A 57671-nucleotide genomic window follows, 5' to 3' on the forward strand; every position below is an offset into this window, starting at 1 on the left:
TCGAAAACTTCTTTGATGAAGTGGCGAATGTCATCCTTTTTTCGCCGCCCGCCTTTCTGTCTGAATTCAACGAGTCGGTCTCGAAAGCCATTGGCCTGGCTCGCCAGCTTGGCAAGGATGACCCCCTGACATTGCAGTTCGCACTGGAAAAGCCTGAAAAGCTAGAGCTCTTCCATGAGATGTACATAGCCGGCTCCTTTATCCGGACGCCCATCATACGGCGACTCGGACTCACGGCCGTCGACAATATTTCGCCGCGGGTGATCCAGCAGGTACTCAAGTGGGTGGAGAACGAGGATTTCCTCTCGTCTGATCTCCAGCTCAGCTATCGCGTGAAGCTGGGCCTTGTGCGTGTACCAACCTTGATTATCTCCGGTGCGAAAGACCGTGTCGCTCCAGTTGGAGCGGTGAACTACGGTTTTCGTTCGCTCACGGTCTCGGACCGGGCCTTGCTCGTGTTCGGCCGGGACTATGGCTATATCCATGATTACAGCCACTTGGGACTCCTGCTCGGTGACGGCGCTTACGATGAAGTATTTCCCGTCGTATTCGAGTGGATCGAAGCACGGACGCCGGGCGTCCAGGCATGGGGGCGGTTCTGATGAATACGCCTCGGCGGTATCTGGCACTTTTCTTTGCCGTAACTCTGATTGGCACTACGGCTGCCGAGGCACAGGAGTCATTGGGGTCTATTTCGGATGATGCACCCACTGCCGAGGAAACCCATGAGTCCGGTGCGTCAGAAACTCCGCAGGAGACTGAAGCTGCCCCTTCCAATCCGGACGTCAAAGCACCCCCCGTCCCGGACCAGCGCTTCAAACCGGGCAAGGACGACTTCCCTTACGAGGCTCCTGATCCGGCCCTCAAGTATGCCGACGAGACATCGATCCCGATCACCGAGGCTGAGCGCCGGATAGGTGCCGGATCCCGCCGGTACGGCGAGGGCACCCTGCACCGGGTCAAGACCGACGATGGCTGGAAGATTGCGGTCCAGTATTACGAAGCGTCCACCTACGAAAAACTGTATCCCGTCATTCTGGTTCACGGCGAAGGGATGAACCGTTACATTTTCGATTTCGGACGGAACCATTCGCTCGCACGGTACCTGGCATCTCGGGGATATCCCACCTATGTCATTGAGCTCCGTGGCCATGGGTTGTCGTCAGTCGCTCTCGCGGCGCCATCAGCACGAACCACCTGGGTATTTGAGGATTACCTCAAGGACATTCAGGCAACGATAGATTTCGCCACCAAGCAGTTCGAAATCAACAAGGTGCTGTTGGTGGGACATTCAACCGGCGGCACGCTTGTATATGGAATCATGCAGAACGAACGGTATGCCCGGATGGTAGCCGGCGCGGTAACATTGGGTGCCCCCCTTCTCTACTACCATCCGAACGATACGCTGACGTCTCTGTTCAACAACCGCGACAAGCTGTTCCAGAACCGGGATCTGGTGGAAGTTACCACTCGCTACGGCTATTACTTGCCTGCGCCATTCGCCAAAAACACCGAAACGCTGCTCGGAGTGCTATTCTTCAACGACTATTTCCTGAACAAGCATCGGCTGGAACGGTTCCTGGACCACGGCATCGAGAACATACGGGTCGATATCCTGCGCCAGATGTCGCTATGGCTTCAGGAAGAGAAGGTTTATGGCACTGAAGACACTACCGTTAAATACGTAGAAGACATGAATCTGATCAAGTCGCCGATCTGTTTCATGACCGGCTGGCGTGACAATTTCGTCGAACCTGAGACGGTTATCATGGCCTCCGAACTGGTCGAACCGGGCCTGCGGAAACTCATAAACTTTGGAAAGGTCAACGGACATAACGATAACTACGGGCACTTGGGGTACCTGCTGAATGACTACGCCCTGGAAGACGTGTATCCGGAAGTCGGGAAATGCCTGCACGAATGGACCGAACGTGCAGTGACCGAGGAGCTCGGCATTGTCCCTGAGCCGGTCCAGGAAGAGATTCCCGATGCAGAAAAGAAACCAGAAACTGCGCCTGAACAGCGTGAAGGTCAGGATCTGGTGCCAGAAGAGATCCCGTTCCGCGAGATTCTCCCCGGCTTCTGATATCCTGCCATCAGTCCTCCTGTAAAAGCGACGCCCCGGATACTCGCCGAAGTATCCGGGGCGTCTTACCAATTACGATCGAGGCAACACAGGCGGTGGCCTGATCTTGATGGCCAAGTCCAAAATAGGTTGTGAACGGTCACAGACCGGACAAGCCGCTGTCGCTGCTTGTGGGCAACCTGAGGAAGACCCCGGAAACCCATTCACCACCGCTCAAAAATTAGACCACCGCCGAAACCCCATTCAACCATTCCCGAGAATTTATACAGAAAGTTTCCCTAAAGGATATGATGCACAGGAATCACCTGTAATTTCAAATGGTTATGATGCTAAATGGGTTCGATCACTTGTCCCATACCCAAATGCTACCTGGAGGAACAGTTATCCTTCGAATTCGGAATAATATACTGATTTTATTGGTATTATTGGGATCAGATCAGAAATTTTCCGTGGGCAACCCATTCAACTGAGCTCGACGGCTAAGTCAGCGGCTATCGGAGCCGGGGCATGCGAGGATTTGGCCGAGTGCTTTTCCCCAACCGATTCAGCACGAGCTATCTCGCCTTTCACGCCGACCTTGAGGACATTCGTCACTGCATTGTACCTAGGAAACAGTTCGCGCAGCACCTTCGATACTGACAGCAGGATATTGTACCCCCGGTTCTTCGCAATGTCGGGATTTTTCTGACCAAGCATCTCAAACCGCTTTTGCGCTTCGAGGAACCGTGAACCCTCGGGATCCATTACCGCTACTACACGAACAAAAAAGTTGCCGAAGAACAGCACAGCCCAAGTGAGCGAACCAAACAGGTTCAGATTCGACAGAAGCCGCGCCAGGTCAGCCGCACTGGGAGGTGCTGTCTCCTGCCTCCCAAACTCTTCCATCAAGTAAAAATCCATGGCTATATGCCGCGACTCATCCTGGTTGATCTTCTCGATCACGGCGCGGGAAAGCGGGTCTTCAATATAATCATTCACTGCCCTGAGCAGCGCCACATCCAGCACCAGTTCTCCCAGCGTCACCATCGCTGAAGCAAAGGCAGGGTTAATCTCCTGGATGGTTCGTGTGATATAGCGGACCAGCATCGTGAGCCGCTCATCCGGCGTATAAATCCTGTAGTCATGGACATTAAAATAGTCGGCCAGCTTGGCCACTGCGACCGAATGCCGCACCTCATCAGCGTGGAAACTCTCATAGATCAGCTTTAACGTGGGATTGCTCACCTTTTTCGACAGTTCCAGGAATGTCAGGCCTGCTATCCGTTCCACGTAAATGAGATTGGTCAAGGCCTGGCAAACTTCGATCTCGTCAAACTTCGAGAGGGCAATTGGTTGGCCTGTGTAATCGAAGTCATCGGCATCCCACTGCCCCTTCTGACAACGATCCAGCATTCGCTCTAGGTCCATCGGATAAGCACTCTCCCCGCACCAGGCTCGCGACTGACGCATGCGTCATTTCTATTTTCTTCTAGCCCCAATCCCCTTTGGGGGCAAGGTTCCGGTTGCTCCCTCAGCCACCAGACTTCAGAATAAGTGCCCTCCTTACCGACTTCGCCCCGAAAAGGACTTCATAATGCGGAAACTGGTCTTCACCTTCTTCCTATATGGGTTTTTTATTCCTGGTGTATCCGTCATCCCGGCAAAGGCGGCCGATCTTGCCAGACTCGAACCATCAGTCGTCAAGATATTCACGACACGCCAGTTCTGGAACGTCAGTCAACCTTGGACAAAAATGCCGGCTACCGATTCCACCTGTACTGGGTTCTTCATCCGCGAGGGCATCCTGACCAACGGCCACTGCGTTGCTGCTGCCACTTATATTGAAGTGGAAATTCCTGGCCATCCAGACCGCATCGAGGCCGAAGTAAAGGCCGTAAATCATCAGGTTGATCTCAGTCTCATACGGCTCAAGGGGGATGACCGGCCGTTTCGTCGCGCCCGGCCTATCACTTTTGGCTCACTACCCAATCACAGGCAGAAGGTAGTCACGGTGGGCTATCCGACCGGCGGTCGCCAGATATCCTACACCGAGGGCGTCGTGTCCCGTATAGACATTCTGCCATATGTGCACAGCAACCAGCCAAACCTGATTGTCCAGACGGACGCTGCGATCAATCCTGGCAACTCCGGTGGTCCGGTTTTCTCTGACACTACAGGCGAATGTCTGGGAGTTGCCACCCAGAAGAATACTTCAGGTGAGGGGCTCGGCTATTTTGTCCCGGCTCTCGTCGTACAGCAGTTCCTCAAGGACGCCGATGATGGATCAATCGAGGGCACAACAAACCTCGGTATCCAGTTCCAGTCCCTCGAAAGCGATGCCCTTCGCGCCTATCTTAAGCTGAAATCCGGCCAGACCGGTGTCCGGGTGACGGGTATCGCCATCGGCTCCACTGCCGACGGCATACTTCAGAAGGATGACGTCATTCTTTCCATCAGCGGCCAGAAGATATTCAACGATGGGCGGATTCCATTTCGTGACAATTCCAAGATCGGCCTTGCCTATCTCATGGCAGGCAAGGAGGTAGGTGAAGAACTGCCCGTGATGATCTCACGCAATGGCGAGGTGATGAACTTGAGTCTGAAGCTCAAACCGTACATTTCATCGGTAATTCCGGACCTGCCCAACTACGATACTCCGCCAGCTTGGGCTGTCGTCGGTGGCGTTGTCCTGATGGGCGTGGAAGGAATGTACCTCTACCGGTGGGGCGGTCCTAGCTCGGACCGGCTACCGCCCTCAATCCGGCCGTTTACGCAAAAACTGGTAGGTGAGGATGGAATCCATCAACTGGTCGTCATTGCCAAAATCTATAATGCTCCCGTAAACCGTGGATACGGCTCCGAAGTAGAGAATATCCGGGTAGCGAAGATAAACGGCCGCGATATCACGCGCATGAGGGACGCACAGGAGGCCTTGGCCGATATTCAGGGCCGTGACTGGCTGGAAATCGAGCTGGAGGGTGGTCAAAAAATCGTCCTCGACCTCGGGCAGATTGCCGCACAGGACGAGATGATTCGCGCCCGGTACAACATCAAGTAAGGTTCCCTGTCACTTCCTGAATACCACAATACGGTTGGTATTCGTGCCACGGGTGTTGTTGCTGACTCCCCAGCAATTCGCCGTTTTTGTGAATTGCTGGTCGTTAATGAGCACAAGGATTGGTTCAAAACCGGATCTGATGCCGGCAGGAATGACCGTTTCCTCCAACTTCACCCTGCCGCCGCGAACCTCCCCAACCTCAAACGCCACATGCCCACCGGGCTTCAAGATGCGATGAAGTTCGACAAAAACTGCCATCATCGATTTCTGCCAGCCGTCAATACTGGCCATATGGGTAATGGCCACTCTGTCTGGGTCTATCCCGCAGAACCAGCAGCGCAGCCAATTGTCAGTGGAGTATTGGACAACATCCAGAAACGGGGGCGACGTGACCACCAATGCCACCGAACCGGATTTAAGGGCCGGTGTTTTAGCGGCCGGGCCGGTAAACCATCTGGATCGCCGGGATATCAACTGAAGCCGGCAACGAACCTCCGGCGTTACATCGGACAGCAGGCCGCGGGTTTTCCTTGATATGAGTGCTCGAACGTCACGTCGGGGCGGCACCTGCTTCCTTTGCCGATTTATCTTTCGCTGCGATTCGACGGACACAGCCTGATTGGGCGGCAGCGTATAAACAGAGAAGAAGCCAGGGGAATGACCCGTCAACCGGTTTATCGAGACCATCCGTATCCAGCGATCAATAGAGTCCAGTTTTCCGGATTTTTCCCGCTTGAGGAAATAGTCGCGTAGCGCGCAAATCTCTTTCAGTGTTTCATGATGGTAAAACACAAGCAGATCAGAGGGGATATCGCCAGTGAAATCCAGTGATATGCGTTTCAGGCGCATGTCTATCTGGTTCGGCTCGGGCGGATCCAGGCGGGGTTCAACAAGCGCTCGGCTTAAAGGGTTGACATCATTACCGGCTGGTACTCGTCCAAGAAGCGCCGCTTCCAGAGGCGTGGTCCCTCGGCCCATGAAAGGATCGTAAATCAGATCGCCCTCCTCAGTGAGCCGTTCAATAAAAAACCGGGGAAGCTGCGGCTTGAAGCAGGCCCGGTAACTAATCTCATGCAGGCTGTGGGCTGCACGCTGCTTTGAGGTCCAGAACTCGTTAACAGCTACCGGTAGAATTCCCGAACCTGAAAACGGGATATCCATTATCCGCGTGCGCGTGCCATATTCACGAAAACTCCGGAGCCCGGACAGCAATGGCTGCTCTGGACCGCCTCCAAGTTGCACACTGGCGGCTGTACGAGTGCGAGAAAGCATAGCGACCAGCTTATTACCTGTTTTCATGGAATGGTACAATCGTTTTGTATTTTCTTCCGGCGTGTGCGATGAAACCCCTCATCCCGTGCTGGTTACTACTTCCCAAAAGCTTGAAGCCCTGTGCCGTGATATCCGGTCCGAGGGTGTATGCGGCTTCGATACCGAATTCGTTTTTGAACGAACCTATTACCCCAGACTCGGCCTCATCCAGCTATCCGCCCCATCTGGAATTGCCGGGGCGGTCGATCCGCTGTCAGTGAAAGACCTGGGGCCGGCACTGGATCTCCTGCTCGACGACCGAATAAAAAAGATAGTCCATGCCGGTGGAATGGACTGGAAGATCGTTGCCCAGCTCTCTGGTCGACTCCCTCAAAGCGTGTTTGATACGCAGATTGCGGCCAGCTTTCTCGGCTTTGGTCCGCAAATCGGCTACGCGCCACTTATTGAGTCTGTTTTGGACATCAAGGTAGACAAATCCGAAACCTATACCGACTGGCTACAGCGGCCACTTCGGCAAGAGCAGATTACTTACGCACTGAGTGACGTGACCCATCTCTTGAAAGTTCAGCATCACCTGGAGTCCGAGTTGGAGCGACGAGGCCGGCTATCCTGGGCGGTCGAGGAGTTTCGCCGGTCAGTCCATATCGATCTATACGCCGATCCGGATCCCTACGCGGTCTTTCTGGATATCCGCCGATCTTCCTCGCTAGGACGCCGGGAACTGGCTGTTCTCCGGGAACTGGCTGCCTGGCGGGAGATGGAAGCCAAAACCCGTGATCTCAGGCCCCATTTTGTCCTCAAAGACGATGTGCTGCTGGCACTGGCCCGGCGCGCGCCCAGATCCGAGCCCGATCTTTTACAGGTCCGGGGTATTACTTCACAGGAGATAATCCGGTCGGGCCCTGACATTCTCAAGGCGATTCATAGAGCCCGGAAACTTCCTGACACCGAATGGCCTTCCGTCGAGAAAGGCGAGCCGCCGGAACCTGGACTCGATGCAGCCGTGAACCTGCTCCAGTCGTACCTGCAGATTCGTGCGAAAGAACTGGATCTGGCCACCGAAACGCTCCTGACCAAAGGAATGCTGAAAGCAATCGTTCGACAAGGGGAAAATGCCACATCCACTGACGGAACGCCGATTTTGAAGGGCTGGCGAAAGGAGCTCCTCGGCACCGATTTCCTTGATCTCCTGAATGGACAAATGACTCTTGGACTCGACCCCAAAACCCGCAAACTGAAAATCTATCCGGCGGCAAGATAGTCCGTCTTATCGGACCCAGGTTCCGGATTGCCGCAAACCTGATTTATGCAACTGGAATGGACTTCCGGTGGCTGCGGTTTTCAATCACCTGAAGGATTGCAGGGACAAAGGTAAAGGCGACAAGTAATGCGGCAAGCATGCCGGTACATGCGAGAATACCTAGTGATTGCAGTCCCTTGTGATGTGAAAAGACGAGGCCACCAAAACCTGCCAGCGTCGTCAGGGCAGACATAAAAATACTGCCTCCCGTATGGGCAAGTACTTTTCGAAGCGAACCGGGACCTTCTTCGCGGTACCGGTGAACGATATGAAGACCGTAATCCTCACCAAATCCAATCAGAAGGGGGATAGCAATCATGTTGAAGACGTTCACCGACTGGCCAAACCAGACGATTCCCTCCAGTGCCCAGAGCATTCCGACCACCAGCGGCGCACAAACCAGCAAAGTATCGGCAGCACGTCCCATTCCGAACCAGATGAAGAAAAAGACAAACAGGATAGCCAGCAGAACGAGCCGTGGTCCTTCATGGACCATATAGTAAAGAATATCCGCTTCAACCGGGATTTCGCCCGCGCCTACAACGTCATGGGAAGCTCCCGGAAGGGTGATAGCGGCGAATGCCTCCCGGAACTTCAGCACGAATCCCTGTTCATATTCCTTCGATAAAGGATTGAGATAAACGAGGAAGCCGCCATCATCGGTCCGGAAGTCAGACGACACTTCTGGTGGAACCTCGTTCAACGTCACTCCGGCAGGGGGCAGTTCACTGATCAGCTTCTGGATATCAGCCTTCTGGCTCTCAGTATCGGCGAGTCTGAGTTCCCGGTTCAGCTTGAACCGGAGTTCATCCAGCATTTCCAGCTTTTCATCCTGTTTCTCCGGTAAAACCGTGAGGATCGAACGGACTTTCAAGACCATATTTGCCGGCTGCTGCTGATTAATCTCTGCAATCCGGCCGCCAAGCACCTCTACTTCATCCAGAGATTCCACAGTATAGATCACCGGCGGGTCATCAATCTCGGCAACCTCATGGTAGTATCTTTCCACATGAAGAAGGCCTTTGGTTGAAGGGCGCAGTTCCGAAATACGGAAGTTGAAACTGAGATTCTGGGGGGCGGTCCAAAGACACCACAATGTAAACACGACAGTGAGACCGAGCATCATTACTGCTCCCGGGATCGGGCGCCTTGAACTCAGAAAACTGAACTGCCGGTGCGGGGGCGGTGACTGGAAAAATCCGCCCCATCCTCGTGCTTCTAGTTCAAGAAACAGACAGGGAAGAAGAACGACCGATGCGATCACCGTCATTAGGGCGCCGGTACCCGCCAGGAGCCCGAACTGCTGGTAACCACGAAAGTCCGCGGTCGCCAGCACAAAGAAAATCCCGCAATTCGTTGTGGCAGTTTCCACACAAGCAGCGCCCGAGCTTTTCATCATCATCACGAATGATTCTTCGCGGGAAAAGCCATCCGAGCGATGCTCGATATAGCGGTTAAGAAGATGTATGGCGTAATCAACGCCAAGGCCAAACAGGATCATTCCCATGAAGCCGCTCATGGGGTTCAACTGGCCGACGACCCATCCGGCGATTCCAAAACTCCAGATCATTGCCACATTCAGTGGACCGACAATAAACAGCACCGGCCAGAATGAGCGATAGTAAACGAACAGCAACGTGACGACCGCAACGAGTGTGAATACTGATCCCCGGACTATGTCGCTACGCAAGACCGAATCCTCGTAAAGCTGATCCTGAAAGGGACCACCCGTGGAAATTGAAAGACCATCGGGCATGGTGCGTCCAGGGAACACTGCTTCAATGGTGCGGTCTGTAATTTCTACAATCCGCTCGGCAGCGTCCACATCACTCACGAATGCCCTCGGTGTCACGAGCAAAAGAAGAACCGTGCGGTCCTTGTCGGTAAAGTATCCGAACCAGTCGTCTACATCATGCTTTTTACGGATGGCGTCGAGATCTTCTTCTTTTTCTTCATCACTCAGAAGATCAATCAGGCGTCCGGATTCCTTCAGCCGCTCATAATTAATCCGGCCAATCACCGCACGGCTGAACTCATCCAGCTCATCCAGCGGCATATAAAGAAACTTGTACGGCTCAAAAAATGCCAGATATGTGCGGTAACGGGCGCGAAGAACAAATGGATCAGACACTACAAGAGCGCGGAGCCGCTCGGCTGCCGCTACCCGGTCTTCCATGGAACCGCCTTCAATCAGTACCACATGATCGGCAAGGCCCGGCACCCTTTCCTTAAGATCTTCGAGAGCTTTCACACTTTGTGCATTCCTGGGAAGCATCTCCGCGTAATCATTACGGACATCCAGTCGGGAGAAACCCGGCAACGCTGCAAGCGTCACCACCGACAGTATTCCAAGCGCAAGCCGGTGATGGCCAAGAAGCCACCGGGCCAGCCGTTCCATGAGATTTTCAATCCATCCAGCCATGAACTACCGGCTACTCCCGAATCCTTGCCAGCAGGTGATCTTCAAACTGATGCATAGCTGCTTCGGCCCGATCACCCCGTTCGTGATCGAAACCCAGTAGATGCGCTACTCCGTGAACGATCAGCCTGCGCATTTCAGCCGATAATGGGATCCCCTGTTCCTTTGCCTGCCGCCGCGCCTGTGGAACCGAAATCACTATATCCCCCAGCAGAACCGGCACAGGTCTACGCTGGTAACGGAGTTTTTTCAGTGCGCCAATAGCTGCCCGCCGTCCCGTCGAACCGGATGTCAGGCAATCGGCCTCTCGCGCCAGTAATACTGTTTCTTGGGGAAAAGAGAGTACATCTGTCGTGCCCCGGCGCCTAAGTGCCGACCAATTAAGACGGGTCATCAAAACATCGCCGGCCAGCATGACTGACAACGCGACACTCTCAGATTCCAAGACGCTTAAGATCGTCCGGACGTCCGCCGTCAGGTTTTTCAGCTGATGCTCCGTCATCTTCGCGCCCTCCGTCATCCAGATCAGTGACGTCGGGGTCGGGGATCTTCGCACGGACCTTTTCCGCAGGCTCGGGGTACTTGATCCGGTGATGGTAGAACGCGCCGATGACGCGCGTGAAGGTTCGGGCAATGACATGGAGATCCTTCAGGGTAAGTTCGCATTCATCGAGCTGTCCGTCGGCGAATGCATCGTTGATGAGCTTTTGCACCATGCCCTGTATCCGGGCACGGGTATAATCAGGCAAGGTCCTGGCAGCGGCCTCGCAGGCATCCGCCAGCAGAATAACACCCGCTTCCCGCGTCTGCGGCTTGGGACCGGGATAGCGGAAGTCAGCATCGTTGATCGCCGGCGCGTCCGGATCCCGCTGATCGATTGCCTTGCGATAAAAGAACTTCATCAGTTTGGTGCCATGATGCTGTGGGATCATGTCGATTACTGCCTGTGGCAATCCGGCTTCGTGTCCCATCCGAATGCCTTCTTCCACATGGCTCCGTATCACAAGTGCGCTCATGGTGGGTGAAAGCTTCAGATGCGGATTTGTCTGGCCTTCAACCAGGTTTTCAACAAAAAATGACGGCTTCAGCGATTTCCCAATGTCATGGTACATGCAGGCAACCCGGGCTAGCAACGCATTCCCACCGATCTCCTTTACACCTGCCTCCGACAGGGCTCCCACGATCAGGCTGTGATGATAGGTTCCCGGTGATTGGAGAAATACTTTCTGAATAAGGGGATGATCGAAGGTATTGAGCTCCATGAGGCGCAGATCGCTTGTGTAATTGAAGAGTCTTTCGAGCGAAGGGAGAATCACGTAGACACAGGTTGGCGTGGCAAGCGCGCCACCGGCAATTGCAATGAGCAATGCCTCCCGTAACTGGCCACTGTCGATGCTCCCCATCTGCCAAACCACCAGGACGGCCGAAGCATTAATCAGTCCTATGGCGGCACCAGTCCGCATAACAATGCCACGGCTTGTCGTCTGTGAAATCAGTGCCGTACCCACGGAACCGGCGGCAAGATAATGGATGGCTAGCACCAGATCACCGTGAGCGGCAATCACCGACAGGACAGAAGCAACCACGGTCCAGGCAAATACGGTTTCGGCACGGTAAATAAGCCTGAGAACGACAGCGAATGGTGCCACCAACGCCACATATATCCATATGGGCGGCAGGAGGCGATTGATGACTGTAACAACCGTCAGCAGGATTCCCATCGTCAGAAGGTCGTATGGCTCGGAAGCCACGGAAACGAATTGTCGCCGTAAATAAAACACGAGTGCGAACAGAAATACGAATACGGCGATTGTAAGTGCGGCAAAGTGAAGCAGCCAGCGCGATTCTTTCTGGCGAGCGCGAATCAGATCCAGCAGGTCCAGCTTCTGCTGGTCCACGCGTTCTCCTTCACGGATGATCAGTTCGCCCTTGGTGATTCTCACATAGACCGGTTTGACCGACTCGCCAGCTTTCAGGCGGCGCCGTTCTGTTTCCTGGATATTTCGGGAGAAATTTGGCCTCAGAACTTCGCGAAGCAGTTCGGTGGCCGCCTGACGGAGCCTGAGCGGAGATTCTTCCATCCACAAATCGATAATACCCGGCGCTGCTGACCGTGCTCCCCGGAGATCAGTAATATAGTCATAACTGCTTTCCGTAAATTCCTGTCCGCCCGGAACCCGGCGAATCATAATTGCCACGCCAGACTCGGCAGGGAGATCCCCCATGGAACCGATGACACCCGGCTTGAGGAGTTGCTCGGCAGCCCGTTTGATCTGGATCTCGACTACCTCCGGCCAACGGATCGCCCGCAGTTCAGCGAGTGTCCGGGGATGTAGTGCAAGCCCAAGCGATGCTGCCTTTTCCGCGTCGGTGCGTGAGCTCTCGACAGAAACGTGCTGCCGCATGCTTTCAAAAAATTCTCCGAGGCGGCGGACAACCTCACTCACCACTCCTTCGTCATAGTCGTAGATGGCGGGAACCATGCGTGCCGCTTCAGATCGTCGCAAGCGCGTTGTGACTTCATCTTCCAGCGTCATGTCTTCGGGTGCCTGAAGGGCCTCCCGGGCCGGCTCACCGGCTTCATAGACAGGAATCCGGATCGGTAAGCCAGGCGTGAGCGAGATTCCAATCACTGCGGACATGACTATCAGGAGTGCAAAATACACGGCTTTGCCACGTGCGGTGACCGGCAACACACGGATCATCCCGGTTTCTTCGACCAGCCGTTCCAGAACACCAAGGGCTGATTCGCGCTCAGTCATGGCTTGTTGTCGTCCTTGCGTTTGCAGCTCTGGCGAACCTGAATGTCCAAGGACATACTCGCCCGGTGCTGCCGGAGCACAGAGAGGCCGTCACCCAGAACGGCATGGATTTCGACTGGGGATGGAACTCAAAACTGTCTTGCGGCAAACCGTCCGTCAGGGACTACTCCCGGCCCTATTATCGGGTTTTTGTTCCGTGAGACTGAAAGTGTCTCCCGCCGGCTGATAATCAGCCCTACCGGATATGAAGGTTACTGTCTGCGGATCAATCAATCCAACTCTCAGCAATTCGTCCAAAGAAGCTGGATACGCGCTTTCAAGAGCGTACCAAGCCTCTAAAGCATGAATCACACGGGCTTCATGCAGGTGCTTTCTTTCGGATTCCCGCAGCGCCCGGCTCCAGAACGGCCAAGTGACCAGATGGTAAAGGTTACCGAGTCCCGCAAATACACTCACCGCAAGCAACGCGAGGAGCAAATAGGCCGGCCCGCGACCCGTCCAGGTACGCTTGCGCTTTGCCGGAATGGCCGGGGCCAGAAAATCCGGCTCGGCGCGAACCTCGATCTGGACATATCCTTTCTTGAGAAGCGACAGAAGCGATTTGGCGCCGTCGAATTTCCCCAACCGGGCCATGTCGATAACCTGCTGAACGGTCCGGCCAGCTTCGACCTGCTCGTAAACACGATGCTCTTCGTGCGTAATACCTCCACCCTTGCCACCTTCCGTAGGTGGGGGCGGCTCGATCCCTGGTGTCCGGGCAACACCCTGCGCAAAATCCGGCATCTCTCTCAGGATTGCCGGCCATTCATCCACCATCCGGAAACCGTCCATGAGCACATGTTCAGCCGGTATTGCCTCGAAGCTGTCAGTGTTAACTTCGATTTCCTTCTGCTGGAATTCGAACTCGGCGTCCTGCCAGCCAAAAAGTTCGTAGATGTTTTCCAGTGTGTCGAGCTTTTCGACCGCTGATACCTGCTCGTTCACGATCAACCCTGAATCAACCAACACGTCACGGAGTTGTCGGAGTTGTTCCCGGGCACTGGATGAGGCCTCGTCAGCACCACGCCGGGTGATGAGGCCCCCGCGCACCAGCGCGTTGCATAGGGCTGCATCAGCGCTGACCCCGTGGGGAGCCGCTCGACGAATCCGGCCCTTGGTAAAAAATACATCGACAGCACTGTTGCCCGGACCGTTGCGAAGATAGAGCACACCTGTTTTTTGCTGCTGCCCGATAAGCTGGAAAATATCGGCAATACCGAAATCCTTTATAGTCCCCTGCAATGCCATTTCAGCTCTCCTCCAGATCGAAGAAGTGCCATAAGGCGGCCAGATAAAAGAGAAGACCACTTGTAATAAGTGCTACCCGGAACGGAGCTGATGGGTCCTTCAAAAGCGACCAGGGATCACCCGTAAGGATTCCGCCCTGAACCCAGAAACTCGCAAGCACGGAGCTTACTGCCAAAAATACAGCCCCGATCGCGAGTCGGCCCCGGCCCATTTCGCCTGAGCCTGGGGCGATGAATGTAGCAAATGACCACAATCGCCTCTTGTGCCGCTGCCAGGACTTTATTTCGGCGCGCTTCTTGAGAAGCGTCATCGGCTCCACTGTCTCTGCCCGGTAAAGCACAGCGATACATTGCGAACAGATAGAAGTGGACTGGAGAAACTGTCCTTCCCGGGCACGAATCCATGTCCCGCACGACTCACACACATATGAATGCCCAACCCTGGGCCGCAAAAGCTGAATAGCCAGAACGACTACAGCACACAGGAGCACCAGCAACGTCGCTTCCCGTTCGCTCCCAGTAAAGGCGGCATAAAGGGCCGGCACACTGCTTCCATCCCCAGCAAGACTTTCATGAAAATCCCAGATGTGCCGGTCCGATAACGGGAATGTAGCCAAAAGTTTCAACTCGCCTGTGCCCATTACCGGGCGCGTCCACCGGCTCCAGTTGTCAGGGCCCAACTCTCTCTGGGCAGCGGAAATAGCCCGCTGGGCTGCTTCGGCCTGATCAGCTCCTGCCAATTCGAGAATTCGGGCGCGGTTAAGCGCAAGCCACCGGGCCTCTCCGCCATCTCGCATAGCCCGTTCGTTGAGTTCAAGCGCCTTCATTGGCTCCCCATCCAGCGCTTCCACCACTGCAAGATTGGCTGCCGCCTGCCAGAAAGCAGGACGAGATTGCAAGACCTGGCTGAACGATTCACGAGCTGCATCTAAATTCCGCCGCTTCAGGGCAACCATCCCGAATGAAAACCAGGAAACTGTGTCGGCAGGGTTTTCGATTTTCCGGCGCTCAAGGATCGCTTCCAGCGATTTCGTAGGCTCTCCGTATCGGGCCTCCACAACCGCAGCCAGGGAAGTGGACCTGGAAGCGGCAGCGCGCACTGCGGCACTACGGGCGAGCGGCGGGACCACCGCCAGAACTGCCAGCGCCACAAACAGCACCGCAGATTCGCGCTTGGTGACATACATGGCTGACATGACAAGCCAGCAGGCCGCAGTACCAGTGGCACCCGCACCCAATGCAGGTGGAACCAATGCTGCCAAGAGCACCATCACCCTGAATATCCCGAGTGGCACCTGATCAATCGCCCGGAGCCAATAGGCGAGATCGGCAGATAACGCCATATGAGTACGGTAAAGCAGCACCAGCGCGATCACCAATGCCGCAAGAATTCCAGCAAGCACTGCTGCCTGAAAAAGTGCGGAAGTAGCTGACAGATAGGTGATAATCTGCCCCATCTGGCGGCGAATGCCACTGCGATAATGTTCCATCAAGGCACCGGGATCGAGGTCACCACCCTCGATAGCGAGTCGGAACCGGGCATAGGGAACTGATGCCAGCCGGGGAGAAAGCCGCTCGGCATCATCGAGCATTGCGCGCATGAGATCACGATCACCATTGCGGAGTGCCTGACGAGCCATATGAATCAGTGCAGTGGAACGTGGCGCCAGATTTTCGATTCCAAGAAGAAACCGGAGACGATCAAGACGGTCGAGCAGTGATGCCGCCACAGAAAGACGCCCACCCCGAAGGGCTGCAAGCAGTTCACGCCAAGTACCCTCCAGCATGCCAAGGGTCGGCGCTTCTGCCGGGTTATATTCGGCTGGGCTATCGGCCAAAAGATCAGCGATACTTACGGGATTTAAAAAAATCGGGCCGGAACTGGCCGCACCCAAGACAGCGGAAGCCCCAGACAAGGGAGCATCTGGGGCCACAACCGGCACGGCAGGATCTGGAACAGTCTCGAGGATATCTGGACTCCGTGGCTGGATTCTGGACGGAGAAGCGAGCATTTGATCCACTTCATCCAGGGATCTTGGGGACTCACGTTCCTGCGCTTTCAGGAGCAGCGCCCCACCAAGACAGAGCATTCCGGCAGCAAAAAACATCAGCCAGCGCCAATGTGCAGGCGCCTGTTGACCGGTGGCTGCCGTGCCGGTGAATCTCCCCCGTCTCATGTCACGTTCAAAACCATTCAAAGCTTCACCACGTTCCGCTCTGCGGAAGACCGCCGCACCGGCCAGAAGCCGATTGCGCCAGAAAACCCGTCGCAAGAGGCTGCATGGTAAATCCAGCAGCGCAATTCTCCAAGCGGCGAAAGGAAGCAACGGTTTCTCCCGGCTTGTCGAAATCATGGCGCTTCTCCGCGCTCCCAACGGGTGCCCCTGGGACCGGGAACAGGATTTCGATACGATAAAACCGTATACACTTGAGGAAACCTACGAAGTAATGGAGGCGATAGATGCCCGCGACTGGGAATCCCTCAAGGAAGAACTGGGCGACCTGCTTTTCCAGGTAGTGTTTTATGCCCAAATCGCCAGTGAATACGGGTATTTTTCCATTGACGATGTAACAGAGGCTATCGTCCACAAAATGATTACCCGCCATCCGCACGTCTTTGGCGATCTGAGTGTCAAAGGTTCCCATGATGTCGTGGCGAACTGGGAAGCAATCAAGCGGCACGAGAAGGCAAAACGGCGCGAAAGCTTGCTGGATGGCGTACCGCCGGAGCTTCCAGCGCTCGTTCGCGCTTCGCGCATCAGCGAAAAGGCCGCCCGTGCAGGTTACGACTGGCCTGACCGGAATATGCTCTGGAATAAGCTGGACGAAGAGATAGGTGAGCTCGAAGAAGCCATTTACGGAAAGCAGGGAAGACCGAAGGTGAGGGCCTCCGTAAAAGGGCCTATCAAAAACGAAAAGCCCATAGTGCCGGCAAAACGCCGCGAACATGTGGAGGAGGAAATCGGCGACGTCCTGTTCGTTGTGGCGAACATCGCCCGCCGGTTTCACCTGTCGGCCGAGGATGCCCTTCGCAAGTCGAACGCCAAGTTCTATCGCCGGTTTCGCCATATAGAGACAGCTATCGAGTCGAACGGACTGCAGTTCAAGGACGTGTCACTTGAGCAGATGGAAGAATTTTACCAGCAGGCGCGCCAAGCCGAAGGAAAGACAAGAGTGAGGAAGTAGATCGGGAGGAGCTCGATATCCATGAACACGCTGGATTTTTTCCATATTCATGCTCGCTACAACCGGTGGATGAACAGAAAGATATATGATGCAGCCGCAGAATTTCCCGACGCTGAACGAAAACGGGATCTCGGCGCATTTTTCAAATCAATCCACGGGACACTCAATCATCTCGTCCTGACCGACCGGATATGGCTTGGCCGGTTTACGGGAGACACCGAACGATTCCGCTCACTGGATTCGAGCGGGAAACCGATTGACATACATTCGCTGGGCCAGGTTCTCTATGAGGACTTCGCTGAACTGCGCCATGAGCGGGAACGCACCGACAGTGATATCGGCAAATTTGTGGATTCACTGAGCCAAGATGTTCTTGAGACCCCCCTTCATTACAAAACGAGTTCCGGGGAGCCCTGCAGCCATCCCTTGTGGTGGGCCCTGATGCATATGTTCAACCACGGCACCCACCATCGTGGACAAACGACAACGCTGCTAAAGCAACTCGGCAAGGATCCTGGCGTCACCGATCTGGTGGCAATGCTGAGGAATAATGAGGGATAAACTACCCCTGCGCTTCCTGACACCATTCGGGGTAGGTTTCGCCCTTGGGAAAATAAACGACGCGGTTCTTTTTATACTCGGTAGTAGAAAAAAGAACCGTGTAGTCTTTGAGCCCCGAGTCTTTTGAAAGTTCGGCAATGATATGACGACAGGCGTCGTCAGATTCCCCGTGAACCATTGTGAAGAGATTGTATTTCCAGTCGGCATATACCGGGCGGCGATAGCAGTGAGAGACAGCCCGGTATTGACCGAACATTTCTCCGTATTTATCTACTTCACTTTCGTCCACCCGCCATACGCCCATCCCGTTGGACTTGAATCCGGCTTTGCGGTGATTCAGGATGGCAGCATTCCGGCGAAATAGCCCTCGATCGTGCATCTCGACAGTCTTTTCCTTAAGACGAGGGAACGGGACCCCGAGCCGCGCCGCCATCTCGACATAAGGCTGTTCCACCAACGCGAGATCTTCCTGTAGTTCTCGAATGTAGGCAATATCCTCTTCGGATAGCTTGGCTGGTTCTTCCAGCAGTTTATCCCAAACCGGAGCCTTTTCCTTAGCGGTGAGGTTTTCGGTCTTTCGGCCTTCGTCGGTAAGATCAAGTTTCACGCCAATCTTGTACAGACGGAGAGTCTGCATAATTCGGGTGGAAATGGCCCCCGACGCCTTGTGAATGGCCTCCACATGCCTCTCCAAGCTCTGTCCCGGTGGTACGGCAATGGTGAACCAGATGTTGAATTCGTGATTGCGTTTGTAGTTATGGGAAACGCCAGGGTGTTCGCTTACAACCGCAGCTACCTGATCGCATTTTTCCGGATCAGCCTTGATCGCTACCAGTGACGACTTGTACCCCATGTTGCGCGAGTCGAAAATGACGCCGATCTGGCGGATGATATTCTGGTCCTTGAGCCGCCGGACACGCTCCAGGCATTCAGCCTCGCTGACCCCCACCTTTTGACCCAGATCGCGAAAGGGATGCTCAGAAATGGGAATCTCTTCCTGCATGATCGTGGTGAGCTGCTTGTCTATGGCGTCAAGCTGATCAAGTGTGGACATGGGTTCTTCTCCTCAAACACCTCGGGATCCGGGACAGACCCAAGCCCCAAGAGCGTCGGTCACCCAAATCCACCGTTTTCCAATGTAGCCATCAACCGGGCGGGGGTCCATATCAGCAGACCCGCTGTATTTGCTCCCATCCGGTGCTAGCGTCTATGGGCCAGTGTCGCCGCAATGCGCCCGGCTCCGCCACTTTTACCAACTCCGGACAGGAGGGATACCCCTTGCCCAAGAATACCATCACCATTACCGACAATCGCACCGGAAAAACCTATGAAGTTCCGGTAGAGAACGACACCATTAGGGCGATGGATTTGAGGCAGATCAAGGTTAATTCCGACGATTTCGGGATGATGACCTATGATCCCGCCTTCACCAATACGGCTTCCTGCCAAAGCAGCATTACCTTTATTGACGGCGACAAGGGGATTCTCGAATACAGAGGTATTCCAATACAGGAACTCGCCGAACATTCAACCTACCTTGAAGTCGCCTATCTGCTGGTACACGGCAAGTTGCCGACCAAGGATGAGCTGGTTGAATGGGACCGGAACATTACCTATCACACGTTTGTCCACGAGAATGTGAAGAAGTTCGTTGAGGGATTCCGGCATGACGCGCATCCAATGGGAATGATGATTTCGACACTGGGGGCGCTTTCGACCTTTTATCCCAGTGCCAAGAATATCCACGACCCCGTAGAGCGACAGCTGAATACCTACCGGCTGATCGCAAAGATGCCGACACTGGCTGCCTGGGCCTACCGTCACCTGCTCGGAATGCCCTATGTGTACCCCGACAACGAGCTATCGTTCGCCGGAAACTTTCTTGCCATGATGTTCAAGATGGCTGAACGGCGCTATCTGCCACATCCGGCCGTCGAGCGGGCTCTGGACGTGTTGTTCATCCTGCATGCCGATCACGAACAGAACTGCTCGACCAACACCATGCGGTCGATCGGTTCCAGCCATGCCGATCCATTTTCCTGTGTGGCCGGCGCCACCGCCGCTCTCTACGGGCCGCTCCATGGCGGCGCCAACCAGGCAGTTCTGGAAATGATTGACAAGATCGGCTCCAAGGCCCGCGTGACCGAATTTATCAAGGGGTGCAAGGACGGTTCGAACCGGCTGATGGGATTCGGCCACCGCGTATACAAGAACTATGACCCTCGGGCGAAGATAATCAAGAAACTCGCCAATGAGGTATTTGATGCTCTTGGCAGCAACCCGAAAATCGAGATCGCTTTGGAAATCGAGCGGATCGCACTTGAGGATGACTACTTTGTGAGCCGCAAGTTGTACCCAAATGTCGATTTCTATTCCGGTCTCATCTACGAGGCGCTCCGGATACCGGTGGATATGTTCACCGTCCTGTTCGCTATTCCGCGAACAGCCGGATGGATCGCCCAGTGGATTGAGATGCTTAACGACAAGGAGCAGAAGATTGCACGCCCCCGGCAGGTATATACGGGTGCCCGCGGCATGAAGTTCGTTCCCTTAAAAGATCGCAAATAAGCCGGTCCCCAATTGGGTATCATGAGTTTGCTGTCTGAGTTCCCTCGTACCGGGCGAGTTGTATTCTGCCCAGGCCCTAACCGATCACCATATCCAAACTGCAACGGTCTGTACGTGGAAGGGGATATCCGTATTCTCATTGACCAGGGCGGTTCGGCAATTCAGGCAAAATCCATTGCTGCCGGGCCCGGCATCGATCGGCTGTATGTCACCCATTGGCATGAGGATCATGCACTATCGGCCTGCCAGTTGCCGGAAATTCCTCTTTTTGCCCCAGCAGCCGACCGGGAACCGATCGAGACCCGGAAGGCGACTCATGCTCGTGGCGGAATCCATGATAAGATGCTTCAGGCCCAGATGGATGCGCTTTATGACGGCATGGGATTCACCCACCGGAAGGTGGACTCATTTGTGGAACCAGAGAGTGAAATAGATCTCGGTGGTATCACGATGATAGCGTTGCATGCTCCCGGCCATACTTCGGGCCATACCTGCTATTGGTTTCCGAAAGAATCCGTTCTGGTTTTGGGTGACTACGATCTCACTCGTGCCGGGCCGGTTTGCCCCGATCTCGATTCCAGTGTGCGGAATACGTATCAGTCGCTTGCCCGCCTACAACGGCTTCCGGTGAAATTTGCCGCAGCGGCACATGGCCGCGGCTGGTTCGATGGCGAGGAGTACAAAACCCGCATGGCTGCCTATCTGGAAGTGCTAGACCGGCGTCTCGATGCGATTTTGGACCTCGTTCGTGCTGGGGATACGACGATTCCCTCGCTCGCCCGTCATTTCCAGAAACTATTCAATTTCCCTGTTTTGCCGGGCTACGAAGCATGGGGTGCGGTTTCCGGGCAGATGCTGATCCGTCCGATGACCCGGTACTTGTGCGAAGAGGAGCGCCTTATCGAGCCAGAACCAGACCGTTTCGAAGCAGTTTGAGCCGACCCCTATTTTTCCACAAAATGCTCCATTCTCCTGCCCGGATTATCGGTATCAAAAACCACATAATGGACGATTCCCTTATAGGGATCCTGACCGGGATTGACGCATATGGTGGAGCCGATCTCGTCACGATAGCTGCCAGTCATGGCCGGGGATTCGTGAATGTGGCCATGAAGAGAAAGGGCCGGCTGTGTCTTTTCTATGAACTCCCGAACAGCCAGCGAACCTACATGCTTCCCAAGCATCATCTTGTCCAGGCTCGTTTCAATGGGTGGGCAATGGGCAACAAGGATTGAAACGCCCTTTTTCTGTTTCTCGGCGAGTGGCGCCATCTCTTCTTCCAGCGTGGGCAGAACACTTAAGACAGGATCGTCCTCAAACTTGAAATATTCGAGTTTCATTTCCTCGCCGGTCACTACACCGTTCAAGAGCCGCATTTTGGCGGGCAATATTCCCGACCGCTTGTCCCACCGCTCGAAATCCTTGAGCGGAAACGGAGAGATATCCACACAGTTGTAGCCCGATAGCAGGAGACCCGGTTCCAGTTCAGCGGATTTCAGGTGCAGATATTCGATAATATCGCCGTCTCGATCCGCAAACAGTTTTTCAGCTGCCCTGGAATCGTCATTTCCCATGATGAAAAAGATACGCGTCCGAGGACGCTTGAGCCGGAACTGTTCCAGCAAAGGGAACAGTGTATTCCGGTGCCAGTCCACCTGGTGCTGGACAAACTTGCCGTCCCGGAAGTTCTTGGGTGCCAGATCTCCACCAAAAATAATCGCACCACAATCACGGCGGTGAGCCGCAGCAAGCACAGCCTCATAGTGTTTCATCGAACCGTGAAGATCGCTGATATAGGCTACCCGCATCAAAATTATCCCGGCAAATTGATGCCGTACCGTCGCGTCCATGTGCCATCAAAAGCAAAATAGGTAGGATCATCATAAAGGCATAGGTCCACACGGCAAACCGGATCTGCATTGCCTTTGAGAAACGACTCGCATGCATCGATAATGATTTCCGACGCCTCGACTTTGGGAAATCCGAAGATGCCAGTGGAAACCGCCGGAAACACAATGCTTTCCAGTTTTTCCTCGCGGGCCAGTTTCAGGCCGGAATAAATTGCTGATCGGAGCTTTTCGGATTCACTGCCTTCGCCCCACTGAGGGCCTACCACATGTATGACTCTTCTGGCGGGCAGACTGCCCGCCCCGGTGGATCGCGCCCCGCCAACAGGCACAGGCCCGTATATCTGCACCGAACGTGTGGATTCATCCTGGACTTCGCGGCCGCCGTTGCGAACGATCTGGGCGGCCACCCCACCTCCATGCGCCAAATTCGAGTTGGCCGCGTTCACTATGGCATCGGCCGGCACATGGCAGATATCGCCATTCAGGAGCCTGAGTCCCCGTCCAGCGACTGTTACCGTCCGCATTACCCGGTATGGAGTTTCCCGTGGCACCAACCACTGAGGATACCGGTACGAGCGGCAGGTTCAACCAGCACGGCCGCGGGGCGATTGGGATTTCCTGCGCTGCCCTATGCCGACGCTTCCCAGTTCTCGAACTTGAGGATATCGAGTTCCTGGAACCGCTGGCGGAGGTCGCCGGTGAGCAGGCCAATACGCCGCAGGTTCGGAACTATCTTGGAAAAAAGCATCTTGCGGAATTCCCGCATCGCGGGAGAGTTCATGGATAGATCCAGGCACCGGTCCACGTCGAAACCCATCTTCTGCCACACTTCGAGCCCGTTAAACCGGTCACGCATCAGGACACAGGCTTCGTAGGCAAAATCCTGCCGTTCCTTGAACTCCTTTTCGCTCATCTGGTCGTAAAGGCCCCTGAGACTCATCACGCCGAAGGCTACATGCCGAGCCTCATCCAGCATGACGTGCTTGGTTAAATCCTTGATGAGCGGTTCCTTGGAGAAATTATGCATGAAGTTGAACGCAGCCAGGGCCAGTCCCTCGACCATGATCTGCATGCCGAGATATTTCATGTCCCAGCGTGAATCAGCGAGGATCAGGTCGAGAAGCGTCTTGAGATGTGGATTGACCGGGTATTCCATCTCCACCTTGTCTCGAAGGTATTTGTCATAAACTTCTACATGACGCGCCTCGTCCATCACCTGCGTGGCCGCGTAATACTTGGCATCAATCCACGGAACCGCGTCTACAATCTGTGCCGTTGCAAGCAGGGCTCCCTGCTCACCATGCAAAAATTGCGATAATGTCCATGACTGGAATTCGTGCCGAAGGCGTCGGATGTCTCGCTCGTTCAGTTTCTTCCACATGTCAGTGCCATAGATAGCGATCTGGGCATCGGGCATGTTCTCGGCTTCAGGATCCACGTCGATTCCCCAATTCAGTTCTGTTTGACCGTTCCATTGCCCCTGCTTGGCCTTCTCATAAAGGCTGCGGAGATCTTCGCGCTGGGTATCGTAGTTCCAGGTATACAGCGTATCGAACTTGGTCTCGACATGGTCGAGCGCTTGACCAAGATTTCGTGGCAGCGGCTGGGACATGACGTGAATCCTCCTGAACCTGTATATGGTTCGGGGCCGGATGACCCGCCTCCAATACGGTCCGCATTGTCGCCGACCGTTCGGTCGGGGAGGATGATCCAGATCAGTTTTTGATGCGGGTGAGCAGAAATAACCAGGATAAATGATGTCGATATTCTTGGGTTATACCGAGAGAGATCATCCCTACAACTTTCTCCACAAACGGCGTAACAAGCTGGGTTTGTCCTCGTGAATTTCGACTTCGCTGGAATAGGGTAGCAGCGCCCCGAAAGTTGCTCGTTGAGCTTCAAACACCGCCAGGGCCTCATTCCAACTCGATGTTCGTCCGGTGGCTCCAAGTCGGCATTGAGCCTGGGGGTCGAAAATCAGTGCTTCCAGCCGGACGGCCAGATGGCGAGCCACCTTACCCGCCAGCTCAAAACCGTCACGCCCGGTTTCCAGCCCGGTCCGGATTACCACAGTCGTAAGCGGTCCCCCTTCCCCCGATTCATGGCCGGTGACGACCTGCACCTCAAAAATGGTTCCATCGGCAAGCGTCGCCTGCACGTCATAGCCGTTGGCCGTGGGAAGCGAATCAGGAAACCGTTTCATGGCATCCTTCACCGCTGCTGGCGAAAGCGGTTCGAGACAGCTCTCCTCTCCGAGCTCACCGCGAAAGACGTAAAGATCGTACGGAATGGAGCGGGGGCGTTTGGGGAAAACAGGCATACACGAAGCGCAAGAATGACCGGCGAAAAGGCCAAGAGGAACCCCCGCCCCGGATTTGCCTCCTTTCCTCCAGCGGCTATGGTCACGCACGATGAATGTGCTCGTACTGGGAAGTGGTGGACGCGAACATGCCCTGGCGTGGAGGCTGCAGCAGGGGCCAAAGGGCCGAAAAGTGGTCTGTGCTCCCGGAAACCCTGGAATCGCGCAAGATGTAGAAACCACCACATTCGATATTCTGGATCCGGCGCAGGTTGTCGAGGCAGCAAAAACGCAGGGAGCAGATCTCGTAATTATAGGTCCTGAGGCTCCGCTTGTTGCCGGCGTGGCTGATGCCCTCCTTGAAGCTGATATCCCTGTATTCGGGCCAAGTCAGTGGGCCGCACAACTTGAGTCGAGCAAGTCGTTCGCCAAGAAAATCTTCAATGACAACAAGATACCAACGGCGCGGGGAGAGACGTTCACCACCGCCAAAGAAGCCCTTAACTACCTGGACGATCTGGGCTTCAACTGCGTCATCAAGGCCGACGGGCTGGCTGCCGGCAAAGGAGTGATTCTCTGCGACACGCAGGAGGACGCCATCATTGCTATTGACCGGATTATGACGCGCAGGGAATTTGGGGATGCCGGTGCGAAAATCGTGATCGAGGAAAAGCTTGCGGGCGAGGAGGTAAGCGTATTCGCGCTTACTGACGGCGAGCGTATTCTCATGCTTCCCACGGCTCAGGACCACAAGCGCGTCTTCGATGACGACGAAGGTCCCAATACTGGCGGCATGGGAGCCTATGGACCCGCACCGGTACTCGACAACAAGAGCCTGAAGAAGGTTGTCGAAAAAATTCTTGAGCCTACCGTGAAGGCGATGGCCCGAGGTGGGCATCCTTACCGGGGTGTTCTTTATGCCGGGCTGATGGTGACCGAAGATGGCCCGAAAATTCTTGAGTACAACTGCCGGTTCGGCGACCCCGAGTGCCAGGTGCTGATGATGTTACTGGATGAAGACCTCGCACCGCTGCTCCATGCCTGCGCCACCGGTAAAGTTGAACCGGGACGGGCGCCGAAATTGTATAAGGGTGCCGCTGCTTGCGTGGTAATGGCTTCCGGGGGGTATCCAGACAAGTTCAAAAAGAGCCTCGCCATTACCGGGATTCCTGCTGGCGAACCGGATCTCAAGGTTTTTCATGCCGGCACGGCAATAAAAGATGGCAGGCTCGTTACCAACGGTGGCAGGGTTCTAGGTGTCACCGCACGTGGTGCAGACCTGCGGGAAGCACTCAAGACCGCCTACAATGCTTGCGGGCAAATCACATGGGACGGTGTGCATTACCGCAAGGACATCGGACGAAAGGGCCTTAAACGGCTGGGGTTGATCTAGTAGCGATATGAGCAAGCAAATACTGGTCGCAATCGATTTTACACCAATCACCACACATCTTATCCAAGAAGCCGTTCGGCTAGCCGAACCTGGCCGTGCAAAGGTCCGGCTCATTCATGTTGTCGGCAAAGATACCATGACGCTCTGGTTCGACCGGATGACGGAGTTCACCGTCTTTGGTGCGCCCGAACAGACGATGCTGGAGCAGATGCGGATGAAGCTAGCTGACCGGGCTGACGAGCTGATCGCCCAGCTTGCGAAAGATTTTTCCAAGCCAGATGTCGAGGTCACAGGACGGGTGGCCAAGGGAAGTGTTGTGGATGAAGTGGTGAAAGAGGCAAAGGCAATCCGTGCCGATCTACTCATCTGCGCTGCCCACCAGCACGAAAGCCTGAGTCATACACTGCTAGGCAGCGTTGCCTCCAAGCTGGCTGAAAAGGCGCCCTGCTCAGTCATGGTGGTCCGCCAGCCCGCGGACACCGTGAGAGACTGAAAGTTCATGGCCAGCTACCGCGTACGTCCCTATGATCCGGACCGCGATATAGACGCTTGCGCCCGGGTGCAGGTGTCGGCCTTCGGTCACAACCACTGGCCCTTCTGGCGAAAGGCGCACTCTCGGCTTGCCCGGGATTTTGTGGCCTTTATGGGCGGGCTTGGAAACCTGAACCTCGTTGCCGAGGAGATGGAATCTGGCCGCGTGTCAGGCTTTGTGTTTGCCGCCTCCCCCCTAGATAGCCGCTCGCTCCTGAATGCTTCTGGCAAGATTATAAAACTGCTCGGATTTGGAATGATCGGGCTTCCCGGCTGGAAGAGCATCGCTTTCCGCCATGCCCGGCGGTTCATTTCGGCAATGTCCAGGCTGATGCGTGAGCATCCTTCATATGATCCACACACGGAAATACTGGAATTTGCGGTTCATGAGGAGGCACAGGGCAAAGGTGTGGGCCGCATGCTGATGAATTCGGCCGTAAGAGAACTCGCTCGGCGGGGGGCAAAACAGATCGTCCTAATGACTGACTCAACGATGAGCTGGCGGTTTTACGAACGCTATGGGTACAAACGGGTGCGCGACGTGGATTTTGGGAACGCCTATGAACTTGCCACCGGCTCACTCTCGGAGCATGGTTACTCCTATGAACTGGATATTCCAGACAAAATGAACGCCTTGCAGCGCGAGGGCCGAGCAGCCTAGATTTCCCTTACCAGTTTACTTCGCTCACGTCGCCACTGACGGCCCCAAAGTCCCTTTTCTGACCGGTAACCGAAACCAAGGACCATCGGGATATCCCACTTGTCACCGGATAGCCCTACCAGCTTGCCAACACGTACCGCATCCATCCCTTCCATCGGGCAGGAATCAAATCCCTTGGCGACGGCCGCGAGCATGATATTCTCGCATGCAAGGGCGGTACTCTTCACTGCCCAAACCCGCATGTCGGTATCAGACACCGGAGCACGGGGAACCGGACGGAACAACCCGGTAGCCGTCAGCGTAATATTACGAACTGCGCCGTAAATGCTAAGAGGCCCCTGATTGTACATCGTTTGAGCGAGCCGCTCGTAATAAATCATTACCGGTTTAGGAATTCCCTGTTCCTGGCGGAGCCACTCAACATACTCCTTTCGGCAGTCATTCCACTGATCCCAGCGGGCCACGCAAACAACCAGCTCTTTAGCTGTCTTTGCCGCATTCTGCTTGAAGCAGGCTTCAACCAGTTTCTGCTTCTTCTCGGGAGACCGGACCCAGTAAAATTCAAACGGCTGCAGATTCGAGCTGTTCGGTGCGATAAGCCCCATATCAAGAATGTCGTTCATGTCCTTTTCAGAAATGGACCGGTCGGAGAACTTCCGGACGCTACGCCGACGCCGGGTAACGGTCTCGAAGTTATTCCAGGATCCCTCGTAGTGCAGATCCGAAATCTCAGGCGTAGTCAGAGATGCGGGCATGAGACACCCTCCTCAAGAATAGGTCGCGATAAACTGCCAAAGCGGTTCTCCGCGCCAACGGGATGCTATCCCATCAAGATGCGAACTGTGAACCAGATTCGGACAGAGAGTTGACAGGTCCACAATTTAGACTTAGTCTAAATCCAGAATGGATGCAGAGGTCAAGCTTACCAGCGCCGGTATCCAGCCCTCTGCTCAACGGCTGGCCGTGGCATCGTTCGTCCTGTTTACGGACACCCATCCTTCTGCCGAACAGGTCTGGGAAAAAGCCCAAAAAATACTCCCCATGATCTCCCGGGCGACTGTCTACAACACGCTCAACCTGTTTGTGAAGAAGGGGATTCTCAAGGAACTTGTGCTGGCCGAAGGGAGATCGGTTTACGATCCCAAAACCGGCCCTCATCACCATTTCATCGACGAAAGCACCGGCAGTATTCACGATATCCCGTGGGAGTCACTGGATGTGAGACATGTCGATGAATTGACCGGTTTCGATATTTGTGAATACCAGGTGGTACTGAAGGGCCGGCGCCACCGAAGCTGGAAGAAATAGTTACAAGAGAAATTTCTCCCATAATTAGACTTGGTCTAATTATGGGTTCCATCTCAGTTCCACAACGTCACCTGCCTCCCGGTTGAACCGCAAGCGGGAAATGCCGTCTTCCAATTCAATTACCTGATCGGCGAGATTCAGCAGGCGCGGATTGTGGGTAATGGTAATGAGCGTTTTCTTCCCCTTGAGTTCCTTGAGAAGTGATACCACTCGATCTTCGTTCTCACGGTCCAGAAACACACCGGGCTCATCAAGAATCGCTACCGGGGAATCTGATACGAGCAACCGGGCAAATGCCATCCGCTCTTTCTCGCCGCCGGAAAAGGCGGATGGATCCAGTTCCTTGTCGAGATCAATTGCCCCTACCCGGCCGTCCAGACCTACCTGAACAAGAGCTGCACGAATGTCTTCGTCGGAAACTTCGGGAGCGGAAAGCCGGAAATTCTCCCGCAGGGTGAGCCCCAGCACTATTGGCTCTTGTGTGAGCAGCACGAACAAGCGCCGACGCGAGGCAGGAGTAATCTGATTCAGCGGGATTCCGTCGACCTGCAGGTCGCCACGGAAACCTGCCAAAAGACCCGTCAATACCCGCACCAGCGTCGTTTTCCCACTACCTGACGGACCTGTGACGGCAGTCCATGAGCCTGGTCCGATTACAGCCGATACGTTTTTAAAAACTGGCCGGTCCTGCCGGTAACCGGCGACAAGCCCTGCAAATTCAATCTGGGGCGGTGATTTCCATGTCCTACTAAAGGTTTCCGGTTCCCGCAGGCTCGGTTCTGGCAATCGAGAAAGTGCTTCTAGCCCCGGCGCAAGTCCGATACCGGCCGAGAAAAACCCGGTCATTGCACCAAGCAGGAACCAAAGCGCCGGAATCAGGCCCATCTGCTCCCGGCTGAGACCCTCACCGGGAAGTATCCATAAGGCTCCAACCAGAGCGGCGAGGCGCAATGCCTCACCAATGCCTGTAGCAAGCACGCCATAGCCAGCCACCGGTGCGGAACGTAGCTCGAGTTCACGGGATCTTTTCGCCAGTGCCTTCAGTACGGCGTCACCACCCGGCACAGCATGAAGAAGTTCCGCCCCACGGGCGGCTTCGCCAAACAAAGATGCAAGATGTGCCTCGCTTTCACTTCGAAGGCGTGCACGGCGAGCCAATAATCCACCAATAGCCCACGCCAGTGCGGTTGCGGGGAGTGCCATTAGCAATGCTCCCGCAGCCAATACGGCTGCCCCATGCCAGATGAGAAAGCCACTCAAGCCGGCGACAAGCAACGGTGAAGCGACGAATGCCCGCGGGATTGATGCAATCGCCGAAGCCGCACGTTCGCCATCGCGAAGCAGTTTTTGTACCAGCTCGCCAGCCCCTGTTCCGCTACCACGGGGTTGATCCAGAAACTCGGAGATGGCCTGCTCCCTGAGGTCTGCAGCGATACCATGCTCAAGGCGGTTGCGAGCCATCGCCTGCCCCCATCGGACAGTTATGAGCAGCGTGAGGAGCAGTATGAGCGAAAATATATTCTGAAAATCCGGAGCCCTGCCACCTGAGAGCAGCACAACCGACTCAGCACTTAAAGCCAGCACAACGGCCGTTGCCCACAGATCCGCTCCTCCGGCAAGAAATAGCGTCCGGCGGTGTGCTGCCAGCAACTGTAGCGTTCGTTTCAGGATACGGGCTACCTTTGCCATGCCCGTCATGTCCGGCTCCAGCGGCCAGTTCCTTCAGCCCGGACAGCACCCTCTGCGTCCAGCTTGTCCAGATGGCCCTTCATGACCTGAGCAGCCAGGGGCCTTATCCTCTCTCCGATAGTATTCCCATAAATGCGCTCAACCAGTTCTGCTATTGATGCGGGGCTGTCTTTCAGTACATCCAGTATCTGTCTTTCTCGCATCATTCGATGGTCGTAATATTCCGTCACTTTGGCTTGCGGATCGGACACGAGCGGCCCGTGGCCTCCTCGGATCTCTTTCAGGTCCAGTCCACGGAGTTTTTCCAGCGACCGCATGTATTCTGCAATTGAACCGTGCGGCGGACCGACCCAGGACGTCCCCTCACCGATCACATGATCGCCAGTAAACAGGACACCCCGTTCCTCCAGCAAAAAGCAGGTGTGTCCCATTGTATGCCCTGGTGTTCCTACAGCGCGCACAGGAATCCCTGCACCGGTTTCTATAATCAGGCCATCGGAAAGCTCCCGGTCTATTTCATCTTTCTTCACGAATGGACCGACATTCACTTCATATGGATGTGCCCACAGCGTTGCACCGGTTTCACGGCGGATACGGGCGGCCGATTCGGCATGATCCGGATGAAAATGAGTAACAAGAATATCGGTCAGCGTGAGCCCGCGAAGCTCCTCCGCAATCAGCATCCGTGCCTGCTCATGATCATAACAGCCATCAACCAGAACTGCCTGCCTGCCCCGGACCAGCAGATAAATGTTATTGGTTTGCTCTGGCTTGAAAGCGGTCTTTCGGCCCTCGATCTCCAATGTTCGGATTTCCATATCCATGCTGACCGGGAAGCTAGCCGGTTCCGGTATCAAAAGCCGGGGTGCCCACAAGGGGATGAATTTTTCATTGTCCCGCGGTCAGAAGCCGGGGTATAGTTAATTATACGGTCGGAGGTGGGTCATGGATCGCAGCGCACTTCGGGAGAAAATCAAGGAACTGGAACCCAAAACACCCGTCACGGTTCCGATGGATGCATCCATCGGACGGGTGATCGGCATCATGCAGGAACGCAAGTTTGGAGCCGTTCTGGTAGTGGATGGTCATAACAAGCTGGCTGGCATCTTTACCGAGCGGGATGTGCTCAACAAGGTTGTTGGCCACAATGTTAACCTGGAGCAGTCCAAGGTCAGCCAGCTGATGACGCCAAACCCGGCCGCACTTTCAATGGACCACTCAATAGCTTTTGCAATGAACAAGATGTCAGTGGGAGGTTACCGGCACGTTCCGATCGTCGATACCGACCACCGCCCAGTAGGTATTGTGTCGGTCAAAGATGTGGTAAATTTTATCGTTGAACATTATCCCCAGGAAATCCTGAACCTGCCGCCAGAACCGGGAGCCGCGTTTCGTAGTCAGCACGGCGGCTGAGCTAATCTACAATTTCGTTCGTCCTGTCCGAAGCGCCTCGCCTATATCACGGGCGCAATTGCCGGCAATGGTGTCGATATCGGCTTCATCAAACGGTGGTTCCACCGTGCACCGGAAATCTGCCTCTGGGACGTCCGTTGTGACGACAATATCGTTTCCGTCGCAGAAGACGAGCGATGCCTCTCCACCGCCAGCCGAGGGAACCCGTGTGCCCCGCAATTCGGCAGCCAGTATCCGCTTGAACTGGTCCCGCGCCCATTCATTCGCCATCACCTGCTCCCGGCAAAGCCGTCCCGGCTTTTCACCTTTTTTTATTGATACCAGACGGTACCCTTGCCAAGGTGTTTTTGGCGTCGAAGCGGGGATATCAGCCGCCACACGAGGCATTACCCCGCGCATGATGTATTGCGAAACGGCGGTTGGGTCCATTCCGCCAGGACCGCGCCCCTGGAATTTCCGGTCCCAGATACCGTGGGTAGCGCCACAGGCGACAGGGGGAGCGGGATCCGGTGCTGGATTTTCCTTTGAGCCAGCGGCAGCGCCCAAACACCAGTATACGGCGGCCGCGTAATGGAAGCGCCAGGCATCTTCACCCTGCCTGGTTTTTTCTTCGAGCTTTTCCCCCACACGGTAATACAGCAGAACATCCATCGTGAGATCGTAGTAGGAGAGTGTTTCCGGCTTCGCAGGTTCCCCTCCCAGCACCAAAAAGCGCTGTCCCCGGTTCATATTTTCGCTCTTGAGCAGCACAACAGCCGGCATACAATGGCTGGACTCATCCGGCTTCGAGCTGATGGCCCGGCAAACCGGAAAATAACGGGCCTTTTCTGCACCTGACAGGGTCAAAGGAATCGCCAGAATGGCCAATGCCATCGGTATTGTCCGAAGAGAACTCATTTCGCTTAAATGCCCGTTTGAAGCCACGTGGTCAAACCCGGTAATTTGTATGACAGGCGTTTTCCCGCTCTCCAGGCTCGGCTAAGTTGCGAACAACCAGCTTTCGTTTTCTGAAGGAGCCCGCAGCCATGAGCACTGACGGATTTCATGAACTGACAATCCGGAATGTTATCCCTATTGGGCCCGATCTTGTCCAGGTCACGATAGCGACGACGGGAACCTCCCTTGAGGCCGTTCAGCACAAGCCGGGACAGTATGTACGAATGGCAGCGGGGGAGGAGAAGCCCTCCTATTTCGCCATTGCATCGGGCCCAGGGGAAAAGGGCCAGTTTGTTTTCGTTCTGAAACGCGGATCAGCCGTCGTAGACCGTATCGTCGCTGGTAGTAACGGGAGCAAAGTCCGTTGCTCTGGGCCGGAAGGAAATGGCTATCCAATGGATAAGCTGACGCCGTCCGATAACTTGTGGCTGCTGGCCATGGGAACCGGCATCACACCGATTCGGCCGGTGATCGAATATCTGCTTGCGAACCCCGGGCGCGTGAAGGAAATCCATCTCTATTTTGGCTGCCGGGATCGCGGAGTAATTCCATTCGCCGCTGACCTGGAGCGCTGGGAGGAAGCCGGTGTGAAGGTTCGGCTGGTTATTTCCAGCGAAATGAAAATCCATGTCCAGCAGCAATTTGCAAAGGACCATCCGAAAGCTTCGGGGATTATTTTTGCCTGCGGAAACAAGGAGATGATTGCGGAGGTGAAAGCTGCTGCCGATGCCTGCGGCATCGGCGCGGCAAATGTTTTCCAGAACTTCTAGGTTGTCCAGCCCAATTCCGGTGTCATTGTCTGTCATCTCCTTCGTTTATTATGTTGGCCGCATATCAAAGGGGCCCGTCATGGCACGAATATCCTTATTGATCCTGTTTTTATTACCGGGCTGCGGCGACAGCCCATGCGGAAAGGCTTGCGGCGTCGACCGGGGCTTTGAACGAAATGGTGTCTGCTTTTGTGAAACATCCGATGGCCGGATCTACGGCCCGGTACCTAAACCGGCAGGACTTGATGATTCCGGACATGATGACGACGCAATCTTCACCACTGAACATCAATCCTGCATTACCCCAAAGCCTGCAGCCACGCAGCACTGCTCACTTTCACCCGAACCTTAGCATTCAGTTACGGTCTTTCCGGGGCGTCCGGTTTCGCAGCACCAATATTTCGTTCCAGTGGTCTGGCATGCTTTCGAACCGGACAGCCACGTCCGGACGGCCGTCATTCTCGAAATCGGCAAGGGTAATATCATAGCTTCCCTTCAGCTTTCTGAACTGTGCTTCATCACCGGAAGTGAATATCTTTCCTTTCTCCGATCGTGAAGCCAGCACCGAATAACGGTCCACACCGGAGTTTGTAAGCATGTCGTTCCATCCGTCCCCGTTAAAATCGGCGAACACGGGTTTCAGTCCCAACCCTGAATCGAGACGGTCGAGCTGGTAGCCCTTCGAAACGCTCCCGCTATCGCTCCTTTTCGCCGGAAATGTTCCGTCAGGATTCTGCAGGTAAACCCAGAGCTGGGGACTGATGGAACTGGCGGCAATGGCCTTCACAATGGTCCACAGGTTGAACTTGACGAACAGGAACGCGATGTCGAGCCGTCCATCCCCGTTCACGTCCACGATCAGTGGCATCTCTATCCAGAACGGCAGGTCAACCGAAAAGTCCGGTTTGCCGGGCGCAAATTTTCCGTTCCGGTTGTAGTAGACACGGGTCCGGTGAAGCAGGTCGAGATTCTTCAGGCTCGTCTGGTCGGTGCGGGAAACCACAATGTCGGTCAAACCATCGGCGTTCAGATCGGCCGCCTCAATCCGGAAAATCGTTGCGGGCTTGCTGCGACGGTCAATATCATCCCAAGTGTACAGTTCGAAGTCGAATTCGACCGGTTTTTCGCCAAAACTGCCGTCCGGTTTCTGAACGAATACCAGCGCCCGGTCGTCATAAAGGGTAAAAATATCAGACTTCCCGTCCCCATTCAGTTCGCCCAGACGAATCTGGGGTAGCCGGTAGGTTGTAATTCCCGACGTGGTTTCGATCCGCTTGAACATGAACACGCCCTCTGCCCATGTCTCGATTTCGGCCTTGAGCGGCAGCGCAAGCGTCGCCGCCACCTCTGCCATTTCCGCCATCGCTGCAAGCCGGAGCAGAAGCGACTGGCGTCCGAGTGGAAGCAAAAGCTCATTCACACCGTCGCTGTTGACATCAATGAGCAGCTCCAGCCGGGTCAGGTTCTTCCGGTCGGTGGTCAAAAGCCACGACGGCCCTTCGTACACTCTGACTGGTGCAGAGGGCTCACCCTTGTGGAATTCTACCAGCTCAATGCCGTCGGCCGAGAAATAAACGAGCTGGGGGATTTTCGAGCCCGACCGGAACCTGCCCACATCATAAGCCGCCACATGACTGGGTACCGCCCAGGTGCGCGCTGGAACAGGCTGAAAGCCTTCCTTTGAATTCAGGAAAAGAGCAAGCCGCTTTTCGACAGCCGGTTTCCTTTCGTCTTTCACGCTGTAAGAGGCGATAACATCGTCAAGCCCATCGCCATCCAGATCAGCCACGGCGAAATTCCGCACTTCGCCTGGTGCCGTAAGAACGCTTGATTCCAGCGTGATACCTTCGTCTGTCTGGCTTCCGGTCACTGCAGATAGTGCCTTCAGCTCCGGCTGGGCCCCCGCATTCACGGCGAGCAATAACATCACGGCACACACCGTTGCGGTAGTTCTGGTCATACTGAAAATACCCTTCCTGCCCGGAAACCGTAGCCGGAAACCGGCTGGATACAAGGAGCATCCGGTTTTACTTGATGATTCCCCGGTCCTTGAGAATCTGCCGGGCGGCCTTCTGAAGTGCGCCGCGGACGGTGGTGGATTCCGCGATAACACGTATCTCTCCCGGCGGAAGCAGCTTGAGCATCTGGATGGCCAGTTCCGGATTGGTCTTGGGATTACGGATGATCTTCCCCCTGATGCCGTTATCCCGCATCCAGCCGGTATTGTGCGAAATCAGACGGATCGCCTCCGGTGCTGCCGTAGGATCTCCTGCGATACGCCCGATTTCTTCCAGTGTAATCCGCTGGTTCTTGAGTAAATAGGGCATCAGTGTGGACGCATGGTGATCACGGAGCAGAATGGAGCGGGCATCCCGGCTTCCCATCATGGCCAGCTTCATCTTTTCAAGGACGGTCATTTCCTTGATCCGTTCCGACAGCGTCAGGTTTTTTTTCTCCCGGGTGCTGGCATCATCGGCTTCGTCTTCCTCTAGAAGTGACCGGTCAAATTCGTCCTCACAGGCAGTGACTTCTGTCTTTCGAAACCGTACAGGCGGCGTTTCCCCGCGTAACACCTCTGTCATGTACAGTTCGATTCCGGTCCGGACGAAATCCGTCACCGGTGAAAGTTCTATCTCCGCCACGGGTGGTGGGCCCTTGACAAGGGATATCACCTTCATCGGAAGGCTTACTTCATCTCCGTTGACGGGAAACTCAATGATCAGCGCGCCAGTAGAACCGGTATCCACCCCCTGTGGCGGACTGCCCACCACCCTGAGCTTCAGTTGCATCAGTTCACCCGTGTAAACGGTGAGAAAATCTGTCACATCCAGAAAACCCACGCGCAGACGGCTGCCGTTTTCCCAGCGGCTTTTCACAGCGTCCGAGTGTAGCGGAAAATGCCGGGGCGGGAGCAATCGAGTTCGGGACAGCCATTTCCCTCGCATACCGCCGGGCGCTAGGATTTCGATAGTTATGGTGGAGTCTTTTCACAAGCAACGCTGGACCGTGATCTATGACGGCACTTGCGGTTTTTGTACCGATTCAGTCCGCCGTATCCGGCGGATGGACCAGCAGGGCGTTTTTGACTACGTGCCCTACCAGGCCAAGGATCTGGAAGCGCGTTTTCCCGGCATCGACCGTGCTGCCTGCGAAAACGAAATGTTTGTCGTGATGCCATCAGGGGAAATCCGTGGGGGGCCACGTGGGGTTGCGGAGATTCTGAGGGCCTGTGGCTGGCGCGTTACGCCAGCACTGATGGACGCGCCGGGAATGAGCTGGTTCGCCCGGCGGGTCTACAACGTTATTGCCGCCAACAGGAAGTCTATCGGCGGCACCTGTGAACTACCCGAAGAATGGCGTGCCTGAGGCCATTTTTCTCTTTAATTTCAGTTGGTTACTTTCAAAACGTCCTCGGGTCATCCTGTAAAGACGGGTTTGGCTTTTGAGCAGGTTTGGTTCATTGTGGGCCCCCTGAATGGGACTGGAACCCAGACGTTTGACGCAACGCATACCATCTGATGAAGCCCCCAGACGGGCTATCTTCTTTCTGGCCGACGGTGCCCGGCCGGATGCCATGGAAGCGCTCGCCCGGGCCGGACGGCTCCCTGCCATCCGCGAACTGATGTTCGAGAAGGGTTCGTCCGACCCCGCCGTATCCGTCTTTCCCTCGACGACGGGCCCCGCGTATCTGCCTTTCGTTACAGGCTGTTACCCCGGAACCTGCAACCTGCCGGGAATCCGCTGGTTCGACCGCAAGAACTACAGCACCCAAAGGCTGAGCATGCAGCGGACCCGAAGTTATGTGGGCGCGGGAGCCGCGCTTCTCATCGGCGATCTGGACAAGAACGTCAAAACGATGTTCGAGATGATCCCGCGGTCGCTCAACATCTACAATCACGTGAACCGGGGCATTCCACGCTCACGCCAGCGCGGGAACGGGTCGGGCATCGCCATGATTATCGCCCACCTGACGGAAAACTATGATCCCGTCACACGGATCGTCATGAATGGCCTTAAACGCTCTCTGGTGGAGGATTTCGAATTCCTGTTTGTGGCATTTCCCGGCATTGATGGCGCCGGCCATAACTCCGATCCGTTTTCCGAGTGGACACTGAAGGAGTATGAAACCATCGATCGCGCGGTCGAAATGACCTATGAGATCCTAAACCGCTACGGACTGTGGGAAACGACCGACTTCGTGATTTCAGCCGACCACGGCATGACTGCCACTCACTCACACTTTGACCTGGACCGTTTCGTTTCCAAGCTCGGCCACCGCAACTACTACTACCCGGTCGGTTACCGCTACTGGTCAAACGCCACGGCAGCTTCGATGGTATCGGGCAATTCCATGGCAAATCTCTATTTTGCACATCCCAAGGGTGGCTGGGACCGGAAACCCATTTTCGAGGAACTCGCAAACGGTATGTTCGGCGGTGTGGTGGACAAGTTGCTCGACGCGCCAGCGGTAGACCTTGTGGCTGGCCCAGATGCCGAAGGGGTCCGCGTCCGGAGTCGCCGCGGCGAGGCGTGGGTACGGGCCGTGGAAGACGGCAGGATACTCTACCATGTGACGCATGGTTCCGATCCATTTGGCTATACCACGCATCCCCGCGAGTGCACCGCCGACGAGAGCCTTGCGGTGACATACCAAAGCGAATACCCGGATGCGCCGGTCCAGCTCCTCCAGTTCTTCCGGTCACAGCGGGCCGGCGATCTGGTTGTGTCCGCCACCAACGGCCATGACCTCAGGGTGCGATTCGAATACCCCGAACACAAGGCAAGTCATGGCGGTTTTGCTCGTGAGCACATGATGGTTCCATTTTTATCGAACCGGAAACTGAACGGCGGGCCCCGGCGAACCGTGGACTACGCCCCAACAGCGCTCAGCTTCCTGGGTCGAGAGGTTCCGGCCGGCATTGATGGGCGTATGATTGAAAGTCGCGAATAAGCCAGTTTACCCGGCCCGATGGGCAGGTAATCAATCAAGCAGACGGGGATTCACTAATGGGATCGACAGGAACCATATCGTTCAGCGACCGGATGAAGGCTCTCGCCAAATGGGCGGACCTCAAGATGAACCCTCGCCCCAAGCATGTGAATCTTGAGGTGACAAAGAAGTGTAACGCCCGCTGCACCTTCTGTTTTTACTGGCAAACGAAAGACGAGACAGTACTGGATAGCTACGCCGCCATCGTCAGAAAGTTTGATCCGATCATTGTCACGATTTCGGGTGGAGAGCCGACTCTCAGGCAGGACCTGCCGCAACTGGTCCGGGGCATGAAGGATGCCGTGGATTTCGTTTACATATCAATGGTGAATAACGGCTCCTTGCTGACGAAAGAAAAAGCGAAAGAGCTTCACGCTGCTGGCCTGAATCAGATCAATTTCTCGCTCGATTTTCCAGACGAACGGCATGATGTTTATCGTGGCATGAAAGGAAACTTCGATCGGATCGTTGGCCTCGTCAGGGATATTCAGGATATCGGCTTTGACCGCATCAATTTCAACACCTTCATCATGCGTGACAACCTGCACGATGTCGTCGATATCGCCAAGCTGGCTTACGACCTCCGGATTGGTGCAAGTTATTCATGCTATTCGTCCCTGAAAACAGACAAGGACGAATACATGATACCGCCGGATGAAATCACTGATGTCCATCGCGTAGTGAACGAACTTGTCAATCTCAAGCACAAATACGGCCATATCCGGAATTCGGATTACTATCTTCTCAACATTCCGGATTACTTTGTCCGGGGCGCCAAGGATGGCTGCCGGGCCGGCAAGGACTGGGTGCATGTGACTGCCGAAGGCTACATCCAGCCCTGCTCGGAATTGCCGATCAAGGCCCACTACACCGAATTCACCGAAAGCACGATTACCGAGAACGACATCTGTGACAAGTGCTGGTTTGCCTGCCGTGGCGAGAGCCAGGCCCCGCTCAATCTTGCCCGGATTGGTGAAGTAGTCCGAAAGCCCGCCTACGAGCTGCCGTTCGAGAGTTCGCTGGACCTCGCCTGATACGCCCCCTTGCCCATTCCTCCTCCCGGCGTCTAGACCCGTACGGTGTGGAAAATACCTTTGTCCGCACACTGCACATCTGGAACCGGGAGTATCATGAGCTACGAAAATATCCTCTTCGAAACAGCCGGGCCCATTGGCAGGCTCACCGTGAACCGGCCGAAATTACTGAACGCACTGAATCGGCGTACCCTCTCCGAAATCGCCGACTGTGCAAAAGCAGCCGCCCAAGACCGGTCACTCCGGGCACTGATCGTCACCGGTGCAGGTGAGAAAGCATTTGTCGCCGGAGCAGATATTTCCGAGATGACCGATTTTCCCCGGGAGGCGGCACTCGAATTTTCCCGTGACGGGCACCGGGCAATGGATGCCATAGCGGCAATCCCTTTTCCGGTCATCGCCCAGGTAAACGGCTTCGCACTCGGGGGCGGCCTGGAACTGGCTCTAGCCTGTGACGTCATTTTTGCTGCCGACACGGCAAAGCTGGGGTTACCGGAAGTGACACTTGGCCTGCTGCCGGGCTTTGGCGGAACGCAGCGGCTTTCCCGCCGGGTTGGGCCAGGGAAAGCCCGTGAACTCACCTATTCCGGTGAACACATACCAGCCACCGAAGCGCTTCGGATACATCTTGTAGATCGCGTGTATCCGGCAGCCGAACTCGGCGATGCCTGTACAAAATGGGCAGAACTGGTTGCCACGCGTGGACCTTGTGGAATTGCCCTGGCCAAGGAGGCAATCGAGACCGGTTCCGGGCTCACACTGGCAGATGGCCTGAGGATCGAACAGCACCTGTTTTCAACTGCTTTCACCACACAGGACATGCGCGAAGGAACACAAGCCTTCCTCGCCAAGCGCAAGGCCGATTTCAAAGGGAACTGATCCATGGATTTTGCCCTTTCCGGAACGCATCGCCTTCTCCAGCAGGCGGCCCGCGAGTTTGCTCAAAAGGAACTGGCACCACTGGCCGAGAAGGTGGATCGAGAACACTACTTTCCTGTTGAAAGCGTGAAAAAGCTTGGTGAGATGGGTTTTATGGGTGTTTTTGTTCCGGAAAAGCTTGGCGGCGCCGGAATGGACTTTCTTTCCTACGTTATTGTGATGGAGGAAGTCGCCGCCGCCTGTGCAGCGACTTCTGTCATCGTCAGTGTGAATAATTCTCTCGTTTGTGCCGGCTTGCTTCAGTTCGGAACCGAATCACAGAAGCGTGACCTCCTTGTGCCGCTTGCATCCGGAAAGCAGCTCGGCTGCTACTGTCTATCGGAGCCAGACACGGGATCAGACGCGGCCGCCCAGCGTACCCGCGCCACCAGGAATGGCAGCGGGTGGATAATTGAAGGTGCCAAAAATTTCATCTCCAGTGCATTGCATGCCGACTGGGCTATTGTCTTTGCCATGACCGAGCCGGACAGGGGTTCCAAGGGTATCACGGCATTTCTGGTCGATACGAAATCACCGGGTTTTGAAGTCGGAAAGGCGGAGATGAAACTTGGTATCTGTGGATCGGCCACGTCACAAATTACACTGAATGGCGTCAGAGTCCCGGAGGCCAACGTACTCGGCGAGGTGAACGGCGGGTTTAAAATTGCAATGACGTTGCTTGAATCGGGACGAATCGGCATAGCGGCCCAGGCACTCGGCATTGGACGGGCGGCTTATGAGGCGGCCGTGAAATATTCAAAAGAACGTGTCGCCTTCGGCAAGCCGATCAGCGCCAACCAGGGTATCCAGTGGTATTTGTGCGACATGGCCGTAAGGCTCGAGAACTCACGCAATCTCATCTGCAAGGCCGCCTGGCTGAAGGAAACCGGCCAGCCATTTGGCAAGGAGGCCGCGATGGCGAAACTGTACGCGTCGGAGTCGGCCAACTGGATTGCCAATAAGGCTTTGCAAATCCATGGCGGCAATGGATACCTCAAGGAATATCCCGTCGAACGGTACTTCCGCGATGCCCGCGTCACAGAAATCTACGAAGGTACTACCGAGATTCAGAGGCTCGTGATCGCCCGGCATATCCTGAAAGACTAAACCAAATAGCCAAAGGGCATCTTGGCTACAGGTTCTAGGTTCTAATTCTGGCGCCCAGCCGACGGATAACCGCCTTCTCAAGCTCGACGCTGAAGAACAGGAAAATCCCGAATGCCAGCATCCAGAGCCAGATATGCGGCGGGAATGCCGCTACACCAAATAGCAAGTGCATCGGCGGAGCATAGGTGAACAGCGCCTGGATCACTATGATTGCGGCAATCGAAAGCATAACGTATACATTTCCGAACAGACCCTCAATGGATAGCGCTGATGCCCGCAGATAGCGGCTGCTGAACAAAAAGAATACCTCCCCCATCACCAGTGTATTGACAGCTATTGCACGTGATTGTTCGAGACTGAGTCCCTGCGTCTCATACCACAGGAACAACCCGTACGATCCGGCAATCAGAAGCGTGGCGACCACAATGATCCGGGCCACGAGAAAAGGAGTAATGAGCGCTTCACCTGGATCCCGTGGTGGCCGCTCCATAATGCCAGGTTCGAGATGCTCAAAGGCGAGTGCCAGCGAGAGCGTCACTGCCGTTACCATGTTCACCCAGAGAATCTGGACCGGCGTTATGGGAAGCACATGGCCAGTCAATGTTGCAGCCATAACCATTCCGGCCTGGCCGCCACTGACCGCAAGTATATAGACAATGGCTTTACGGATATTTTCGTAAACGGTCCGGCCTTCTTCCACAGCCGAGACAATCGAGGCGAAATTGTCATCTACCAGAACCATTTCTGAGGCATCCTTGGCCGCCTCAGTCCCCTTGATCCCCATCGATACACCGACATCAGCACGTTTAAGTGCCGGTGAATCATTCACGCCATCTCCAGTCATGGCGCAGATGTCGCCATTGCTCTGCATGGCTTCGACCAGCCGGAGCTTGTGCTCCGGATTAGCGCGGGCAAAAATATCTGCCTCCCTTACGGCCTTCCGTAGTGCCGAGGCATCCAGCTTTTCTATATCGGAGCCTGTCAGCACCTGCGAGGCGTCAATTCCCAGTTGCCCGCCAATCGCCTGCGCTGTAGCCGCATGGTCGCCAGTGATCATTTTGACGTCGATCCCCGCCCGATGGCAGAGGCGGATTGCCTCGACCGCCTCGTCTCGCGGCGGATCCATGATCCCGAACAGGGCGAGCAGCGTAAAGCCGTCCTCCATATCACCAAACCGCAGCTCGCCGGTTCCACCGGCCACCGGCCGGCAGGCGACAGCCAGCAGCCTTTGTCCCAGCCGTGCCGTCTCCTCCATACGGTCATGCCAGTAAGCCTTGCGCATGGTCCGGTCTTCGCCTCCGGAACGCTCAAATGCACACATTTCCATTACCCGTTCAGGCGCCCCTTTGAGGAATATGAACCCATGGCCCGCATGATCGTGATGAAGCGTCGCCATGAACCTGTGCTCGGATTCAAACGGTATGACATCCCGTCGTGGCTGGGCTTCGTTCTCATAGACAGGATCCAGCCCAGCCTTCATCGCCAGAGTAACCAGTGCCCCTTCGGTCGGATCACCCTCAACAATCCAGTGACCGCCAGACTCCCGTACAATGGCGTCGTTGCACAGAAGAGCCGCCCTTCCGATATCGGCAAGCTCGGGGTAGCTGCTAGCCAGGGCTTCCTTCCCCCCGATCGTGAAACCGCCCCTTGGGGCATACCCAGTACCATCGACATGAAAGACCTGGTCGGCTGTCACCACGCGCTGAACCGTCATCTCATTGCGCGTGAGCGTTCCAGTCTTGTCAGAACAGATTACAGTTACCGATCCCAGCGTCTCGACCGCCGGAAGCCGGCGTATGATCGTCTTGCGTCGGGCCATCCGCTGCACACCGATAGCAAGGGTAATGGTCATGATGGCCGGAAGGCCTTCTGGAATGGCTGCCACTGCCAGACCTACGGCCGCCATGAAGACTTCCCCGCCGCTCTGCTCCCAGACCCAGAATCCGACAGCGAAAGTGATGGCGGAGAATACAAGTATGAGGACCGTGAGCCACCGGGCAAAATGAGCCATCTTGCGAAGGAGAGGAGTAGTGATCTCTTCGACTTCCGCCAACAGGCGGCTGATCCGACCAATCTCTGTCTGTGCCCCAGTCGAAACGACCAGCCCAAGACCCTGGCCATAAGTTACCAGTGTGCCGGAATGCGCCATGCACAGGCGATCACCGAGAGACGTGTCGGGAGCTGCTGGTTCAAGAGATTTTTCGACACTCTCCGATTCCCCCGTAAGCATGGACTCGTCGACCTTCAGCGTGCGAACTTCAATTAAGCGCAAGTCCGCAGGAACCTTGTCACCTGATTGAAGAAACACCACATCCCCGGGCACCAGATCTTCTGCTCCAATTTCCTGCCGGTGGCCATCACGAAGGACTACCGCGTGGAGAGAGAGCAGGTTGCGGATGGCATCAAGTGCGCTCTCAGCTTTCCCCTCCTGGATAAAACCAATCAACGCATTGATAACGACTACGCCAACAATGACCAGGGTATCGACAGCATGTCCCAGGAACGCTGTCACCACTGCTGCGCCAAGCAGCACATATATGAGCACATTATGGAACTGGAGCAGAAAGCGCATCCAGGAACTGCGTCGGGGAGGCGGGGGCAGATGATTGGGTCCGTGTTCGCGGAGCCGACGCGCCGCTTCATCAGAAGAAAGGCCCTCGGGCCGTGACTTCAGGCGGGCAAGGGCATCCGCCGGGGAAAGCGTGTGCCAGTATGTTTGATTATCAGCTGCGGATTCCATCCGGGCAGACTAGCCCGATAGGATTAAAGTGTCAGATGATTTCGGTCAGGCGTTAACAGGTCTTAAGAACCGGTCAGTCCACCGTATCGAAGCTAACGACCGCGGCCTTGCCCGCCTGAACTTCCACTTCACCGATCGGGACCATCTTGCCAACCGAAAGCTGCGCACTGAGTTCATAGCGGCCGGGTGCCAGCCGGAGCCGCGCAATGCGGATCTGGTCCGGCAAAAAACCCCAATGGCGTGTATCGGCATTTTCCGTTGCGACGGCAGCGACATTCATGGCCAATCCCACGAGGCTGCCGATCAGTTGTGCATTGGGATCATTCCCCCTCGACCGCTTGATCGCCTCTTCGGTCGCCTTCGTAGCAGCATACTTGGCGAGTGCACGGGCAACCGCCTTGGCCTTGATCCGGCCCAGCCGGTCCTCGAGATTTTTCCTTGCAATATCACCCAGTGGCTGCGCTTCTTCCGTCGCGGCAGAAGCAATCTCATAAGGCAGTCCATCGCCCTCCCCGATGCGTGTTGCCCGGATGACCGAACCCTTGTTGAAATACTGGCGACGCCTGTACTCGGGATAAGCAACCTTGATCACATGCCCGTCCGGGGTCGGAATGATCCAGGACTTTTCCACCTTTTCCGGCACGAGTCCGTTCAGATGGATCACCACAACATCTCCAAAGTCCTGTGGGGTTAGTCCCTCTGGTGGTGGCACAGCGCCGTCTGGAAGCTCATCACCCGACAGAAATGCCGCCTCACCGGCCAGTACAGCCAACTGCTTCGGTACCGCCGACCGGTAGTGCTTCTGGTAGTCCCCGCCATAGATTTCGAAAGCCTTGCGAAAGGCGACGCCTGCATCCTGAAGGTCTTCCGAGGTACCGGAGTGCAGGTACAGGATACCAGTGATGAAACGGCCGAAAGCATCCTCGGTATAGACGTTCTGGCTTTCCTCGTATTTCGTGTTGTAGAGCGCCAGCTTTTCATCCACCCGGCGGGCCTCGACGAGTGCGCTTTCGGTATTCCCCATTTCCGCATAGATGAGGGCCTTGAAGATGTTTACCATCACCCGCTCGAAATCCTCGCCGCTGTATTCTGACATCGTGTCGTTGACTATTCCGGTGGCGAGCGTCCGGGTAACGGACGTGGTGTACAGTTCTTCTCCCAGAATATCGGCCTGTTCGAATACCTTGAGTGCCTCGGGAAACCGTTTGGCATAGTAGAGAAGCGCGCCTTCCTCATAGATTGCCAGCAGCCGTTCCGCCTTGCCGTAGTTCTTGCGGTTCTCCTGAAAAGTCTTGAGCGCGCCGTCGTGGTTCCGGTGTGCGCGCTGGTTGTTCACCTGCTGATGAAACCTGACGCTCGGTGCACAGGCCGACACCAGCACGCACAATGCACCACCCAGCACCAGACTGAACTGGCGCATCCGTCCTGTTATCATGACTCTGCCCTCCCCAGGGATTTCCGAATGGCGGTACTAGAACTTCGCCTTTGACCGCTCGATGTATTTCTTGATCTTCTTTTCGCCAATCCAGACCTTCTGGTTGGTGCTGAGATTGATGAGCTCCAGATTGATCTGGTAGAAAACCACACGTTCACCCTCGGCCTGGTCAGTGATGCTGTTGATGACGCCCTGAAGCATGTAGTCGGCGCCCTTTTCGGCATGATCGGCCTGGTTCTGTGCCGTGAAACCGTACTGCTGGTCGGTTCGCTCGTCACGAATCTCCTTGCGCTCATCCTTGGATGCAACCACATCGACCCGCCCGGAGTTCACCCAGGCGCGCTCCAGATCCTTCGAGAACGTCTGCGTGTTGATATGCTCACTGGACCGGTTGCGGATGGTTCCGACAATCACGGTCGGCACCCCGCCGGGCTTTTTCGGCTGGAACCGCTCCAGCCAGGCGGCCGACATGACATCCTTGATTACCTCCTCCGAGACGAGGCGTGAATCGGTGTCATTCCACCGCCCTGAAAGGTCCTTCTGCTCCTTGACGTCAACACGGCTGACTTTCGTTCCGCAGGCCGGGGCAGACAGAACCGCCGCCACAAACAGGATCCGCACCAGGCGTCCAGACAGGAATTTCATTCGACATACCTCCAGTGGATATTTGGCGGCACCAGTCAGGAGCCGTCTCGAAACAGTTTTCAGGAACAGCAGGGACTCTAGGTCTGCCCCGGCTTGTTGCCAAGTCGGGACAACTTGCCTGCCAGCATTGCGGCGTGTCAGGGGGACGGCATTAGCATCATGGGTAAAAAGGACAAAAAGCCGGACTCCCTCATTACCGAGAACCGCAAGGCGCGATTCCGGTACCAGGTGCTGGAAACAGTCGAGGCGGGGATCGTGCTGGAAGGCTGGGAAGTCAAGAGCCTGCGCGAGGACGGCGCGAATGTGTCAGACGCCTATGGGGTCATCAACGGAAGCGAGGTGTTCCTCCTGAATCTGCACATTTCACCCTATACCAAGTCCCGTGTGATCCCCGGCATGGAGACCCGGACCCGCAAGCTCCTGCTGAACCGCAAGGAGATCAACGGCCTCGTCGGACAGGTGCGCGAGAAAGGCCGGACGCTCATCCCGCTCAAGCTCTACTGGAACGAGGCCGGACGGGCCAAGGTCCTGCTCGGTGTCTGCATCGGCAAGCAGGCCCACGACAAGCGGGAAACGATCAAGCGGCGCGACGAGGACCGCTACATCGCCCGGGTAAAAAAACAGTTCCGTTAACGCCCTGCGTTGTCCTGAGGCTGACAAGAGCGTGCTGACGCCCGTGTCAGTCCCGGTTCACTGGTTGAACAACAGCCGAACATGGCGTCTTATTTTGTAATATATATCAATAGTTTTAACAGGTTAGGGTTGAACATGGAACCGAACAGCCGTTCGCTGAATGGGTGTTTTTTTCTTGCTGTTTCAGTTCCGTGTCATTCATAATGCCCGCGTGACCGGAGCCCGAAGGGCAAATAGCCCACAGAAGGCTCCAGGCCGCCTGGATTCCTGTCCGGATTGACGGAGGAACCGGGACGGAAAGGCCACAAGGACGCGGCAAGCTGTCAGGCCGGCGCGGCAGATTCCCCAGGAGCCCGGAAACGGACCCAGGAGGAAAGAGCCAGCAAAGCGCAGGTAACCCCAACGACAGTTCACCCGTTAACTGGCCCGCAAAGCGACGAACGGCTCGCCTTCACGTTTTGCGTACGTCCCGGCTCACATCACTCCCTCATATCCGAGCAATGGAAGCACCTCCGGCGGAGACATGAAACCGGCGCATCGGGATTTTCCCGTGGCACCGGGATCGGAGAAGCGCACGGACGTGGCAAAAAAGAAGACCATACCGGAACTTCAGGCCATGAAAGCCAAGGACGAGAAGATCGTCATGGTCACGGCCTACGACGCGACGTTCACCCGGATCCTGGACCAGGCCGGGGTGGACTGCGTTCTGGTGGGCGATTCCCTGTCGATGGTGATCCAGGGCAATCCGGACACCCTCTCGGTCACGCTCGATGAAATGATCTACCACGGCCGGATTGTCCGGCGCGGCATCTCCAAGGCCCATCTGGTTGTCGATCTGCCGTTCGGCTCCTATCAGGAGTCTCCCGAACAGGCCGTGCGTTCGGCTTCGAGACTCATGAAAGAGGGAGGCGCCGAAAGCGTGAAGCTGGAGGGTGGCCTCCCGATGGTTCCCTCGGTGCGGCGTCTTTCCGAGGTGGGCATCCCGGTCATGGGTCACATCGGCCTCACGCCGCAGTCGATCCACGCTTTCGGGGGCTTCAAGGTGCAGGGCCGTTCAGCCGAGGCGGCCGCGATCCTGAAGGAATCGGCTCTCGCCCTTGAGGATGCTGGCGCCTGGGCCATCGTTCTGGAGGGGATCCCTTCGGCCCTTGCCCGGGAGATTTCACTCTCGCTCCGTATCCCCACAATCGGTATCGGCGCCGGCGCGGCCTGTGACGGGCAGGTACTCGTAATTTATGACCTGCTGGGAATGGACAATTCATTCAACCCCAAGTTTGCCAAAAAATACGCCAAGCTGGCCGACACCATCAATGAAGCCGTCGGCTCGTTCATCGGAGAGGTCCGTTCGGGGCAGTTCCCGGCGGCGGAGCACAGCTACTCATGAAGGTTGTCGGCACCACGACCGAGATGCGTGATCTCACCCGGCGGCTCCGCCGGGAGGACAAAACGATCGCCTTCGTGCCAACGATGGGCTTCCTGCATGAGGGCCATGCCTCGCTGCTCCGGCTTGCCCGCCGGAAAGGCGACGTCCTGGTGCTGTCGATTTTTGTCAATCCCGCGCAGTTTGGACCCAGTGAGGATCTCGATCGTTATCCCCGGAATCTTGAAGGCGATCTTGCCATTGCCCGCCGCGAGAACGTGGACATTGTTTTCACCCCCACACCGGCGGAAATGTACGGAACAGGCTTCCAGACCTGGATCGACGTGGCAGAAGTATCGAAGCCCCTCTGCGGCGCCTCACGGCCGGGGCATTTCCGGGGAGTGGCGACCGTAGTAGCCAAGCTGCTGAACATCGTCCATGCCGACGTGGCCGTTTTCGGTGAAAAGGATTTCCAGCAGCTGGCCGTGATCCGCCGGATGGTCCGCGACCTCGACATGGACGTGGAAATCCTGGGCGGCCCTCTCGTCCGGGAAACCGACGGTCTGGCCATGAGTTCGCGTAACGTGAACCTCTCTCCGGCCCACCGGCGTGATGCACTCGTTCTGAAGCGTGCAATCGACCGCGTTAGGGAACTGTCCGCAGCGGGTGAAACCAGCGCCGGAACACTCATCGCCGCCGCCCGGAAAGTGCTTGACGAAGTACCCGGTGGCGAGACCGACTACGTGGAGATTCGCGACGCCTCCACGCTCGAAACCATTGACCGGCTGGACGGACCCGCGCTACTGGCGCTGGCGGTCCGTTTTGGCGGTACCAGGCTCATCGACAACACGGTACTCCCTGTGGGGGGCCGGGTTCATGAGGAAAACCCGAGGGCTCCGATCCCTGAACTGTCAGGGACGGCGACCCCGCACTGAAGAGGAAGCACGCTCATGGCAACCAGAACAATGCTCCGGGGCAAGATCCATCGCTGCACAGTGACGCAGGCCGACCTGCACTATGAGGGCAGCGTGACGATCGACCGCGACCTGATGGATGGAGCGAACCTGCTCCCCTACGAGGCTGTAGACATCTGGAACGTGGACAACGGCGAGCGGTTCTCAACCTATGCGCTCGAAGGCCCCCGTGGCTCGGGCGTCATCTGCGTCAATGGCGCCGCAGCCCGCAAGGTGGCCGTGGGCGACCGGATCATCATCGCCCATTTCGCCCAGGCGACCGAGGAAGAAGCCCGGAGCTGGGAACCAGCCTGTGTGTTTGTCGACGAGAAGAACCGGCCGAAGAAGCTCCAGTCCTACGAATCAGTGAATCTCCGCGCGGTCTGAATCGCACGGCATTTCCCGAAGCCACAAAACGCCGCCACCGGTCACCCGGAGGCGGCGTTTCCTATTAAGGCCCTTCAGGCGCCCTGTTGCACGGATTCCGAGGGAGACGCCTTCACCACTGCCTCCAGCCGCTTCTTGTCCTCATTGGCGGCCATCGTGAGAACAGCCATGTGGGGCATGATGAGCTGGACGAGATCGGCTTTAGGCTGGTGCTTGTCGATCGGGATGGGTGGAGTTGCCAGGATACGGCCCAGCATGACGTACTGCTCGGGAATGTAGTCTATGCGGTGATTCTGGTCGACGGCGTTGAAATCCTCGGTCATCTGCCGGAGATTGCCCTTGAGATGGGTGATGAGATCACTACCGTCGTTGAAATGCTTTACGACGATGTCGGTCACCTTCATTCCGTAGACAGCCCATTCCCGCAGCGACTCCTTGGTGTGGAGCTTGGTGCGGTAGCTGAGATCCCACAGGGCGTTGGTGATCTGGTCCGGATTCTTTGTGAGATATCCGTTGATGATCTCCACAACACCGACACGGAAATTCTCTGGAAGCTGCTTGGCGCAGCCGAAATCGATCATCACCAGCGCCGGCTTGCACTCAGCATTGTGCGGATCCTTGTCATAAACCATGAAATTGCCCGGATGCGTGTCAGCCTGGAAGAAACCATGCCGGGTGATCGTATGCAGCATTGAATTGAGGAGCAGCTTGTAGAGCGTGTCCTTCTTCGTACCGGGCACGTTCGGATCCGAATACCAGTCCATCATCTTGTGCCCGTTGATGAACTCCATGCCGATCACCGCATTCGTGCAGTATTCGGGATACAGCTCCGGAATGATGATTTCGCCCTTCTCTCGCATCGCCGCAAGCAGTTCCCGCATCCGGACGTGGTTCTCGATCTCGTTTCGGTAGTCGAGCTCCATCCGGATGTATTTGACGAATTCACCGATGGTTTTTCCGTGATCGATGCCAGATACTTCTTTGTACCAGGCCAGCTCAATGATCCGGACGAAGATGGGGAGCATCAGGTTGATAACGTTCAGATCGGTATGAAACTTGGCATCAATGCCGGGATACTTGATCTTCATGACCCCGTGACGGCCGTCCTTGAAGATACAGCGGTGAACCTGTCCGATGGAGGCACAGGCCAGGGGCTCCGTATCAAAACTGAGGCAGATATCCTCGATCTCCTTGCCGAACTCCTCACGGATCCGTCGGCGGATCTGCCGGGTTGACGCACGCGGCACACGGTCCTGCATCTTGGTCATCTCGACCAGGTAGATCGGTGGCAGAAGCGCCATCTGGGTCGAAAGAAACTGTCCGATCTTGATGTACACACCCTTGAGGAGAACAAAGGAATCGTAGATGCGCCGGGCATTCCGGGCATGGACCTCCTCCAGAGCCTCCCGCCGTTTGCCCTTTTCCGTGAAGGTCTTGGTAATGAGGGCGAACCAGACGTAGCTCACCAGCACACGGGCAAACAGGTAGGTCGTAATGATCGTCCGTGGGATGCGGTAGTCCATCAGGAAGCCCCAGAAGCCGGAGCCAGCATGAGGCAGGTCTCCCTGCTTTTCAGCCTCTTCCCTGGCCTTCTTGACCTTGGCCACCCATTCGTCGACTTCCTGTTCGGAAGGCGCTTTTACCGGTTCACGCTCCACGAGATTATTACCTTCCCGGCCATTCCGTTTTATTCACAGGCAAATGGCCGTCCGTTCCCGGCTTCCACATAGCGGAGAACGGTCCAAATTCCCAACGGTTCCGCATTCTTGCCGACTTACCGATGGGTTGTCTAGCTCCGGCCATTCTGAATAGGACTCATCAAAGGCTACAAAGCTATTTTCTGGCCAAAAAGACACCGGAGCAGCCCCGTAAGCCTGCTCCGGTGAACTCTACAACCCTTGTGAATTAGTATTCAGGGCCCAGGATTTGTCACTGTAATTGTTACAAAGCCGGATGACGGCACATGGCCCTGTCCGGAAGTGTAGGCCCTAAGCGTCGACCCGCCCCATGAACTCAGATCAACACTTGAGCAGGACGCCGAACTGCCTGTGTAAGGGCAAGTCACGATTGGATACTCGAAGACCGGGCGATCGCCGGAATTGGACGGTGCCGCAACAATCACGATATTGCCGGATGGATTTGGAGTTCCAGAGACCACCGACGCTGGGATCGTGAAGTTGAACGACAGGCCCTCCCCGGCAGCTACCGTCGTCGGGCTGTTGGTACTGGGCCCGCCCGTCCGTCGGGTCTGGAACGAAATACCGTCAGCTATATTGACCGGTTTGCCGTTAACCACTCCACCCGGTGGCTGGCAGGTACCGTTTGGGCGGTCACCCGGGACGTTGCTGCCAAAATTGCTCACTGGAAGCGAAATCGTCGGGTCGCTGGCGGGACGGGCCGAATTGACCAGTGGCAGACCGTTGCCGCTGGAATAGAACGTCGTATAGACGCAGAAGCTGTCAGCCAAGCCGTTGCCATAGTCCGGCTGGATCACACCGGTGTCCAGACCTTCAGGATCGGGCGCCGGGATCGGAATAAAGGCGCTGGTCGCACGTGCCTCGATAGTCTGGAAGGTGATATCCAAGCTTGATACGTCTTCGGTAGGATCAACGCCGAAGCCGCTATTACCCCACGCGTATACACCGGACATGAATGCCATCTGGGGTGGCGCAGGGAGCGGATCGGGCGAATCCGCCAGAGGCATACAGTCCTCGTGGTAAAGAAATCCGGAGTTACCGTCTGACAGGCCTGTCAGATTGCATACATTGAATGACTTGAGCGCTTCACGGATTCCCGTCTTGTCCGGCTGATTCGCCACCGACAGATCTACTGCAAGACCCAAGGCAGGGATCCACGGACGAAGGGGCTGGTCCTGGTCAAAGTCGATCTCCGCCACAAGCGCGCCGATCGGAATATTCTGCGGCGAGATGCCCGTTTCAGTCAGCGGGGGAGTATCCGTGTGGGTCCGAATCACAGACACGCCATATTTGCCGGCGTTGCTAACCGATGTCACAAACCCGGAATTGCCCCACTCGGGATGACGTCCCGGATACCACGCCATAAACCTGTAGTCCCGGCCAACGGGTACATCAGGAAACACGTTCGCTTCGTCTGGTTCGGAATTCGGGCAGCTCTCCCCGTCTAGCGCTGCTACAATCTCGTCATTGCAGTTGTACTGGTCATCGGAGATATTCCGCACCGGGAATCCGTAGCCGGTGTCCTGGTCGACAAGGCCGATATGCACGAACCGCTCCGGATAGGGATAATCACCGTAGCTGGGAGGCCCCGCATACCGTGGCAGATTATCGCCTGTAGATGTTACTCCCACGGTAAGGTTGGAACCGGCAGCCCGCCGGGCTTCGATCAGTATCACCTGGCCGTCGCCTGTAATATCTACTGTCGCTTCGCCCTCGCACAGTTCCGGAATCACTGAATACTGGGGAGTAGAGCTTCCTGAACTGACCCGGCTCCGCACCCAGGCAGTAAACTCGATCCTGATTTCTGTCGGCGGCAACAGAAAGATCGCTGACAGGCCGGCACCGCCATCCGCCGCCGGCAACATGGTCGAGCCGACGACATCAGAGTCACCTTCAAACGGAAGCGGATTGAGATAGGGGTTCAGATAAACCGCCCGACGCACATGGCTCCGGTTATTACGGTTAACAAATGTCGTCAGGCGGCCCAGTTCGTCCTCGGACAGTTCACCGCGTTCAAGTTGTCTGGCGATTTCCTCACCACCGATATCGGTGAACCGGAACCGGATGTATTCCGGCAGCACCTGGCCACTGCAGAGTTCGTCGGGATCGAACGCCTGCGCGGTCAGCGCCCCGGCATTATCGGCAGTAACGATCTGGATCGGCACGCTGACACGCTCCGGACCGCCGTGTGAAAAGCAGCCCGTCATCAGCACGGCCATCCCTAAGACGGGTACCAAACCCACAATACGAACAAACGGCTTCCGTAACATAGTCACCACTCCTGCCGACACGCGATTTCCGCTCATCCCCCAACAAAAGAGGGCCAGACGGCGGTTTCCCTATCAACCACAGCTTATATCTTCAGGGCACGCCTGAAGCCATAACCAGCACAAAAAACCTATCATTCCCGGCATTGGTTTGGAAGCGATACACATCACGTCCTGAAAAGTTCCAAGCCCATGAATTTTGGCTGTTTTCCAGTGATTCAACGCACGTTTCGCCTGTCATTAGCGCAAGTCCGGGCTCAAGCGTGTGACATGGATCCCCAGTTTTCATGCAACCATTGCACGCCCATGCCATGAGGATGTCGCCATCACGGGACATTTTATGTCCGGTTTGCCGGAAACCGAATCACAGACCAGAGCTGCAGTAACCCGGTGTGAATGGGCTGCCAGCACAACTATTTGTTAATATTGGGGAAATCTGGATTATCTGAGCTTCATCAAAAGCCAGCCATTTGGCATAAGCCGTGAATATGAAATCCCAAGGAGTGCTGCCAGATGATGAAGCGAGGACTGATTGCTGGAGCCGACCCCAGTGTTGTCGCCGCCCTGCAGGTAATGCTGTACGGGCAAGTCTGCATCGACTCTCTGCGGGAGGGCTCTGGAGCTGAACTGCTCGGCGCTGTTTCACGCCGGACCTACGACTGGGTCATGGTCGAGGAAAGCGGGAATTCGCATCTGGATCGGGATGCACTGGCGGCCCTGGCTTCACGCACGCATGTCATCGTAGTGAGCAGCCATGACCGGGAGGCTGCCACCGGGCTGGAATCGCAGGCCATTTATCTGGAAAAAGATGCCCGCCTTTCCGAGCGGCTAAAGACCGTCCAACAGGTCACCGTGCATTGACAGGCACGATACAGCGATAGCGAACAGGGCCGTATTCAGCGGTGGCCTTTCCCTCCCTAATTTCCGCTTGTTCTTTCCCGCAGGCGGACTAATCCTTTGCCGATCATGAACTACCTGCTTGTCTCCGCAGCTACCCTGTTTATTACGCTGGCTCCACCCGATCTTGGCAGCGACTCGTCATGGGCCAACTACCTGACTGCCTACCCGGAAGTCCGCCAGCGAATTGAAAATCATGAAAAATGGGTCAAGGCCCTGTCACCGGACAAGACCGCATGGGTCGAACTGGCCGACGCCCATTTTGATGCTGACCCGCTCTGGGCACGGGAGATGCTCAGCTTCCTTGATGCGCAGACAGCCAGCACCGAAGTTCTCACCGCTACACGGGCGTTGGACCAGTTCCTTGGCGACAACCGGATACACGAGGCAGCGGAACTCGCCCAGGCGAAACTGCTTCTCAATGACGGCTATGCCCGTGCCTGGCGCGACCTTGTTTCGGCCATGGCCGAAGCCCAGGGGTTTGAATATCACATCCAGTGCTGGAACCATTTTCATACCCAGCGCGTCGAAAGCGACATTGTTTTCAATACCAGTGGCCGCGGTGGAATTGAGACCTACCGTCGCCAGTATCCGGGTGCATCGCCCCTATGGCAGCCTTGCCTGGATTTCCTGGACCGCAATCCTGCCGTTTACGACGCCGCCCGCCGCTACTTTATGGTCCTGAAGGGCGATACCGGACTTTCCGGCCAGGTGGACCGGCTCTATAGCCGTCTCCGGCAGGAATCGAACGAGGTGATGCTGGTCGAGATATGGCGTCTCAGACTTCAGATCGCTCGCCACCGGGACTTCTGGGTCCGGTTCCTCAATCACGAGCGGGCACGGGCCTCCCGGGGTGACAGCGCCCCCGCCCTGCTTCGGATCCGCCGCGAATTTTCTGCCGACTCCGATACAGCTGCACGGCTGGTTCAGTTTCGGAAATGGGCCCTCGGCATTGAAAACCTGAGCCGCCGCATGCACGTCCGGCGAGTGGCACTCCGGGAAGCGAGCCGTCCGGTCATCCTGAGCCAGCTCCCTTCCGTCTCCCGGCCATAACGGCTTGCGGTATTAGCGTGAGAGGCATTACGATGGAGCCATCAGCCTCCGTCACAGGAAGGATACTTGGCTCTGCCCGCTGCCATTCAGCCATTGCACCAGATCATTACTGATCTGGCCGGAAAAGTCCGCGCCCATTACCCGTTGATCGGGCTTCGCACCACCGAAGAAGAGCGTGCGGAACGGGTATTCTCGGACGTATCGAAACAAACAAACCGTCACCTTGTCCGATGGACTACGGCGAGCGGGTTTATCCTGCTCCGCGCAGAGGCAGATACTGCACCGAATGGCCCGGTCCAGACCAAAGATCCCACTGGGCTTGCAACTGCGATCGACAATGGTCCGGACAATACAATCTACCTGCTCGAGGACTTCGGCACATATCTTGAGTTACCCGTTTTGCGGCGCGCACTGCGCGACCATTTCCGCCGATGGGTGTCACGGGGCATAACCCTGGCCCTGACCGGGCCCACCATCTGGCCACCAGACGAACTGGCCACCGATATGGTTGTAGCTGACCTCCCGCTGCCCTGCGGATTCGAGCTGGAACAGCTGGTCCGCAACATCGCCAGAGCCGCCGGGCGGAATGTAGACGCGCTGGCCGAACGCATAGCGGCGGCGGCCGGGGGACTCACGGAAGCCGAAGCATCACGGCTTTTTCACCGGCTTCTTGGAACGGGAAAAGACCCCGTGCCGGACGACATCCAGATGCTGATTCGGGAGAAAAAGCAGCTTCTGGGGCGCGGCGAAACCCTGGAGTTTTTCGAATCGCCCGATACGTTGGCCTCCATCGCCGGCCTCGACAACCTGAAAGAATGGCTCGTAAGCCGGGAGCGGGCATTCTCCCGGGAAGCCCGCGATTTCGGCCTGCCGGAACCCAAGGGACTTTTCCTCCTGGGGGTCCAGGGGTGTGGAAAGTCGCTGACAGCAAAAGCGGTGGCGAACCTGTGGCGACTGCCGTTGCTCAGGTTTGACCTCGGATCGCTCTTTTCCAGCGGAAAGTCCGGACCTGAAGAACTGATGCGGAGATCACTCCAGGTGGCAGCATCCATCGCCCCGGCCGTGCTCTGGATTGATGAAATCGAAAAGGGATTCGCAGGCATAGAAGGCGGCACCGGGACGGCGGCGCGCCTGCTGGGCAGCTTCATCACCTGGATGCAGGAAAAAAATGCTCCGGTATTCGTTGTTGCGACGGCTAACTCGATCGAACAGCTTCCGCCGGAACTCCTCCGCAAGGGCCGGTTTGACGAGATATTCTTCGTTGACCTGCCAAGCCTTGCCGAACGTCGTCAGATTTTCGAAGTTCATCTGAAACACCGGCGGCGCGATCCGGCAGCCTTCGACCTCGACACACTTGCCGCCAAGGCCGACAAGTTCTCCGGTGCCGAAATCGAAGCCGCAATAGTCGCCGGCCTGTACGAAGCATTTTCGGACGCCCGGGAACTCAACACCGCTGATATCATGAAAGCACTCAAGGAGACCGTTCCCCTGGCGCTCACCCAGCAGGAGCGAATAAAGGCGCTCAAAGACTGGGCAGAAGGTCGGGCACGGCGTGCATCGGCCGATGCGCGAATGCTGGATCTGCTCTCCAATCGCTAACATCCGCCCGCCTCATGACAAGCCGCTCCATTCCTCCCTCCCAATCCCGCCGCAGACATCCCCGCGTACCGGTCACCATGGAGATCCGGGCGACACAGGCTGCTGGTTCACTGCCATTCGTGGCAAGAAATCTGTCCGGGTCGGGTGTCTTCCTGCACGCCACGCGAGCCTATCCGGCCGGAACGGAACTCACGCTCGAGTTCGAACTTCCCTATTCGTCGGGAAAGATCAGAACGACAGCAAAAGTCGTCCGTCATTCGACAGATCCGGCGACCGGCCTCATCAACGGGATGGGTCTGGAATTCACCAGCCGCACCGATGAAATCGCCGGAATGATTGAGGCATATCTGCAGCAGACTGAAGGCTAATAGAAAATCTCAGTCCTTGCAGGCAGAAGGGACAGCGGCCAGCGTTTGAACCATCCGGATGACATGGGGCCGACGTTCGATATGGTCGAAACCCTCGCACCCCTCAAACATACGGATCAATCCATAGACGGCAAAATCTGCAGACATGGGTTCGGGACCGAAGATAAACGGCGCTTCAGCCAGAAGTTCGTTCAGCCGGTCGAGCTGGTAATCGAACAGTTCGGCATTCGCCTTCCATCCGCCGCGGGCATTGGCCAGCTG

51 protein-coding genes (2 of these 51 cut by a window edge) are annotated in these 57671 nt (G+C 56.1%); 27 read left to right on the plus strand and 24 right to left on the minus strand.

Going from position 1 to position 57671, the window contains the following annotated elements:
- A protein-coding gene (locus KIT79_02285; GenBank protein MCW5828121.1) for an alpha/beta fold hydrolase crosses the window boundary here: on the plus strand, positions 1–602 show its 3' portion. It extends 514 nt beyond the left edge of the window; only the last 602 of its 1116 coding nucleotides appear in the window; the start codon falls outside the window, past its left edge; it ends in the stop codon at positions 600–602.
- Positions 602–2086 carry an alpha/beta fold hydrolase gene (locus tag KIT79_02290; protein MCW5828122.1) on the plus strand — a complete coding sequence of 495 codons (1485 nt, stop codon included), beginning with the start codon at positions 602–604 and terminating at the stop codon, positions 2084–2086. The genes KIT79_02285 and KIT79_02290 overlap by 1 nt, the downstream gene beginning before the upstream one ends.
- A gap of 462 nt (positions 2087–2548) precedes the next feature.
- Here KIT79_02290 and KIT79_02295 read toward each other — a convergent pair whose 3' ends face one another.
- Entirely contained in the window at positions 2549–3493 is a 945-nt protein-coding gene (locus tag KIT79_02295) for a diiron oxygenase (GenBank protein ID MCW5828123.1), read from the minus strand.
- 166 nt (positions 3494–3659) lie between these two features.
- Between KIT79_02295 and KIT79_02300 the strand changes: the two genes are divergently transcribed.
- A complete protein-coding gene (locus KIT79_02300; GenBank protein ID MCW5828124.1) occupies positions 3660–5123 on the plus strand; it encodes a trypsin-like peptidase domain-containing protein in 1464 nt (487 codons plus the stop codon).
- Between the two features lie 9 nt (positions 5124–5132).
- Here the strand turns inward: KIT79_02300 and KIT79_02305 are convergent, their stop codons facing one another.
- A complete protein-coding gene (locus KIT79_02305; protein ID MCW5828125.1) occupies positions 5133–6395 on the minus strand; it encodes a site-specific DNA-methyltransferase in 1263 nt (420 codons plus the stop codon).
- 25 nt (positions 6396–6420) lie between these two features.
- Here KIT79_02305 and rnd point away from each other — a divergent pair, with 25 nt between their 5' ends.
- Positions 6421–7656: a ribonuclease D gene (gene rnd / locus KIT79_02310; protein MCW5828126.1), complete on the plus strand. Its 1236-nt coding sequence runs from the start codon at positions 6421–6423 to the stop codon at positions 7654–7656.
- Positions 7657–7699: 43 nt separating this feature from the next.
- Here the strand turns inward: rnd and KIT79_02315 are convergent, their stop codons facing one another.
- The 5 genes from KIT79_02315 to KIT79_02335 all read right to left on the minus strand — a co-directional run bounded on the left by KIT79_02315 (position 7700) and on the right by KIT79_02335 (position 15949).
- Complete coding sequence (locus KIT79_02315) at positions 7700–10117, minus strand: MMPL family transporter (GenBank protein MCW5828127.1); 2418 nt, start codon at positions 10115–10117, stop codon at positions 7700–7702.
- A 10-nt stretch (positions 10118–10127) separates the two neighbouring features.
- Positions 10128–10616, minus strand: coding sequence for an rRNA maturation RNase YbeY (gene ybeY, locus KIT79_02320; GenBank protein MCW5828128.1), 489 nt, complete (start codon positions 10614–10616; stop codon positions 10128–10130).
- Positions 10549–12876 (minus strand): HDIG domain-containing protein, encoded by a 2328-nt coding sequence (locus tag KIT79_02325; protein ID MCW5828129.1) that lies wholly within the window; start codon positions 12874–12876, stop codon positions 10549–10551. Before KIT79_02325 ends, ybeY begins: the two co-directional genes overlap by 68 nt.
- A 156-nt stretch (positions 12877–13032) precedes the next feature.
- A complete protein-coding gene (locus KIT79_02330) occupies positions 13033–14163 on the minus strand; it encodes a DUF4388 domain-containing protein (GenBank protein MCW5828130.1) in 1131 nt (376 codons plus the stop codon).
- Between the two features lies 1 nt (position 14164).
- Positions 14165–15949, minus strand: coding sequence for a hypothetical protein (locus tag KIT79_02335; GenBank protein ID MCW5828131.1), 1785 nt, complete (start codon positions 15947–15949; stop codon positions 14165–14167).
- 388 nt (positions 15950–16337) lie between these two features.
- Between KIT79_02335 and mazG the strand changes: the two genes are divergently transcribed.
- Together mazG and KIT79_02345 are read left to right on the plus strand one after the other, a co-directional pair.
- Complete coding sequence (gene mazG, locus KIT79_02340) at positions 16338–17348, plus strand: nucleoside triphosphate pyrophosphohydrolase (protein ID MCW5828132.1); 1011 nt, start codon at positions 16338–16340, stop codon at positions 17346–17348.
- A 21-nt stretch (positions 17349–17369) separates the two neighbouring features.
- The gene (locus tag KIT79_02345; protein ID MCW5828133.1) at positions 17370–17909 is read left to right on the plus strand and encodes a damage-inducible protein DinB; all 540 of its coding nucleotides are present in this window, start codon (positions 17370–17372) and stop codon (positions 17907–17909) included.
- Position 17910: 1 nt separating this feature from the next.
- On the opposite strand, the gene KIT79_02350 is transcribed toward KIT79_02345, so the two are convergent.
- Positions 17911–18963, minus strand: coding sequence for an AsnC family transcriptional regulator (locus KIT79_02350; protein ID MCW5828134.1), 1053 nt, complete (start codon positions 18961–18963; stop codon positions 17911–17913).
- Positions 18964–19118: 155 nt separating this feature from the next.
- Between KIT79_02350 and KIT79_02355 the strand changes: the two genes are divergently transcribed.
- Both KIT79_02355 and KIT79_02360 read left to right on the plus strand, forming a co-directional pair.
- Positions 19119–20477, plus strand: coding sequence for a citrate synthase (locus KIT79_02355; protein MCW5828135.1), 1359 nt, complete (start codon positions 19119–19121; stop codon positions 20475–20477).
- Positions 20478–20498: 21 nt separating this feature from the next.
- Positions 20499–21413 carry an MBL fold metallo-hydrolase gene (locus KIT79_02360; GenBank protein MCW5828136.1) on the plus strand — a complete coding sequence of 305 codons (915 nt, stop codon included), beginning with the start codon at positions 20499–20501 and terminating at the stop codon, positions 21411–21413.
- 8 nt (positions 21414–21421) lie between these two features.
- Here the strand turns inward: KIT79_02360 and KIT79_02365 are convergent, their stop codons facing one another.
- From KIT79_02365 to KIT79_02380, 4 genes are all read right to left on the minus strand, one after another.
- The gene (locus KIT79_02365; GenBank protein MCW5828137.1) at positions 21422–22285 is read right to left on the minus strand and encodes a metallophosphoesterase family protein; all 864 of its coding nucleotides are present in this window, start codon (positions 22283–22285) and stop codon (positions 21422–21424) included.
- A 5-nt stretch (positions 22286–22290) separates the two neighbouring features.
- Positions 22291–22851, minus strand: a complete 561-nt coding sequence (locus tag KIT79_02370; GenBank protein MCW5828138.1) for a macro domain-containing protein — start codon at positions 22849–22851, stop codon at positions 22291–22293.
- Positions 22852–22955: 104 nt separating this feature from the next.
- Positions 22956–23939 (minus strand): ferritin-like domain-containing protein, encoded by a 984-nt coding sequence (locus KIT79_02375; protein ID MCW5828139.1) that lies wholly within the window; start codon positions 23937–23939, stop codon positions 22956–22958.
- Positions 23940–24122: 183 nt separating this feature from the next.
- Positions 24123–24530, minus strand: coding sequence for a hypothetical protein (locus KIT79_02380; protein MCW5828140.1), 408 nt, complete (start codon positions 24528–24530; stop codon positions 24123–24125).
- Positions 24531–24738: 208 nt separating this feature from the next.
- Between KIT79_02380 and purD the strand changes: the two genes are divergently transcribed.
- From purD to KIT79_02395, 3 genes are read left to right on the plus strand one after another with little or no spacing between them, the layout of a single operon-like run.
- Positions 24739–26019 (plus strand): phosphoribosylamine--glycine ligase, encoded by a 1281-nt coding sequence (gene purD, locus KIT79_02385; protein ID MCW5828141.1) that lies wholly within the window; start codon positions 24739–24741, stop codon positions 26017–26019.
- A 7-nt stretch (positions 26020–26026) separates the two neighbouring features.
- A complete protein-coding gene (locus KIT79_02390) occupies positions 26027–26512 on the plus strand; it encodes a universal stress protein (protein MCW5828142.1) in 486 nt (161 codons plus the stop codon).
- Positions 26513–26518: 6 nt separating this feature from the next.
- On the plus strand, positions 26519–27211 hold the full coding sequence (locus KIT79_02395; protein ID MCW5828143.1) for a GNAT family N-acetyltransferase: 693 nt from the start codon (positions 26519–26521) through the stop codon (positions 27209–27211).
- Here KIT79_02395 and KIT79_02400 read toward each other — a convergent pair.
- Positions 27208–27966 (minus strand): nitroreductase family protein, encoded by a 759-nt coding sequence (locus KIT79_02400; GenBank protein ID MCW5828144.1) that lies wholly within the window; start codon positions 27964–27966, stop codon positions 27208–27210. The two genes, KIT79_02395 and KIT79_02400, sit on opposite strands and share 4 nt — an antisense overlap.
- Positions 27967–28114: 148 nt before the next feature.
- On the opposite strand from KIT79_02400, the gene KIT79_02405 reads away from it, so the two are divergent.
- Positions 28115–28519, plus strand: a complete 405-nt coding sequence (locus tag KIT79_02405) for a transcriptional repressor (GenBank protein MCW5828145.1) — start codon at positions 28115–28117, stop codon at positions 28517–28519.
- 39 nt (positions 28520–28558) lie between these two features.
- Here KIT79_02405 and KIT79_02410 read toward each other — a convergent pair whose 3' ends face one another.
- Together KIT79_02410 and KIT79_02415 are read right to left on the minus strand one after the other, a co-directional pair.
- On the minus strand, positions 28559–30217 hold the full coding sequence (locus tag KIT79_02410) for an ABC transporter ATP-binding protein (protein ID MCW5828146.1): 1659 nt from the start codon (positions 30215–30217) through the stop codon (positions 28559–28561).
- Positions 30214–31032, minus strand: a complete 819-nt coding sequence (locus tag KIT79_02415) for an MBL fold metallo-hydrolase (GenBank protein MCW5828147.1) — start codon at positions 31030–31032, stop codon at positions 30214–30216. Before KIT79_02415 ends, KIT79_02410 begins: the two co-directional genes overlap by 4 nt.
- 121 nt (positions 31033–31153) lie before the next feature.
- Between KIT79_02415 and KIT79_02420 the strand changes: the two genes are divergently transcribed.
- The gene (locus tag KIT79_02420; GenBank protein ID MCW5828148.1) at positions 31154–31621 is read left to right on the plus strand and encodes a CBS domain-containing protein; all 468 of its coding nucleotides are present in this window, start codon (positions 31154–31156) and stop codon (positions 31619–31621) included.
- Positions 31622–31627: 6 nt separating this feature from the next.
- On the opposite strand, the gene KIT79_02425 is transcribed toward KIT79_02420, so the two are convergent.
- A complete protein-coding gene (locus tag KIT79_02425; GenBank protein ID MCW5828149.1) occupies positions 31628–32383 on the minus strand; it encodes a hypothetical protein in 756 nt (251 codons plus the stop codon).
- Between the two features lie 569 nt (positions 32384–32952).
- Between KIT79_02425 and KIT79_02430 the strand changes: the two genes are divergently transcribed.
- Positions 32953–33327, plus strand: a complete 375-nt coding sequence (locus KIT79_02430) for a hypothetical protein (GenBank protein MCW5828150.1) — start codon at positions 32953–32955, stop codon at positions 33325–33327.
- A gap of 355 nt (positions 33328–33682) precedes the next feature.
- Here the strand turns inward: KIT79_02430 and KIT79_02435 are convergent, their stop codons facing one another.
- Together KIT79_02435 and KIT79_02440 are read right to left on the minus strand one after the other, a co-directional pair.
- On the minus strand, positions 33683–35287 hold the full coding sequence (locus tag KIT79_02435; GenBank protein ID MCW5828151.1) for a VCBS repeat-containing protein: 1605 nt from the start codon (positions 35285–35287) through the stop codon (positions 33683–33685).
- A 67-nt stretch (positions 35288–35354) separates the two neighbouring features.
- Positions 35355–36203, minus strand: a complete 849-nt coding sequence (locus tag KIT79_02440) for a hypothetical protein (GenBank protein MCW5828152.1) — start codon at positions 36201–36203, stop codon at positions 35355–35357.
- Positions 36204–36300: 97 nt separating this feature from the next.
- Here KIT79_02440 and KIT79_02445 point away from each other — a divergent pair, with 97 nt between their 5' ends.
- The 5 genes from KIT79_02445 to KIT79_02465 all read left to right on the plus strand — a co-directional run bounded on the left by KIT79_02445 (position 36301) and on the right by KIT79_02465 (position 41376).
- Positions 36301–36693, plus strand: coding sequence for a DUF393 domain-containing protein (locus KIT79_02445; GenBank protein MCW5828153.1), 393 nt, complete (start codon positions 36301–36303; stop codon positions 36691–36693).
- A gap of 130 nt (positions 36694–36823) precedes the next feature.
- Entirely contained in the window at positions 36824–38278 is a 1455-nt protein-coding gene (locus KIT79_02450) for an alkaline phosphatase family protein (protein ID MCW5828154.1), read from the plus strand.
- A 56-nt stretch (positions 38279–38334) separates the two neighbouring features.
- On the plus strand, positions 38335–39351 hold the full coding sequence (locus KIT79_02455) for a radical SAM protein (GenBank protein MCW5828155.1): 1017 nt from the start codon (positions 38335–38337) through the stop codon (positions 39349–39351).
- A 96-nt stretch (positions 39352–39447) separates the two neighbouring features.
- Positions 39448–40230, plus strand: coding sequence for an enoyl-CoA hydratase/isomerase family protein (locus KIT79_02460; protein ID MCW5828156.1), 783 nt, complete (start codon positions 39448–39450; stop codon positions 40228–40230).
- A gap of 3 nt (positions 40231–40233) precedes the next feature.
- Positions 40234–41376 (plus strand): acyl-CoA dehydrogenase, encoded by a 1143-nt coding sequence (locus KIT79_02465; protein ID MCW5828157.1) that lies wholly within the window; start codon positions 40234–40236, stop codon positions 41374–41376.
- A gap of 34 nt (positions 41377–41410) precedes the next feature.
- On the opposite strand, the gene KIT79_02470 is transcribed toward KIT79_02465, so the two are convergent.
- From KIT79_02470 to KIT79_02480, 3 genes are all read right to left on the minus strand, one after another.
- Complete coding sequence (locus KIT79_02470) at positions 41411–44116, minus strand: cation-transporting P-type ATPase (GenBank protein ID MCW5828158.1); 2706 nt, start codon at positions 44114–44116, stop codon at positions 41411–41413.
- Between the two features lie 73 nt (positions 44117–44189).
- Entirely contained in the window at positions 44190–45551 is a 1362-nt protein-coding gene (locus KIT79_02475) for a hypothetical protein (protein MCW5828159.1), read from the minus strand.
- Between the two features lie 36 nt (positions 45552–45587).
- On the minus strand, positions 45588–46196 hold the full coding sequence (locus tag KIT79_02480; protein MCW5828160.1) for a penicillin-binding protein activator LpoB: 609 nt from the start codon (positions 46194–46196) through the stop codon (positions 45588–45590).
- 159 nt (positions 46197–46355) lie between these two features.
- Here KIT79_02480 and smpB point away from each other — a divergent pair, with 159 nt between their 5' ends.
- From smpB to KIT79_02500, 4 genes are all read left to right on the plus strand, one after another.
- Positions 46356–46829 carry an SsrA-binding protein SmpB gene (smpB, locus tag KIT79_02485; GenBank protein ID MCW5828161.1) on the plus strand — a complete coding sequence of 158 codons (474 nt, stop codon included), beginning with the start codon at positions 46356–46358 and terminating at the stop codon, positions 46827–46829.
- Between the two features lie 523 nt (positions 46830–47352).
- Positions 47353–48213 carry a 3-methyl-2-oxobutanoate hydroxymethyltransferase gene (gene panB, locus KIT79_02490; GenBank protein ID MCW5828162.1) on the plus strand — a complete coding sequence of 287 codons (861 nt, stop codon included), beginning with the start codon at positions 47353–47355 and terminating at the stop codon, positions 48211–48213.
- Positions 48210–49124 (plus strand): pantoate--beta-alanine ligase, encoded by a 915-nt coding sequence (panC, locus tag KIT79_02495; protein MCW5828163.1) that lies wholly within the window; start codon positions 48210–48212, stop codon positions 49122–49124. Before panB ends, panC begins: the two co-directional genes overlap by 4 nt.
- 15 nt (positions 49125–49139) lie before the next feature.
- Positions 49140–49529 carry an aspartate 1-decarboxylase gene (locus tag KIT79_02500; GenBank protein MCW5828164.1) on the plus strand — a complete coding sequence of 130 codons (390 nt, stop codon included), beginning with the start codon at positions 49140–49142 and terminating at the stop codon, positions 49527–49529.
- 74 nt (positions 49530–49603) lie between these two features.
- Here the strand turns inward: KIT79_02500 and KIT79_02505 are convergent, their stop codons facing one another.
- Both KIT79_02505 and KIT79_02510 read right to left on the minus strand, forming a co-directional pair.
- Positions 49604–51187: an AarF/ABC1/UbiB kinase family protein gene (locus KIT79_02505; GenBank protein ID MCW5828165.1), complete on the minus strand. Its 1584-nt coding sequence runs from the start codon at positions 51185–51187 to the stop codon at positions 49604–49606.
- 254 nt (positions 51188–51441) lie between these two features.
- Positions 51442–53496, minus strand: a complete 2055-nt coding sequence (locus tag KIT79_02510) for a hypothetical protein (protein ID MCW5828166.1) — start codon at positions 53494–53496, stop codon at positions 51442–51444.
- A gap of 510 nt (positions 53497–54006) precedes the next feature.
- Here KIT79_02510 and KIT79_02515 point away from each other — a divergent pair.
- The 4 genes from KIT79_02515 (at position 54007) to KIT79_02530 (ending at position 57410) form a co-directional block, all read left to right on the plus strand.
- Entirely contained in the window at positions 54007–54354 is a 348-nt protein-coding gene (locus KIT79_02515; protein ID MCW5828167.1) for a hypothetical protein, read from the plus strand.
- Positions 54355–54459: 105 nt separating this feature from the next.
- Positions 54460–55443: a hypothetical protein gene (locus KIT79_02520; GenBank protein ID MCW5828168.1), complete on the plus strand. Its 984-nt coding sequence runs from the start codon at positions 54460–54462 to the stop codon at positions 55441–55443.
- Between the two features lie 66 nt (positions 55444–55509).
- On the plus strand, positions 55510–57042 hold the full coding sequence (locus KIT79_02525; protein MCW5828169.1) for an AAA family ATPase: 1533 nt from the start codon (positions 55510–55512) through the stop codon (positions 57040–57042).
- 77 nt (positions 57043–57119) lie between these two features.
- Positions 57120–57410, plus strand: coding sequence for a PilZ domain-containing protein (locus tag KIT79_02530; protein MCW5828170.1), 291 nt, complete (start codon positions 57120–57122; stop codon positions 57408–57410).
- A gap of 9 nt (positions 57411–57419) precedes the next feature.
- On the opposite strand, the gene KIT79_02535 is transcribed toward KIT79_02530, so the two are convergent.
- Positions 57420–57671 carry the 3' end of a glutathione S-transferase family protein gene (locus tag KIT79_02535; GenBank protein ID MCW5828171.1) on the minus strand. It continues 450 nt past the right edge of the window, so the window shows 252 of its 702 coding nt (coding positions 451–702); its start codon lies beyond the right edge, outside the window; it ends in the stop codon at positions 57420–57422.

This window comes from Deltaproteobacteria bacterium, assembly GCA_026129095.1.
Classification (GTDB): domain Bacteria; phylum JAGRBM01; class JAGRBM01; order JAGRBM01; family JAHCIT01; genus JAHCIT01.

What these genes read in the sequence shown, in the direction of transcription:
- KIT79_02470 (MCW5828158.1), bottom strand. Translation starts at nt 44,116, where the DNA reads ATGGAATCCGCAGCTGATAATCAAACATACTGGCACACGCTTTCCCCG.
- KIT79_02315 (MCW5828127.1), bottom strand. Translation starts at nt 10,117, where the DNA reads ATGGCTGGATGGATTGAAAATCTCATGGAACGGCTGGCCCGGTGGCTT.
- KIT79_02425 (MCW5828149.1), bottom strand. Translation starts at nt 32,383, where the DNA reads ATGCCGGCTGTTGTGCTGCTCAAGAGCGAAAATATGAACCGGGGACAG.
- KIT79_02445 (MCW5828153.1), top strand. Translation starts at nt 36,301, where the DNA reads ATGGTGGAGTCTTTTCACAAGCAACGCTGGACCGTGATCTATGACGGC.
- rnd (MCW5828126.1), top strand. Translation starts at nt 6,421, where the DNA reads ATGGAATGGTACAATCGTTTTGTATTTTCTTCCGGCGTGTGCGATGAA.
- KIT79_02475 (MCW5828159.1), bottom strand. Translation starts at nt 45,551, where the DNA reads ATGATAACAGGACGGATGCGCCAGTTCAGTCTGGTGCTGGGTGGTGCA.
- purD (MCW5828141.1), top strand. Translation starts at nt 24,739, where the DNA reads ATGAATGTGCTCGTACTGGGAAGTGGTGGACGCGAACATGCCCTGGCG.
- KIT79_02370 (MCW5828138.1), bottom strand. Translation starts at nt 22,851, where the DNA reads ATGCGGACGGTAACAGTCGCTGGACGGGGACTCAGGCTCCTGAATGGC.
- KIT79_02465 (MCW5828157.1), top strand. Translation starts at nt 40,234, where the DNA reads ATGGATTTTGCCCTTTCCGGAACGCATCGCCTTCTCCAGCAGGCGGCC.
- KIT79_02360 (MCW5828136.1), top strand. Translation starts at nt 20,499, where the DNA reads ATGAGTTTGCTGTCTGAGTTCCCTCGTACCGGGCGAGTTGTATTCTGC.
- KIT79_02365 (MCW5828137.1), bottom strand. Translation starts at nt 22,285, where the DNA reads ATGCGGGTAGCCTATATCAGCGATCTTCACGGTTCGATGAAACACTAT.
- ybeY (MCW5828128.1), bottom strand. Translation starts at nt 10,616, where the DNA reads ATGACGGAGCATCAGCTGAAAAACCTGACGGCGGACGTCCGGACGATC.
- KIT79_02480 (MCW5828160.1), bottom strand. Translation starts at nt 46,196, where the DNA reads ATGAAATTCCTGTCTGGACGCCTGGTGCGGATCCTGTTTGTGGCGGCG.
- mazG (MCW5828132.1), top strand. Translation starts at nt 16,338, where the DNA reads ATGTCACGTTCAAAACCATTCAAAGCTTCACCACGTTCCGCTCTGCGG.
- KIT79_02420 (MCW5828148.1), top strand. Translation starts at nt 31,154, where the DNA reads ATGGATCGCAGCGCACTTCGGGAGAAAATCAAGGAACTGGAACCCAAA.
- KIT79_02400 (MCW5828144.1), bottom strand. Translation starts at nt 27,966, where the DNA reads ATGCCCGCATCTCTGACTACGCCTGAGATTTCGGATCTGCACTACGAG.
- KIT79_02500 (MCW5828164.1), top strand. Translation starts at nt 49,140, where the DNA reads ATGGCAACCAGAACAATGCTCCGGGGCAAGATCCATCGCTGCACAGTG.
- KIT79_02325 (MCW5828129.1), bottom strand. Translation starts at nt 12,876, where the DNA reads ATGACTGAGCGCGAATCAGCCCTTGGTGTTCTGGAACGGCTGGTCGAA.
- smpB (MCW5828161.1), top strand. Translation starts at nt 46,356, where the DNA reads ATGGGTAAAAAGGACAAAAAGCCGGACTCCCTCATTACCGAGAACCGC.
- KIT79_02335 (MCW5828131.1), bottom strand. Translation starts at nt 15,949, where the DNA reads ATGCTGGAGGGTACTTGGCGTGAACTGCTTGCAGCCCTTCGGGGTGGG.
- KIT79_02515 (MCW5828167.1), top strand. Translation starts at nt 54,007, where the DNA reads ATGATGAAGCGAGGACTGATTGCTGGAGCCGACCCCAGTGTTGTCGCC.
- KIT79_02350 (MCW5828134.1), bottom strand. Translation starts at nt 18,963, where the DNA reads ATGTCCACACTTGATCAGCTTGACGCCATAGACAAGCAGCTCACCACG.
- KIT79_02375 (MCW5828139.1), bottom strand. Translation starts at nt 23,939, where the DNA reads ATGTCCCAGCCGCTGCCACGAAATCTTGGTCAAGCGCTCGACCATGTC.
- KIT79_02410 (MCW5828146.1), bottom strand. Translation starts at nt 30,217, where the DNA reads ATGACGGGCATGGCAAAGGTAGCCCGTATCCTGAAACGAACGCTACAG.
- KIT79_02520 (MCW5828168.1), top strand. Translation starts at nt 54,460, where the DNA reads ATGAACTACCTGCTTGTCTCCGCAGCTACCCTGTTTATTACGCTGGCT.
- KIT79_02510 (MCW5828166.1), bottom strand. Translation starts at nt 53,496, where the DNA reads ATGTTACGGAAGCCGTTTGTTCGTATTGTGGGTTTGGTACCCGTCTTA.
- KIT79_02390 (MCW5828142.1), top strand. Translation starts at nt 26,027, where the DNA reads ATGAGCAAGCAAATACTGGTCGCAATCGATTTTACACCAATCACCACA.
- KIT79_02395 (MCW5828143.1), top strand. Translation starts at nt 26,519, where the DNA reads ATGGCCAGCTACCGCGTACGTCCCTATGATCCGGACCGCGATATAGAC.
- KIT79_02290 (MCW5828122.1), top strand. Translation starts at nt 602, where the DNA reads ATGAATACGCCTCGGCGGTATCTGGCACTTTTCTTTGCCGTAACTCTG.
- KIT79_02455 (MCW5828155.1), top strand. Translation starts at nt 38,335, where the DNA reads ATGGGATCGACAGGAACCATATCGTTCAGCGACCGGATGAAGGCTCTC.
- KIT79_02460 (MCW5828156.1), top strand. Translation starts at nt 39,448, where the DNA reads ATGAGCTACGAAAATATCCTCTTCGAAACAGCCGGGCCCATTGGCAGG.
- KIT79_02295 (MCW5828123.1), bottom strand. Translation starts at nt 3,493, where the DNA reads ATGGACCTAGAGCGAATGCTGGATCGTTGTCAGAAGGGGCAGTGGGAT.
- KIT79_02380 (MCW5828140.1), bottom strand. Translation starts at nt 24,530, where the DNA reads ATGAAACGGTTTCCTGATTCGCTTCCCACGGCCAACGGCTATGACGTG.
- KIT79_02530 (MCW5828170.1), top strand. Translation starts at nt 57,120, where the DNA reads ATGGAGATCCGGGCGACACAGGCTGCTGGTTCACTGCCATTCGTGGCA.
- KIT79_02305 (MCW5828125.1), bottom strand. Translation starts at nt 6,395, where the DNA reads ATGCTTTCTCGCACTCGTACAGCCGCCAGTGTGCAACTTGGAGGCGGT.
- KIT79_02405 (MCW5828145.1), top strand. Translation starts at nt 28,115, where the DNA reads ATGGATGCAGAGGTCAAGCTTACCAGCGCCGGTATCCAGCCCTCTGCT.
- panC (MCW5828163.1), top strand. Translation starts at nt 48,210, where the DNA reads ATGAAGGTTGTCGGCACCACGACCGAGATGCGTGATCTCACCCGGCGG.
- panB (MCW5828162.1), top strand. Translation starts at nt 47,353, where the DNA reads ATGAAACCGGCGCATCGGGATTTTCCCGTGGCACCGGGATCGGAGAAG.
- KIT79_02355 (MCW5828135.1), top strand. Translation starts at nt 19,119, where the DNA reads ATGGGCCAGTGTCGCCGCAATGCGCCCGGCTCCGCCACTTTTACCAAC.
- KIT79_02345 (MCW5828133.1), top strand. Translation starts at nt 17,370, where the DNA reads ATGAACACGCTGGATTTTTTCCATATTCATGCTCGCTACAACCGGTGG.
- KIT79_02415 (MCW5828147.1), bottom strand. Translation starts at nt 31,032, where the DNA reads ATGGATATGGAAATCCGAACATTGGAGATCGAGGGCCGAAAGACCGCT.
- KIT79_02300 (MCW5828124.1), top strand. Translation starts at nt 3,660, where the DNA reads ATGCGGAAACTGGTCTTCACCTTCTTCCTATATGGGTTTTTTATTCCT.
- KIT79_02430 (MCW5828150.1), top strand. Translation starts at nt 32,953, where the DNA reads ATGGATAAGCTGACGCCGTCCGATAACTTGTGGCTGCTGGCCATGGGA.
- KIT79_02330 (MCW5828130.1), bottom strand. Translation starts at nt 14,163, where the DNA reads ATGGCATTGCAGGGGACTATAAAGGATTTCGGTATTGCCGATATTTTC.
- KIT79_02435 (MCW5828151.1), bottom strand. Translation starts at nt 35,287, where the DNA reads ATGACCAGAACTACCGCAACGGTGTGTGCCGTGATGTTATTGCTCGCC.